Below are 57,671 nucleotides of genomic sequence, written 5' to 3'. Positions count from 1 at the left end.
GGTTTGATTGTATCTTATTTTACAGGTATCATGTTGCTGCCGGTACTTTATATGCTGGTTTACCGCATGGGGATTCGCGGCAAGTCATGGTTTTCGCGTATACGTATCAATAATCCGATTAAGGAACATACGCTCGACCGCTTCTATGATGCGGGAGTCGACTGGATATTTTCCCATAAAACGGTGAGCGTGCTGTTCTGCATCATCTCCTTGCCGTTATGCGTATTCATGTTCTACTTCATCGGCAAGGAACGCATGCCGCAGATTGACCAGAACGAACTGATGGTGCGAGTGGAATGGAATGAAAATATACACGTGGATGAAAACCGGCACAGGGTGAATGCCATCTTTGAAACATTGAAAGAAGAAACCGTCGAACAAACCGCTTCCGTCGGGCAGCAGGATTATCTTCTGAACAGAGAGCAAGCCCTTTCGTCGTCGGAAGCCGAGCTGTATTTCAAGACGGAGACCCCGTCGGAGATACCTCCTCTGCAAGAAAAGATTTACCGTTTGGTGAAAACAGAATATCCGCTGGCAGTCGTTTCTTTTTCACCGCCTGAGACGGTGTTCGAGAAACTGTTCGTGACGGGTGAGGCTGATGTTGTTGCGGAACTCTATACCCGTAATAAGGAGAAAGTACCGTTAGCCGCAGACTTGCGGAAGCTGGAAGAGGAACTTACTGCCGGCACAGGGTATGCTCCTACGGGCATTGCTTTCGAAAATCAGTTGAATATCCGTATTAATCAGGAAAAACTGTTGCTATACAATGTTTCGTATGATGAACTGTATCGTGTGCTGAAAACGGCTTTTAAGGAAAACAGCGTTGCCACCCTTCATTCCTACCAGCAATATCTGCCCATCAGTATTGTAGGTGAGGAGCAGACGGTAAACGATATTTTGCAGGAAACATTGGTGCAAACACGGATGGATAAGGGCAGAACGGAATACCTTCCTTTGCGTGAATTGGTGACGGTTACCCCGGCGGAAGATTTAAAATCTATTACAGCGGGACGTAACGGAGAATACATTCCGTTCCGCTTCTATGATGTGCAAAAGGCGGAGCCTTTGATGGAGCAGGTGAAAGAAACTGTGGATACGACCGCAGAGTGGGATATGGCTTTTTCCGGGAGTTTCTTCTCAAATCGGAAGATGCTTAATGAACTGGTGGTTATTCTATTCATTTCTATCCTGCTGATGTATTTTATTCTGGCGGCGCAGTTCGAAAGCTTTGTGCAACCGCTTATAGTGCTGTTGGAGATACCGGTGGATGTGGCGTTCGCCCTTGTGCTGCTTTGGGTGTTCGGGCATACGCTCAATCTGATGTCTGCTATCGGACTGATTGTGACATGCGGTATCATTATCAACGACTCTATCCTGAAGCTCGACGCAATTAATGAGTTGCGCAAGGCGGGTGTACCTTTGCTGGAAGCCATTCACGAGGCGGGGCGGCGCAGGTTGCGTCCCATTATTATGACTTCGCTGACAACGATTTTTGCCATGGTGCCGTTGCTCTTCTCTTCCGACATGGGGTCGGAATTGCAGAAACCACTCTCCATAGCTATGATTGGAGCTATGTTTATCGGTACGTTGGTCAGTCTGTTCATCATTCCGTTGATATATTGGTTTATTTATAAGGAGAAAAAAATAAGATAAATGATAATTAATTAGTGATTAAGGTTTAGTGATTAGTGATTAACAAGAGTATCTCAGTGATAGTGATTAATAGAGATACTCTTGCTAAACACTAATCACTGCGAAGTTCCGCTTCGCTAAATTATCATTTATAAGCAATAAATATAAAAGCTTGAAATAATGAAGAAACTTGGTTTAATAATTCTTTTAGGGCTTTCCCAGGCAATGCCTACAGTCGCCCAACAACAGATAACGTTGGACTTGCAACGGACTATCACCATCGCGAATGACAGTTCGTTAGAGGCTTTCCGCACAAAAAACATGTATTTGGCAGGTTATTGGGGGTATCGCACTTATAAGGCGAACCGCCTGCCGAGCCTGACGCTGAACATGACCCCCGCCCAATACAACCGCGATATAACCAAGCGTTACGACTACGAACAAGACCTGGATATCTATCGTAGCCAGCAATCCTTCTCCGCCTATGGCAATCTGGCTATCAGGCAAAACTTTGACCTGACGGGCGGTACGTTCTACCTGGATACGGATTTGGGCTATATGCGCAGTTACGGTTCCAATACCTATACCCAATACACCAGTATTCCGATACGTATCGGTTACTCCCAAGATTTGGTGGGATACAACCCTTTCCGTTGGGAGCGGAAAATAGAACCGCTGAAGTACGAAAAAGTGAAGAAGGAATATATTTACAATACCGAACAAGTATCCGAACAAGCCACCAACTACTTCTTTACACTTGCCATGGCGCAGGCGGAGTATGACTTGGCAAAAGAAAATGTGGTTTCCTCCGATACCCTTTACCGTATCGGTATGCAACGGCTGAAAATAGCTTCAATCAGCCGTGCGGATTTATTAACCCTGAAACTGGGCGCAGTAAATGCCCGCAACACTTTGCAGAATGCCGAAAGTTCTCTGAAGCGAGCCATGTTCTCTCTGGTATCTTTCCTGAATCTGGAGAAGAACACGGATATCAAGCTTGTTCTTCCCGGTCGTCCAGGAGAATTGAATATTTCGGTTGATGCTGCCCTTACTGCGGCGCGCGCCAATAACCCGAATTTTCTGGGATTGCGTCAGAATGTGATGGAAGCCGAACAAAATGTGGACAGAACCAGGAAAGAATCCCGTTTCAATGCCAGCATCAACGCCAGCATCGGTTTCAACCAGGTGGCAAGGAAGTTTGGAGACGCCTATAAAAATCCCGGACAACAGGAAATGATAGCTGTCAGCGTCTCTATCCCGCTGGTGGACTGGGGCGTGCGTAAGGGAAGATACAATATGGCTCGTAACAACCTGAATATAGTGAAAACCTCTTCCCGTCAAAGTGAAATCAGTATTGAAGAAGAAGTTATCATGACCGTGAACGACTTCAATGTCCAGCAATCACTGGTCATAAGCGCCGAAGAAGCCCTCGACCTCTCTATCCTGGCATACAACGAAACCCGCCAGCGATTCATTATCGGCAAAGCAGACATCAACAGTCTCACCCTGTCCCTGAACCGCCAGCAAGAAGCCCAGCGCAATTACATTTCCTCTCTGAGAGATTACTGGTTCAACTACTACAAAATCCGCAAACTAACCCTGCACGATTTTGCCAGTGGCTTCTCCCTTTCCGACAAATTCGACTACGAACACTAACCAATTCATAATTCATAATTCATAATTCATAATTCAAAATGAAATCCCTCTCCCCCTTCACCCTCATCATCGCCTTTGTCTGTCTGGCACTGGTGGGTATGGCTTTGATACCGATGCTTCCGGTCAAGTTGAACCCATCGCGTACATTGCCGGGCTTCACGGTATATTTCAGTATGCCGGGCACATCAGCGCGGGTGGTAGAGATGGAAGCTACCAGTAAGCTGGAGTCTATGCTGGCGCGTATCAAAGGGGTAAAGAGGCTGAATTCCACTTCCGGCAACGGGTATGGCAGAATTACGGTAGAACTCGACAAACATGCCGATGTGGATGCTGTCCGTTTCGAGGCTTCCACCATTATCAGGCAAACCTGGTCGCAACTTCCTTCGGGCGTCAGCTATCCGTATATCCAGATGCAGGTGCCTGACGAAAATACTTCCCGCCCCTTCCTTTCTTTTACGCTGAATGCACCTTCCACTCCGATATTGATACAACAGTATGCGGAAGAACACATCAAACCCCGGCTGGCACAGTTGTCGGGAATCTATAAAGTAGAGCTGAGCGGCGCTACCCCGATGGAGTGGCGGTTGGAGTATAACAACGAGCAGTTGCGTACGTTAGGTATAAGCGTCTCCGACATCCGGCAGGCAATCCGGCTGCATTATAATAAAGAGTTTCTGGGTACGCACGATATGGATGCGCCGAATGGGAAACAGTGGATACGCCTTGTATTGGCTCCGGAGGGAGTGAGCGGCACTTTTGACCCGTCTGTGATTACCTTGACTGTCCCCGGCGGCAGAATTATCCGTTTGGACGAATTGGTGACGGTGGCTCATGCGGAAGAGGAACCGCAAAGCTATTACCGCATCAACGGACTGAACTCCATTTATATGTCGGTTACGGCGGAAGAAACAGCCAACCAGTTGCAACTGAGCACTGAAGTGATGAAAGAGATGGAGGCAATACGCGTGGTGTTGCCGTCCGGCTATGAGGTGCATACCAGTTACGATGCTACGGAATATATTCGTGAGGAGCTGAACAAAATTTATTTCCGTACAGGGCTGACGGTTCTTATCTTGCTGGTATTTGTATGGATTATTACCCTGAACCTGAGATATCTTTTCCTGATAGTTACCAGCTTGAGCGTGAACATTGCCGTAGCGGTAATCTTCTATTATCTCTTTGGGCTGGAAATGCAGTTGTATTCGCTGGCGGGGATAACCGTGTCGTTGAATCTGGTGATAGACAGCACGATTGTAATGACCGACCATATTCTGCACCGTAGAAACCTGAAAGCCTTTATATCCGTACTGGCGGCTACGCTGACCACTATGGGGGCTTTGGTTATCATCTTCTTCTTAGACGAAAAAATCCGTTTGAACCTGCAGGATTTTGCCGCGGTAGTGATTATCAACCTTGCCGTATCGCTGTTTGTAGCCCTTTTCTTTGTTCCGGCAATGATAGATAAGATTAAGCTGGTGAAGAAATCTCCGGGGAAAGCTCTTCGGCGTAAAAGCAGGCGAATGATTGTTGCCCCCGAATGGCTGCAAAGTGTGAAGCGATGGGTACGCGCTCATATACGCATCCGCCGTATTACGGTACACCTGACTCATTTCTACCAATTACTCATCCGTTTCCTTCTCCGTTGGCGGCTGGCGGTATGTATTGTGTTGCTGCTCGGCTTTGGACTTCCGGTATTCCTCATTCCCGAAAAACTGGAGGGCGAGGGCAAATGGGTGGAGTGGTACAACAAGACGCTCGGTTCTCCAACCTATAAAGAGAAAGTGAAACCTGTGGTGGACAAAGCACTGGGAGGCAGTTTGCGCCTTTTTGTCCGGAATGTATACGAAGGCAGTTATTTCAGCCGCAACGAAGAAGTGGTGCTATCTGCCTATGCCAACTTACCGAATGGAAGCACGTTGGAGCAGATGAATACGCTGATAAAACGCGTGGAAACCTATCTCAGTGGTTTCAAGGAAATCAAGCAGTTCCATGCTTCCGTCTACAATGCACGCAGGGGAAGTATTCAGATATACTTCAAGAAAGAGCATCAACATAGTGGTTTCCCGTACACGTTGAAGTCCCATCTGATAGGTAAAGTCAATGAATTGGGCGGCGGTAGCTGGAGCGTGTACGGTTTGCAGGATCAGGGCTTCAGCAATGATGTACGCGAAAGCGCCGGTGGTTACCGTATCAGGATGTACGGCTACAATTATGATGAACTCTATGCCTGGGCGGAGAAACTGAAAGAAGTATTGCTTTCGCACCGGCGTATCAAGGAAGTGTTCATACAGTCGGAATTTTCCTGGTGGAAAGATGATTACCAGGAGTTTTATTTCAATCTGAACAAAGAACGCATGGCGCAAGAGAATATTAATGCGCAATATATGTTTGCCACTATCCAGCCCATATTTGGTAAGAACATGGAAGTCGGTACTGTCGTAACGGAAAACGGAACGGAACGTATCAGACTCTCTTCGCGCCAGTCGCGGGATTACGATGTGTGGGGCATGCAGTTTTTCCCTTACGGAACGAACGGTGAAAAGTATTATAAGCTCTCCGAATTGGCTGCAGTGGAGAAAGGGCAGATGCCGCAGCAGATAGCCAAGGAGAATCAGCAGTACCGCTTGTGTCTGCAATACGAATACATTGGTTCGTATGAACAGGGTAACAAGCTACAGAAACGGGATTTGGAAGAGTTTAATAAACTTTTGCCTATGGGCTACACGGCGGAGTCGGACAGCCAGTCGTGGATGTGGGGAAAGAAGGATAATAAACAGTATTTGTTGTTATTGGTAGTGATTGGCATTATCTTCTTCATAACGAGTATTTTGTTCAACTCACTGAAACAGCCTTTGGCTATTATCTTCATTATTCCCGTATCGTATATAGGGGTGTTCCTTACTTTCTATTGGTTCCGCCTCAACTTCGACCAGGGGGGCTTTGCATCGTTCGTACTCCTGTGCGGCATCACGGTGAATGCCAGCATCTATATTTTAAACGAGTACAACAGTATCCGCCGCCGATTCCCCCGGCTTTCCGCGCTTCGCGCCTACACAAAGGCATGGAATGCAAAGGTAGTTCCTATTTTCCTCACGGTTGTCTCTACCATTCTGGGCTTTATTCCTTTTATGGTGGGTACGGAAAAGGAGGCTTTCTGGTTCCCGTTGGCATCGGGCACCATTGGCGGATTGGTTATGTCCGTCATCGGTATCTTCTTTTTCCTGCCGGTATTCTGCCTGAAGAGGAAGAAACTTAAAACGTAAACCTGCCTGACTGCGGATGTGGTTGTCCGCTTCCGCAACACCTCCCAGAGTTTTTTTTGTGGTTTTATCTGCCATCTGCCACCTTTTTGCTCGTATCCATCTGACAATAAGAGAGTTAAAGCGTTGCAGATACCTGTTGCAGATGTGTGGCAGATACTTTATCTGCCACACATCTGCAACAGGTACATCATCCGGCTACATCATCCACACCACATAGGTTGTGCGGTTAGTTCCACAGTGATGAACATTTTGTTCCGCAGTATGAAACAAAGTGTTTCAACGGGTTGAAACTAAAAGTTTATCACATTGGAACGAAGTGTTTCTATACGTTGGAACAAAGTGTTTCAATGCATTGGAACGAAGTGTTTCTATACGTTGGAACGAAGTGTTTCTATAGGTTGGAACAAAACGTATTCTATATTGGAACGAATAGTCTTCCATATCGGGTCTGGCGTTTCCGAATTCTCCAAAAGTTTTCAGCCAACTTGGTGAATACAAAATCGCCAACTTGGTGAATAAAAAACGGCCAACTTGGTGAATAAAACCACAGAAAACATTACAGTCCACGGAAAATATATTATCTTTGTTTTTGAAATATCCGGTAAGGTTAAAGATAAAAGAAAAAGATGGAAACATTGGTAGGTTATAAACCAAGAATAGCGGACAGGATGCTACAAGAACAGCTTGAAGCATCGGGAGTAGTATTGATTCAAGGTCCGAAATGGTGCGGGAAAACAACTACGGCTGAACAACAAGCAAGAAGTGTGTTGTATATGGATGCACCAAAGGCGCGTACAGCCAATTTGCTATTGGCGGAATCAGACCCAGAAATCCTTTTTCAGGGAGAAACGCCAAGACTGATTGACGAATGGCAACTGGCTCCAAAATTATGGGATGCCGCGCGCTTTGAAGTAAGTCGCAGACGTTTACCCGGACAGCTTATTTTTACGGGTTCGGCTGTTCCGCCGGATCTGACAGAATTAACCCATTCCGGAACTGGCAGGTTCGCCTGGCTGACTATGAGACCGATGAGTTTGTGGGAGTCCGGAGAATCAAATGGTAGTGTCAGCCTAAATGCTTTGTTTCAAGGGAACATGACGGCAGCCGTTTCACGTGACGTCTCATTGAATGAACTGGCTTTTCTGATATGCCGGGGTGGTTGGCCGGGTTCTCTCAGTTTACCTCCCAAGGCTGCTTTGCGACAAGCTGCAAACTACGTGGACGCAGTTGCTAATAGTGATATATCCAGAGTGGATAATGTAAACCGGAATTCAGAATTCGCCCGGAGGTTATTGCGCTCTTACTCCCGGCATCAAGGCGGGCAAGTGCCTGTCAGTACGATATACGATGACTTGGAAAAGAACAGAACGGGAAGTATGAGTGAAAATACCATTGCTTCGTATATCATGGCTCTTCAGAAAATCTTCGTCATTGAAGATATGCCGGCGTGGAGTCCTAACCTCCGGTCAAAGACTGCGATACGCACTTCAGATACTCGTTATTTTGTAGACCCTTCCATTGCTACTGCTGCCCTTGGGCTTGGCCCCGAAGATTTAGTTGGTGATTTGAATACTTTCGGCTTACTTTTTGAAACAATGGCTGTACGTGACCTTCGTGTATATGCCGATGCACTTGACGGGCAAGTGTATCATTATCGTGATAAGAACGGACTGGAGTGCGACGCTGTGGTACATTTGCGAAATGGTAATTTTGGGCTGATAGAGATAAAACTGGGCGGTGATAGTTTGATAGAGGCTGGTGCCCATACCCTCAAGAGGCTGGCTGACAAAATAGACACGGCAAGAATGAAGTCTCCTTCATTCCTGATGGTTCTTACCGGGAGGGGACAATACGCTTACCGCCGGGAAGACGGTGTTTATGTAGTACCGATAAGCTGTCTGAAAGATTAATCGCTTCAATCAACTTTCGTATTGGTAGTAATCGGATATATAAATAGAGTTTATATCAGTAAAATTTCGTATATAAAGTAGGGATGATTTGTAATAATCAGTATATTTAGGCGCTATATATCAATGATAAACTATGTATACTATGTTTAAACTACTATTGTTACGGAAAATATTGTTTGGTTTGTTGTTTCTTTCGGGGATAACACTGCTTGCATCATCCTGCCGGAATCATAAAGAAAGCGTCCCTGTTCGCAGCGCTATTACTTTAACAGCTGCCGACACAGTGCAAGCTCCATCCCTGAAAGCCTTCACATATTATTATTATGGCCGCCGATACCTCAACGCGCACAATTATGACGACGCATTGCAATGCTTTTCGCAAGCCGCCGACATATTTGGAGAGAAGCTTTTGATGGCATCCTATGCCAATGCCTTGCGAAACATGGGGCGTGCTCATCTTCTATCTTCCCGTCCCGACAGTGCCTTGCATTACTACCTCCGGGCACAAGGGGCAGTGGCAGACTTCGACCCTAATCTTTTTATGGATATTTCTACCGAATTGTCCATTATCTGCCGTGATGTGGATAACTGGGAAGAGGCTAAACAGCAAATGCTTCAATATCGCAGAAATTCGGCAACAGACGAACTCCCGATGCGGCGCTCCTCCATGGTGGGAATGTATCTGATAAAAGACGATTTCCTTAGAGGGAGAGAACACGCGTTGAGCGCATTGCAGGATGGAGAGTTGAAAGTGAAAGACTACAGACAGTTTGCTTCCGAATATCAGGAACTTTATGCCGAATGGTGTAAGATGAATGATAATCAGCAGGCTTTTGACCGTGATATAAAGGATAAATATAATAATGAAGTCCTGAAAAATGAGAATCAGCGGATAAAAAATGAGTTGTTGAGCCTCACGGTGTGGCGGCTGTCTGCTGGTTACGGAGTTGTGCTTTTAGTGGCAATTGGTTTTGTGACTTTCTACTTGTATAAACGGAATGTTCAGCGACGCATTGGAAATTTGCTTGCCCGCCTGAATGAGAATGAAAGGCAATTGAATGAAGGAAAGCTGGATTCGGAAGAGAAGCGGCAACAATTGTTACAGGAAAACCGAGAGTTGTCTTGTCGGATAGAAAAGTTGTCCGTCCGGCAAAAGGATAAGGATGAATTGAACTCCTATTTGCAGAGGCAGAATGCATCTTATCTGAAAGAATTGAAAGGGTATCAGGAAATTCATTCACTATTGCCTGTTGAGCGTATGCTTGCATTGAACCGATTGTGCCGGATGCGCGACCAGCCGGTATATGGACTGGTGGATTCGGATGAAGAATGGTCGGAACTATTTGCGGTAATCGATACTTTCTATGGTGATATGTCGGAGAAGCTGAGCGATTATGAACTTGGTATGCAGGAGCGGAGAATCTGTTATCTTATCCGTGCCGGACTTACGAATAGCATGGTTGCTACAATTACTAATGTAACTGAAGGTGCAATTACAAAGTCCAAGCAACGTATGAAAGTTAAGTTCTCGCTGTCTACCGGTGATTCTTTTAATGCTTTTATACGGAAATTGTAGAGAAGAAAGATAATATGTTGTCCGGTTGAAGCTCTTGATTTTATCTTGTTTTAGGATGTAATTGTTTGATTTATAGCGTTGTAACTAACTTGTTTTTTGTCCAGTTCATTTTCTTGTTAAAGTGTGGCGTCCTGCTTAACTTTGCCACATTCCAAGTTGGATGTTAGCTGCATTCCGACTTTGATGCTGATACCGTATAGCATGAATCGTAACGGGGTAGCTGTCTGTTGGGATGGATAAGGCGGAAGTTTTTATTATTAATTTTAAAACTCTCATAATTATGAAGAAGATTTTAAACGTTTCGGAAATGAAACAGGTATGTGGAGGAGCGGCTCCTTCCAGTCATTGTTATCCGGGTGAAAAATTGTACACTTGTACGACAACTTATGATAACAATTTCCAGAGTACAGGGGTAGTATGTGCATCTGATGGAGTTAATGCTGCTGGTCTTATTTACAGACAACGAATAAAAGAAGGTGCCAGTGGAATAGCTTCTGTAGCTTGTGCATAAGTTTTGAATAAAATAAGGTGCTCTATAGTGTTTACTGGGTGTTTGGAATTTAGGAGACTATATATCTTGTAATATTAAGAGTTCCTTCTTTTTAACTTGAAAGTTTATATTATGAAACAACTACTTTGTTTTTTTTTCATATTACTCTTATCTTGTTCTACTGCAACAGATAAGAATAACACCTTGCCTATATTAAGTCCTACGGACTATTCTTCAAAGAATGTGGAGCTTTCCGACATCATTGATACGGTTAAGTATATTCAATTGGATAATTCTATGGTACTCGCAGGATTGGGAGATGTGTTTTGTACTGAACGTTACATCTTCGGGAGTTCGAAATATGGAATATTAATGTATGATTCGTTGGGACGTTTTTTAAGACAGATAGGAAGTATAGGGGAAGGTTCGGAAGAGTATCACAGTTATAATTATGACATGGCGGTAGATGAAGTCAATGAGGTAGTTTATGTATTTATGAGGCCGGATATATTATTGAGTTATTCTTTTGCGGGCGATTTTCTAAACCGTGTTCATGCGCAGTTTCCGGGGGATATAAAAGGATTCTTTCCATGCTCTATGCGTGTTCAGAATGACTTGATATTTTTTTATGCATCTCAATGTCATTATACTGTGAATAATAAACCTCTATATTGGGTAGCTATCAGGAAAGATGGAAGTCTGGCTAAATATAAGACCGGAAGTCTTGATAAACAGAAGAAAGGTGATGAGGGGGTACTTTATGTCACTTATTATACTCATTCGGATGATAGTACAATGCTTTATTGGAATCTCTATAATGATACAGTTTTTCATGTGAGGCCTTCTCGTGAAGAAGCTGCATATTTGTGGAAAAAAGGGAAATACCGATTTTTGGAAACTGATAGTTTTAATGATCTTCCGGATGATCGCATGAGGTGTTCAAGAATCATAGAAACGAAAGCATTTCTGCTTTTAACTTGGAACTATATGGTTCGTGGAGCTAGAACCTTTTATCTTCTTTATGACAAAAAGGCTGGAATTACTTATAGACTGAATGATGATATGATTTATGATAAGAGGGCGGATATGTCGTTACGTTTTAATGGATTTGATTATCTTCGAATAGGGGAGCACGACTATCTATTGGCTCAAACGAAAAGTTATAAAGTGGCGGATATTCCTAATGCTATCCCATGGGGAATTGATTCGGATGATTTGGAAGGTAATCCGGTGTTAGTTTTGATTCGGCTGAAAGATGATATAAGCCTGTAAACTATTAAACTCTTTAATAAGAATATAATTTGTTAGGTATGAAAAACTTGTTTCTTATATCTCTGCTGTTTTTCTTATATTCCTGCCATAGTAAGCCGGAAAGTTCTATTCCGGTTTGGAATTATAATGATTTCATTAACAAGGACGTGAAGATGTCGGATATAGCAGATGAAATGACGATTATTCAGCCTGATTCTATTGATTATAAAGGGGCTGGAATTGTACATGCTTCATCTTTTTTCTTGGCTGGAACGGAACAGGGAATATTGAAATACGATGAGGCAGGGCATTTCATGAATAGAATAGGATCTATAGGGCAAGGTCCTGGTGAGTACAACAAGTATTATACTATGGCTGTAAATGAAACAGACCGGATTATATATGTCTATCTTATGCCCACCTCTGAGCTGTTATCTTTTTCTTATGAAGGTACTTTTCTTACTAAACATTCTCTTCAACTTCCTAAAGACTGGGCATGGAAATTCTACTATATGAAAGATAAATTCTACTTTTATTATACTGTAGCAGCTAGTGGTGAATTACTACCTTATACGTATGCAATAACGGACACAATAGGAAATTTGTTATCTTCCAAGCAAGACGAAAGTATACATTTTGCTCCTGGGGACTATTGTCTGAGCTTCCCATCTGATCATGTGGGAGTTTTCGGTGATACCATGTTGGTTTGGAATCAATATAGTGATACTATTTATCGGGTTTCAGAAAAAGGTGAGGAAGCTTTTGCTGTATGGGGTAAATGGGATAAGCGATTGACCCCTGTCAAGGTTAAGGTGGAAAAGGAAGAATATCATCAATCTATGATAATATATACTATATTCGAGACAGTCCATTATTATTTGTGTATATGGCGTCCCTATGTAATGAATGGTCAATGGAATTATTGTTTTTATGATAAAGCATCCGGTAAGCTATTTAATTCGGAAGGAATTGTAGATGATTTATGGGGGCTTCCTATTGTTTTTCCTTCTAACTATTATGTGATGGATGGTCGTGAGTATTTAGAATGTGGTTATCCGACTTATAAATTACTTGATGCCTGGTTGGCTTCCGATGATCCGAAGATACGGAAGCAGGCTGAGAGTATAGATGAAGAAGGTAATAATGTACGGATAAGGATTCGGTTGAAAGATAAATATAATCTTGTAAACCATTAAATACATTCTACTTATTCAAGAAACTAATTATCTTAAAAAAAAAGAATAGGTATGAGATTACTGTTTGTCTGTTTAGTTATTTGTTTGTTATCTTGTTCTACTGCAATAGATAAGAATAACACCTTGCCTGTATTGAGTCCTACGGACTATTCTTCAAAGCATGTGGAACTTTCCGATATCATTGATACGGTTAAGTATATTCAATTGGATAACTCTATGGTGCTCGCAGGGTTTGGAAATGTGTTTTATACTGAACGTTACATATTCGGGAGTTCGAAATATGGAATATTAATGTATGATTCGTTGGGACGTTTTTTAAGACAGATAGGAAGTGTCGGAGAAGGTCCGGAAGAGCATCATCGTTATTATTATAAAATGGCGGTAGATGAAGTCAATGAGGTGGTTTATGTATTTATGAGACCGGATATATTATTGAGTTACTCTTTTGCGGGCGATTTTCTAAACCGTGTTCATGTTCAGTTTCCAGAGAATATGAAAGGATTCTATCCAAGTTCTATCCGCGTTCAGAATGACCTAATATTTTTTTATGAATCTCAATGTTATTATACTGTGAATAATAAACCTATATATTGGGTAGCTATCAAGAAGGATGGAAGTCTAGCTAAATATAAGACTGGAAGTCGTGATAAACTGGAAAGAGGTGATGAAGGAGTGCTTTATCCCATTTATTGTACTAATTTAGATGATAGTACAATGTTTTATTGGAATCTCTATAATGATACAGTTTTTCACGTGAGACCTTTTCATGAAGAAGCTACATATTTGTGGAAAAAAGGAAAATTTCGGTTGTTGGAAACTGATAGTTTACGTGACCCTCCGGAAGGTCGAATAAGGTGTTTAAGAATCATAGAAACGAAAGCATTTCTACTTTTATCTTGGGATTATATGGCTCGTAAAGTTGGTATCTTTTATCTTTTTTACGACAAAAAGACTGGAATTACTTACAGATTGGAGGATGATATGATTTATGATAAGAGAGCGGATATGTCGTTACGTTTTAATGGATTTGATTATCTTCGAATAGGGGAGCACGACTATCTATTGTCTCAAACGAAAAGCTATGAAGTGGCGAATATTCCTAATGCTATTCCGTGGGGAATTGATTCGGACGATTTGGAGGGTAATCCGGTATTAGTTCTGATCCGGCTGAAAGATGAATTATGAATTTGTAAACTATTAAACTCTATTAATAATATAATGCTTATAAAAGTCACTGTAAATTGTGGTACAAAAATACAGTTTCTTCTTTTTTTTATACTACTTTCCTGTTCTTCTGTGAATAAGAAAGAAGGGTTACCGGTTTTCTTTCCTTTTGACGCATCTTCCACCATAGATTTAGTAGATGTAATAGATACGGTGATGTATGTTCAATTTGATGATAGTATCCTGCTTTCCGGGATAGGAAATTTGAATTTAACGGATAGTTTTATCATAGGAACTAATAAGAAATATGGTATTTTGAGGTTCGACTTGAAAGGACGCTTCCTGAATACAATAGGAAGTGTAGGTCAAGGACCTGAAGAGTATCAAAGTGGTAATTATAATATGGCTGTAGATGCTGTGAATGGGATTGTTTATGCTTTTATGTATCCCGATATTTTGTTAAGCTATTCTTTGACAGGGGAATTCTTGCAACGTGTACATTTGCAAATGCCGGAAAAAGAAAGTGGTATGTATTGCCCGGATATTTTTCAGGTTCAAAATGGCTTGTTATATTTCTACTATATGAATTCCGGAGCTGTTGGTGAGAAACCGTTGTATTGGATGGTAATGAACAATGATGGTACTTTTGTAAAGTGTCGTCGGGGGCCAGAAAGCAGGACATCTTTTTACGAAGGAGTTTTGTTGGTTAATAATTATACTTCTGTAGATGATAGTACAATGATTTATTGGGATAATTTTAATGATACTATTTTTCATGTAACCCCTTCTTCTGAGAGAGCTGCTTATTTATTTGATAAAGGAGATTTTCGCTTACAGGAAACAGATAACCTCTCTTCAATTCCAGAAGAACGTATTCGATGCTCACGAATAATTGATACTAAAAAATTTCTGTTGTTGACTTGGGTACCTGAAATTACAGGTAAGGAGGTATATTGTAATTTGTATGATAAGCATACAGGCATTACATATAAGCTTAGGAATGATATGATATATGACAAGCATGGAGATTTATCAGTGCGCAATATGTGGATGTCTTATGCCAGACTGAAAGGACGTGAATATCTTGTAGCGCTAACAAAAGCATATAAGGTAGAGAATATTCCCGGTGCTCTTCATCAAAAATTGGATGCGGATGATTTGGAAGGTAATCCGGTGTTAGTTTTGATTCGGTTGAAAGATGATATAAGCCTGTAAATCATTAAATACATTAATAAGAATATAATTTGTTAGATATGAAAAACTTGTTTCTTATATCTCTGCTGTTTTTCTTATATTCCTGCCATACTAAGCCGGAAAGTTCTATTATGGTTTGGAATTATAATGATTTCATTAAAAAGGACGTGAAGTTGTCGGATATAGCAGACGAAATGACGATTATTCAATCTGATTCTATTGATTATAAAGGAGCCAGGATAATACATGCTTCATCTTTTTTCTTGGCTGGAACGGAACAGGGGATATTGAGATACGATAAGGAAGGGCATTTCATGAATAGAATAGGGGGTGTAGGGCAAGGACCTGGTGAATACAACAGGTATTATACTATGGCTATAAATGAAACTGACCGAATTATATATGTTTATCTTATGGCTACTTCTGAGCTGCTGTCTTTTTCTTATGAAGGTACTTTTCTTAATAAATATTCTCTTCAACTTCCTAAAGACTGGGCGTGGAAATTCTACTACATGAAAGATAAATTTTACTTTTATTATACTGTAGAAGCTGGTAATGAATTACCATTCTATGTGTATGCAATAACAGATACAATAGGAAATTTGTTATCTTCCAAGCAAGACGAAAGTGTACATTTTGCTCCTATGGGCAACTATCCGAGCTTTCCATCCCATCATGTGGGCGTTTTCGGTGATACCATGTTAGTATGGAATCAATACAGTGATACCATCTATCGAGTTTCAGAGAAAGGGGAGGAGGCTGTTGCTGTATGGGGTAAGTGGGATAATCGATTGACCCCTGTCAAAGTGGAAAAGGAAGAATTCGAACAATCTATGATAATATATACTATATTCGAAACAGTTCATTATTATTTGTGTATATGGCGTCCTTCTGATACAATGAAGAATCGATGGAATTATTGTTTTTATGATAAATCATCCGGGAAGCTATTTAATTCGGAAGGAATTATTGATGATTTGTGGGGGCTTCCTTCTGTTATTCCTGATAATTATTATGTAATGGATGGTCGTGAATATTTGGAATGTGGTTATCCAACTTATAAATTGCTGGATGCTTGGTTGGCTTCCGATGATCCGAAGATACGGAAGCAGGCTGAGAGTATAGATGAAGAAGGTAATATTGTACAGATAAGGATTCGGCTGAAGAAATAACTATGGGGTCAGTTCTGTTATTTTATCCGTGACAGGTTTACGAATAGCATGATTGCTAATTTCTAATGTGACTGCGGATGCTATTACAAAGTCCAAGCAACGTATGAAAGCTAAGTTCTTGTTGTCTGTCGGGATTCCTTTGATGCTTTTATACGGAAATTGTAGAGAAGAAAGATAATGTGTTGTCCGGTTGAAGCTCTTGATTTTATCTTGTTTTAGGATGTAATTGTTTGATTTATAGCGTTGTAACTAACTTGTTTTTTGTCCAGTTCATTTTCTTGTTAAAGTGTGGCGTCCTGCTTAACTTTGCCACATTCCAAGTTGGATGTTAGCTGCATTTCAACTTTGATGCTGATACCGTATAGCATGAATCGTAACGGGGTAGCTGCCTGTTGGGATGGATAAGGCGGAAGTTTTTATAATTAATTTTAAAACTCTCATAATTATGAAGAAGATTTTGAATGTATCAGAGATGAAACAAGTACGTGGAGGAGCGATTATTTCTGATTATTGTTATCCTGGTGAGAAATTGTACACTTGTACAACAACTTATGGTAATGGTTTCCAGAGTACAGGGGCTGTATGTGCTGGTAATGGACTTACTGCTGTTACACTTGTTTACGCTCAACGAAAAAAAGAAGATGTTGGCGCTATAGAAACTATAGCTTGTGCATAAGTTTTAAATAAAAGAAGGCACTCTGTAGTGTTTACCGGATTTAGGGTTTAGAAGACTACATATCTTGTAACATTTAGAGTTCCTTCTTTTTAACTTGAAAGTTTATATCATGAAACAGTTACTTTGGCTTTTTTTTATATTGCTCTTATCTTGTTCTACTATAACAGATAAGAATAACACCTTACCTGTATTGAGTCCTACGGACTATTCTTCAAAGCATGTGGAACTTTCCGATATTATTGATACGGTTAAGTATATTCAAATGGATAATTCTATAGTACTCGCAGGATTAGGAGATGTGTTTTGTACTGAACGTTACATATTCGGGACTCCCAAAAATGGAATATTAATGTATGATTCGGCGGGACGTTTTTTAAGACAGATAGGAAGTATAGGAGAAGGTCCGGAAGAGCATCACAGATATTATTATAAAATGACGGTAGATGAAGTCAATGAGGTGGTTTATGTATTTATGAGCCCGGATATATTATTGAGCTATTCTTTTGCAGGCGATTTTCTAAACCGTATTCATGTTCAGTTCCCGGAGAAAGAATTCTATCCATGTTATATGCGTGTTCAGAATGACTTGATATTTTTTTATGAATCTCAATGTCGTTATACTGTGAATAATAAATCTCTATATTGGGTAGCCATCAGGAAAGATGGAAGTCTGGCTAAATATAAGACTGGAAGTCGTGATAAGCAGAAGAAAGGTGATGAGGGTGTGCTTTATGTCACTTATTATACTCATTCGGATGATAGTACAATGCTCTATTGGAATCTCTATAATGATACAATTTTTCATGTGAGACCTTCTCAGGAAGAAGCAGCATATTTGTGGAAAAAAGGAAAATTCCGGTTGTTGGAAACCGATAGTTTTAATGATCTTCCAGATGACCGCATGAGATGTTCAACAATCATAGAAACGAAAGCATTTCTGTTTTTATCTTGGGTTTATATGGCTCGTAAAGCTAGTGGTTTTTATCTTCTTTACAACAAAAAGACCGGAATTACTTACAGACTGAAGGACGATATGGTTTATGATAAGAGGGCGAATATGTCGTTACGTTTTGGAGGATTTGATTATCTTCGGATAGGGGAACATGACTATTTATTGACTAAAACGAAAAGTAATGAAGTGGCGGATATTCCCAATGCTATTCCATGGGGAATTGATCCGGATGATTTAGAAGGTAATCCGGTATTAGTTTTGATTCGGCTGAAAGATGATATAAGCCTGTAAGCCGTTAAATACATTAATAAGAATATAATTTGTTATGTATGAAAAACCTATTTCTTATATCTCTGTTGTTTTTTTATTCTTGATATTTTGTTTAACTTTGTCACATTCCAAGTTTTTTTAAGTAATTTATTAAAATTGATGTTTTATGAAAAAGATTTTGAATGATTCGGAAATGAAGCAAGTACGTGGTGGGGCTATTCCTACTACTTTTTGCGCTCCGGGTGAGCGAGTGTACTCTTGTAAGATCACTTATAATGGTGATGTTATTACGGGGGAAGTTTGTGCGGCAAGTGTTGCATCAGCTAATGCGAACGCTTTAGCTTTGTATGTTCCTTATGGAGAAAAAGCTAAAGTTACGTGCTCTTAATTTTACTTAAGAACCTAAAGATGGGTTCTGCATTTAAAGTAGTATAAATGTGGAATCCATCTTTTTAACGAACTAAGTTATGAAAATATTTATTTTATTATTAGCTCTTTTTTGTTTTCTTAGTTGCAATTCCCCTCAACCAAGTACCGGACTTCTGGAAATAAGGCCAATAGATGATTTGCGTGCTGTGATACCGTTGTCTGAAATAGCGGATAGTGTAATATTGATACAACTCGACAATGATAATATATTGGCCGGATATGCTAACCCCTGTCTGACTGACAGTTTCTTTTTTGTTACTACGTCGGAAGGTCCTTTGAAGTATTCGAACGAAGGAAAATTCCTTCAAAAAATAGGTGGGATTGGACAAGGACCAATGGAATATAATAGTTATCATACGGTGGCTATTGATACTTATGATAAACGGGTTTGTGTGTATAGTATACCGGAACAAGTAGTTGTGAATTATTCGTACGATGGGGAGTTCTTAAACCGTATTCATCTTGTTGGTTTTCCAAATGAAGAGTATGGTCCCCCTTTTATAATACAAGTTCTTAATGGTAAATATTATTTCTTTTATCTATCAATGTGGGGATTGGCTGATCCTTATTATTGGATAGTTACTGATGGTAATGGGAATTGTATAGGGACTAAACAAGCTATGGGGCAACCTGTACCGGAAAGAACAAGCATGGAAAGAGCAAGAAGGTATGGAAGAGCTAGTATCCCACCTTTTAATAATTCCTTGATGTACTATGATTTGTTTAATGATACAATTTTCCGGTTAACCGATCAAGGAGTTACCTCTGCTTTCTTATGGGGAAAAGGAGAATTTCGTTTGGATCCGTCAACAGTAGATGTAGATGAAGATATGATGGTTTTCACAATGTTTGCTGAAACGAAGAATTTTCTGTTTTTTAAGTGGATTGATGCAACTTTTAAGTCTCCTCTCTCTTTTGGTTTCTACGATAAAAAAAAGCAAGTATTTGTAGGAACAAAGAAACTTCTGGACGATTTAAATACTCAAATCAATATACCCTTGAGATGGGGGTTTACATATTCCCCCAAAGGTAATAGAGAATATATGATAGGAAGGATTGACCCGTATGAGCTACCGGAAGAAATCTTGCAACGAGAGAATATAGACCCTGAAGGTAACTTAGTGATGGTAATGATTCGGTTGAAAGATGAATAGAGGTCTGTAAATTCTTAGGTATATGAAAACACTTTTATCAAGCTATCTGAAAGAACTGCGCATACCCTTTACAGGAAGTTATGCTGATAAACTTTTTGTAGAACATCCGCATCGCTATAACTTATATGGCTTGTCGGATATGTTGTCAGTGTATAAGATAGAGAATACGGGAGTACAGGTGGAAGATAAAGATTTGAGCGAATTTGTTCCTCCTTTTGTTGCTCATGTTAGTAATGACTTTGTAGTGGTAAAACGACTGTCCGCTCAGACGGTGGAGTATATCTGGCGGGGAAAACAAATATCTGTGCCTGTAGATGAATTTAAAAGACTGTGGTCGGGTATCGCACTTGTAGCTGAACCGGGGAAATCATCAGTAGAGCCGGAATATAAAAAACATCGGAAAACGGAGTTTCTACATTCAGTTCGGAAAACAGGTCTGATTATAATTCTGGCTGTTTTATTGTTGTTGGGATGCTTGGAGCATCATCTGTTCTCTTCAGTAATAGGTAGTTCATTATTACTGATTAATCTGGTAGGTATAGGGGTAGCTTATTTATTATTGATGAAGCAGGGCAAGATGCAAAGTGAATATACAGATAAGATTTGTTCGTTGTTCAAACAGGGTGATTGCAACAGTGTATTGGAATCTGAAGCAGCTAAACTATGGGGTATATTCAGTTGGAGTGAAATTGGAGTTGGTTATTTTGTTTCAAGTCTTATTATAATAGTGTTTTATCCCCAATGGGGGCCTTATCTGGCTCTTGTCAACTTATTATCTTTACCTTACACGGTTTGGAGTGTTTGGTATCAGTATAAAGTCGCTAAGCAGTGGTGTCCGTTGTGCCTGTCTGCATTGCTGCTGCTTTGGCTGACGGCTATTGTCAATGTTGTTGGGGGATGGCAATGGCCGGCTTTCGAGATACAGGAAGTTCTGTCTGTGGCAATACTTTATTTACTTCCTTTCCTGTCTTTGCATCTTCTGACGGAACGTTGGTTTCGTTCGGAACAATTGGAGAATGTGAAGTATGAACTGAATAATCTGAAAGCATCAGAGAATGTTTTTCTTTCCCAATTGGAACAGCAGCCTCGTTATGAGGTTAGTAATTCTCAGATACTTTGGGGATGTCCGCAAGCAAAACTGTGTATTACAGTCTTGACTAATCCGCATTGTAATCCATGCGCACAGATGCACGAGCGTATAGGTGCACTGTTGAAAGAAATGGGAGATAAGGTCTGTGTGCAATATATTTTTTCATCTTTCAGTAAGGAACTTGAAAGCAGCGCCCGCTTCCTTCTTGCCGTTTATCAACAAGAAAGCAGCGATAAAGCTGGAATGATTTACGATGAATGGTTTGCAGGAAAGAAGTATATGGGTGAAACGTATATCATGACATTCGGTTATGATTTGGGAAGTACGGAGGTTAACCGGGAGTTGGCTAATCATAATGAATGGCAACATACAAACAGGTTAACAGCGACTCCCACTATTTTAATAAATGGTTACCAGTTACCGGATAACTATAAGATTGAAGATATGAGGCATTTTGGAGATTTAAATATTGATTGATGAAACAGTCATTTCCATATTATCACCAGGCGGATGCAATGGATTGCGGTCCTACCTGTTTGCGGATGATTGCCAAATACTACGGTAAGAGTTATTCATTGCAGACATTGCGGGAGCGTTCGTTCATATCTCGCGAAGGAGTATCCCTTTTAGGCATCAGTGATGCGGGAGAGGCTATTGGTTTTCGTACAGCGGGCGTACATATATCATTTGATCAGTTGATTTCCGATGCGCCTTTACCTTGTATCCTGCATTGGAATCAAAATCATTTTGTAGTCTGTTATGGCATTAAAAAGAAGCGGGGAGAGTACTGGCTCCGGATTGCCGATCCCGGAAAACAGTTGGTGACTTATAACGAACAGGAATTCAAGAAATGCTGGCTGTCGACAAAGGCGGAAGGGGAAGATGTAGGGACTGCACTGATTTTAGAACCCGGCCCCGACTTTTATCATCGTGAAGATGAACCGGAAGTTAGAGAAAGGGGATTGCTTTTCTTTTTGAGGTATCTCACCCCTTATCGGAAACAACTGATACAATTGATATTGGGAATGTTGACTGTCAGTTTGTTGCAGCTTATCCTTCCTTTTCTTACACAGTCGTTGGTGGATGTCGGTATACGCGACAGTAATCTGAACTTTATAATACTGGTGTTGGTAGCTCAAATCATAATTTCAGTTTCACAACTGTCGGTAGAATTTATCCGTAGCTGGATATTGCTGCATGTCAACACGAGGATTACCATATCATTGATATCTGATTTTCTGGCAAAATTGATGAAGTTACCATTGCATTTCTTTGATTCAAAAATGGTAGGCGACATTATGCAGCGTATCGGTGACCACGAACGCATAAAAACCTTTCTGACTGGTTCTTCTATTACTACGCTCTTTTCGTTTGTCAACTTCTTCATTTTTGCTTTTGTACTTGCCTACTATAATCTCACGGTATTAGGCATTTTTCTACTGGGCAATACCTTGTACGTTTGTTGGATACTTGTTTTCATGAAGTACCGGCGCGAATTGGACATACGCCGTTTTGCACAGGCGGCAGGAGAACAGAGCAGTTTGATACAAATGGTGACTGCCATGCAGGAAATCAAACTGAATAACTGTGAAACGCAGAAACGCTGGCAGTGGGAGCGCATACAGGTGAAGCTATTCAAGATCAGTATAAAAGGTTTGGCGCTGGGACAGGTACAACAAGTAGGTTCCATCTTCTTTAACCAGACCACGAACATCGTGATTTCATTTATTGCGGCAAAGGCTGTGATAGATGGGCAGATGACTTTGGGTATGATGATGTCTCTTACTTATATTATTGGACAGTTGAGTTCTCCGGTTTCTTCCTTCATAGGCTTTGCACAGCAGTTTCAGGATGCCAAGATTAGCCTGGAGCGTCTGAACGAGATACATGGTAAAAGGGATGAGGAACAGGATATCTCGTCGAAACTGACGGTTCTACCGGAAAAGGGGGATATACGGATTGAGAACTTGTCGTTCAGTTATGATGGCGCAAACAGGGATTATGTGTTGGATGATATTTCCGTACATATCCCCCAGCATAAGGTGACAGCCATTGTGGGGGCAAGTGGCAGTGGTAAGACTACGCTGATAAAGTTGATGCTTGGCTTCTATACTCCCAATAAGGGAACGGTCAAGGTACAGGATACTCCGTTGGAAAATATCAATCCTCACTTGTGGCGTGCCCGAACCGGTTCGGTGATGCAGGATGGTTTTATATTCTCCGAAACAATTGCGCAGAATATCGCAGTAGGCGAGGAACAGATTGATGTTGAACGCTTGCGTCATGCAGTGACCATTGCCAACATTCGTGACTTTATTGATTCTTTGCCGTTAGGCTACAATACGAAAATCGGTATGGAAGGAAATGGTATCAGCCAGGGGCAACGGCAACGCATCTTGATTGCCCGTGCAGTTTATAAGAATCCGGATTATCTGTTTTTTGATGAAGCCACTAATGCGTTGGATGCCAATAATGAACGTGAGATTATGGAACATCTACATGAATTCTATAAAGGGAAAACGGTAGTGGTTGTGGCACATAGACTGAGTACGGTGAAGGATGCGGATAACATCATAGTGTTGGATAAGGGGAAGATAGCAGAAGAGGGGACTCACCGGGAACTTACTGAACAGAAAGGTCTGTATTATCAGTTAGTGAAAAATCAATTGGAACTGGGTAATTAGAAATTTGTAATTCAAAACTGTGGAAGAAGAGAAGAAATATAAAGAGATAGAACTGCGTAGCGGAGAGGTGCAGGAAGTTATGAATCATATTTCGCCCTGGGTAGTGAGATGGGGGATAACGGTACTGTTTGTTATTCTGTTCGTTATACTGGTTGGGTGTTGGATATTTCGGTATCCGGATGTGCTGCAGGCGGAAGTAACGCTGACCACTGAAGAACCTCCTGCCTTTATCCTGGCGCGCTCGGCGGGGAAGATTGATACCTTGTATGTGAATAACGGTGGTATGGTACAGGTGGGCGAACGTTTGGGGGTAATTCAAAATACCTCTGTAACGGAAGATGTGCTGTGGTTGACAGATTCTATGAAAAAATGGAAATCGGCCGGTTATAGTCCGGATGAAGGAACGGCATATTTTACAGGTAAACGTTTGCAGTTGGGAGAGCTACAGTCTGTATATGCTTCTTTCATTACAGCTCTTTCGGATTATGCCCGTTTTGTTGAGCAGGATTATTATGCGAAGAAATTGAATGCCGGGAGAAAACAGTTGGCAGGACAGCGTTCTTATCTCGACCTGGTGCAGCGTGAGCGCGCATTGACTGAAAAGGAAATGAAATTGGCGCAAAGTATGTATGACAGGGATTCCATTCTTTTTGAAGGAGATGCTATGATTGCGGCGGAATTTGAAGAGTCGGGTAGCCGTTATCTGCAAAGTCTTCGTACCAGAGAAACTTCCGGCATGAGTTTGTTGCAGGCAGAAATGCAGTTGGAGCAGCAGGAAGAAAACTTGTTAGATTTGGGTAAACAGGCTTATGACGAAGAGCAAAACCGTAGACTCGAATTGAAAAATGCAGTTGAACAGCTCGAGGCTCAATTGAGTTCGTGGGAACAGAACTATTTGTTTCGCAGTCCGGTTTCCGGTAAGGTAACTTTTATGACAGTCTGGAGCCGCAACCAGAATGTGGAATCGGGGGAGACGGTTTTTGTAGTACAACCGTCCGGTGACTCGAAAGTGGTTGGAAAGGCAAAACTTCCTTTGCAAGGTTCAGGAAAGGTGCAGGTAGGACAGAAGGTACATGTACGTATGGATAATTATCCCGATCAGGAATTCGGTTATGTAAAAGGAAGAGTGGAGAGCATTTCTCCGGTTCCGACAGAAGACGGAGTATATATTGTGGAAATCACTTTGCCGGAGGGCTTGCGCACAAATTATGGCAAAACACTCCCCACCGTACGTGAACTGAAGGGTACGGCGGATATTATATTGGCAGACCGGAATGTGTTGGAACGTTTACTGGCTCCGTTGAGGAAGATAATGGAATACGAAGACTAAAGAAACTCTTGTTACTTTCCGTCAACTACAGAACTTTTTCGTACTTTTGCCGTTTCAATTGTATAGGCGAGAGGAGTTTTTTCCGATTGTTGAGCAAAAATCTTCAAATAGTAACTAAGAATATGTTGACCAAAGTAATAGAGCAAGCTAAAATAGATCGTTTTGAAAGATGGATGGGGCATGCGGAAAGAATTGTTATCATTGCCCATGTAGCGCCGGACGGTGATGCAATCGGTTCCTCACTTGGATTGTGGCACTTCATGAATTCGCAGGATAAGATAGCGAATGTTATTGTACCGAACGCTTTTCCTGATTTTCTGAAATGGATGCCGGGTAGCAAAGATATACTACTCTATGATCATTATAAAGATTTTGCTGACAAGCTGATAGCCGAAGCGGAAATTATCTGTTGCCTGGATTTCAACTCCTTGAGCCGTATTGAGGCAATAGCAAATTCTTTAAAAGCTGCTAAAGGTAAAAAGATGTTAATAGACCATCATTTGTCTCCCGAAGAGTTTTGTGATATCACAATCTCACATCCGGGCGCTTCTTCTACTTCCGAGTTAGTATTCAGGTTGATGTGCCGTATGGGGTATTTCGGTGATATAACGAAAGAATGTGCGGAGTGTATCTATACAGGTATGATGACTGATACGGGTGGTTTTACTTACAATTCGAATAATCGTGAAATCTACTTTATAATCGGCGAACTGCTTTCTAAAGGTATAGACAAAGATGATATTTACCGGAAAGTTTATAATACATATTCCGAAAGTCGCCTGCGATTGATGGGCTATATCCTGTCTCAAATGCAAGTTTATCCCGACTATCACGCCGCCCTGATTTCATTAACCAAGAAAGAGCAGGGACATTTCGATTATATACGTGGGGATAGTGAAGGCTTTGTAAATATTCCTCTGACCATTAAAGGGGTAGCTTGTTCTTGTTTTCTGCGTGAAGATACGGAGAAATCGACAATCAAGGTATCTCTTCGTTCCGTAGGTACATTTCCCTGTAACCAAATAGCTGCCGAATTCTTTAATGGAGGTGGACATTTGAACGCCTCAGGCGGTGAATTCTGTGGTACGATGGACGAAGCAAAGAGAGTTTGGGAATGTGCTTTGGAAAAGTTTAAGCCTCTGCTCAATGCGAAAGGATAAAAAAAGCAAGGTACAAAGGTTAAAAGATACGAAGTTTCTTCGTAGTGCTTTCTACTTTCAATGAAATCGAATACTTTTGTACGAAATTACTAAATAGCAGATAATGAAGAAACTTATATTGTTCTTTTTAGCCTTGCTGGCATGTAGCGTGGCTTTCCAGGCTTGCGATGACACCAAGACTTATGCGGAAATGCTGGAAGAAGAAAAAAGCGCTATCAATGCGTTTATCAAAGACAATGATATCAAGGTTATATCTCAGTCGGAGTTTTATAGAAACGACTCAACTACGGATATATCACAAAATGAGTATGTACAGCTTGCCAGCGGTGTATATATGCAGATAGTGGATAAAGGGTCTGAAAATCTTGCCGATACCATGAAGAATAATGATTTGCTCTTAGTTCGTTTTGTGGAATATGGTCTTGTTGAAAAAGATACCACGTTGACTAATCTGTTTGACCCCCAAATAGTAGATGAATTCAGATATACGGTAACGAGTTCTTCCATTGCCGGTATTTTCATGGATGGATATATGTATAGGAAGTATCAATCGTCCGCCGTTCCTGCCGGTTGGTTGGTGCCGTTGAGCTATGTGCGTGACATGGCACACGTCAAACTGATTGTTCCTTCCAAGATGGGGCACAATAACGCAATGCAAAGCGTATACCCTTACTACTATGATATCCGAAAGTATCAGATATATAAATAACTGTGAATAATCATAGTCATAGTATAATGGTATAACATAATCTGATTTTCTAAATTAATTATAACCTGATGACTCTAATCAAATCTATCTCTGGAATCCGCGGTACTATCGGCGGAGGAGCGGGTGATGGCTTGAATCCGCTTGATATTGTGAAATTCACAGCAGCGTATGCCACTCTTATCCGCAAAACATGTACGGTAAAAAGCAATAAAATTGTAGTAGGACGTGACGCCCGTATTTCGGGTGAAATGGTAAAGAATGTAGTTGTCGGTACTCTTATGGGTATGGGCTGGGATGTGGTAGATATAGACCTGGCTTCTACGCCGACTACCGAACTGGCCGTTACGATGGAGAGCGCCGATGGCGGTATTATCCTGACTGCTTCGCATAATCCCAAACAATGGAACGCCTTGAAATTGCTGAATGAACGTGGCGAGTTTCTGAATGCTGCCGAAGGTAACGAAGTACTTCGTATTGCCGAAGCTGAAGAATTCGACTTTGCTGACGTAGATCATCTGGGTTCTTATCGCAAAGATTTGACCTATAATCAAAAACATATTGATAGTGTACTGGCGCTTGACTTGGTAGATGTAGAAGCTATCAAGAAAGCGAATTTCTGCGTAGCTATTGACTGTGTGAATTCTGTGGGCGGTATTATTCTGCCGCAATTGCTGAAACAACTTGGCGTGCAACATGTAGAGCAGCTCTACTGCGAACCGACGGGTGACTTCCGGCATAACCCTGAACCGTTGGAAAAGAATCTGGGAGACATTATGAACCTGATGAAAGGCGGTAAGGCTGATGTAGCATTCGTTGTTGACCCGGACGTTGACCGTCTGGCTATGATTTGCGAAGACGGGAAGATGTACGGTGAGGAATATACGCTGGTGACGGTTGCCGACTATGTACTGAAACATACTCCGGGCAATACGGTATCCAACCTGAGTTCTACACGTGCGCTGCGTGACGTTACCCGTAAATACGGTCAGGAGTACTTTGCTTCTGCTGTAGGCGAGGTGAATGTGACTACCAAGATGAAAGAAGTAGGCGCCGTGATTGGTGGTGAAGGCAATGGCGGAATTATTTATCCGGCAAGCCATTACGGACGTGATGCATTGGTAGGTATCGCATTGTTCCTGAGCCATCTGGCACATGAAGGTAAGAAGGTGAGCGAGCTTCGTGCAACTTATCCGCCCTACTTTATGGCAAAGAATCGTATAGACCTGACTCCGGAAACGGATGTTGACGCCATTCTCGCCAAGGTGAAGGAGCTTTATAAGAATGAAGAAATCAATGATATCGACGGTGTGAAGATTGATTTCGCCGATAAGTGGGTACACTTGCGTAAAAGTAATACCGAACCGATTATTCGTGTGTACAGTGAGGCTTCTACGCCGGAAGCTGCTGAAGAAATCGGGCAGAAGATAATGACGGTGATTGAAGAATTGGCGAAGTAAAGTCGATATTCAAATAAATATAAGAGAGGGCTGTGTCAAGAGTTTCTTGACACAGCCTCTTCTGTTTTTATATTATCCGGCATCCAGTGATATAACCTTACCGATTTCCCCTTCAAAGTTAGGCGTAAATACACCTTTGCCTATGTTCCCCTTGATTTCCTCTATAGTCCAGAAGCGTCCGCCGTCCAGTTCGTCGCTGGGATGTATTTCGCCGTCGTACACGGTCTTGTGTACAAAGACAAGCTCTTTCTCGCGTGTGGATTCAAAGACGTAATGAGTAACGGTTTCAGGAACGAAGTCGGTGATATCCAGTTCTTCGCATACTTCGCGTTTCAGTGCCATTTCTACGCTTTCGCCCAGACTAACGTGCCCGCCTACGGAAGTATCCCATTTACCGGGTTGGATGTCTTTCCATTCAGGACGTTTCTGCAGATAGAGTTCGCCCTGGGAGTTAAAAACGTGCAGGTGTATCACAGGGTGCAGTAGTTTGCTGCCACTGTGACATTCGCCGCGGGTAGCGGCTCCGGTGATATTTCCTTGTTCGTCGACAAGGGGAAACATTTCCAGGTTATTATCGCTGTTCATAATTCTACGGTATTAATAATGAAGAATCTCCGTAACTCAGAAAACGGAAATCATGGCTTAATGCAAAGTCATATATCCTTTGCCAGTTGCCCTTTACGAAGGCTGAAACAAGTAGCAGCAATGTACTTTGCGGCTGGTGGAAGTTTGTGACCATGGCGGATACAATCTTATAATCATACCCCGGAGCAATGATGATTTGTGTACTGGTATGCAGGGTTTCCATGCCGTGGCGGCTCAGATAATCGCGAATAGCTTGCAGCGCCGTTGTGGAAGTGATATTTGCTGTCTCTTCCGCCGTTTCATAAGGCTGCCATTGCTGAACATGAAGCTCTTCTTCCGTTGCATCCGGATTCTTCAGCAGCGTAACGCCTATGTGGTAGAGGCTTTCCAGTGTTCGCACGGAGGTAGTTCCTACGGCAATCGCTTTCCCGTTGTGGGCAATCAGCTTCTTAATCGTGCTGCGCGAGACGGAAATGTATTCCGTATGCATTTCATGCCCTTCTATCTCTTCGCTCTTTACGGGTTTGAAGGTTCCTGCGCCTACGTGCAGGGTCAGTTCTTCGAGTTCGATACCTTTCTCTTGCAGTGCATCCAGCACGCGGGGAGTGAAATGAAGTCCGGCAGTAGGCGCGGCTACCGAACCTTTTATTTTGGAATAAACCGTCTGATACGTTTCCTTATCACTCTCCCGGGTTTCACGGTTCAGATAAGGCGGAATGGGAAGCTCACCGAATACTTCGAGGATATCGGCAAAGGTTATCTCCGGGTTGTTCCAGCGGAAATCTACCCAATGGCTGGTGCCGTGACATTCGCCACGGGTAGCGGTCAGAGTAACCGGCTGCCCTTTTACAGCCATTTCCCGTTTCAGCGTGCCTTCTTTCCATTTCTTCAGATTGCCGATCATGCAGAGCCAGGCGGCGTGTTCGGTTTGCTGGAAGTTGAGCACATAATCGTTCGGCTCTATCGGTTCCAGGCAGAATACTTCAATCAGGGCGCCGGTTTCCTTGCGGAAGTGCAGGCGCGCCTGTATCACTTTCGTGTTATTGAATATCATCAGGCTTTCAGCAGGGAGATGGGAAGGGAGTGAAGTGAAACGGTCTTCGGAGATTTCGCCGTGACGGTAGACGAGGAGCTTGGACTGGTCGCGTACGGACAAGGGGAATTTAGCGATACGCTCGTCCGGCAATGGATAATTGTATTCGCTGATACGGATATGTTTCGGATCTTCTTTCATAACAAACTTCTTTACAGGCGGCAAAGGTACGGATATTAATCGTCTTTTTTCTACCTTTTTTTATGGAGTTGCCGTATCTTTGTGGTCTTAGTTATCGCTTCGCTCAGGAGTTATCAGTCCCCAAGAGGGCTTAGGAGTTAAGGGGGGTATCGCTTCGCTTAGGAGATAAAGCCGATAGTCTTGCTACGTTTTTATCTGAAGAGCTTTCAGGTGGTAAGGTGAAAAGCTTTCAGGGAAATAATCCGAAGAACTAACATATAAACGGAGTATCGGCTTTAACTCCTAAGCCCCCTTGGGGGCTGATAACTCCTCTAACTCCTAAATGAAGCGATAACTCCCGATTTATATAATTCGTAAAACAATAAATAGAAACAAAGATGAAAATAGGTGATAAAGTGCGTTTCCTCAATGAAGTAGGAGGCGGAATCGTGAAAAGGTTTCAGGGAAAGGACATTGTGCTGGTAGAGGATGCCGATGGATTTGATATTCCGATGTCCGTGCGTGATTGTGTGGTGATTGATACGGACGATTACAATCTGGCGAAACCTGTGCCTAAAACAGCCCCGAAGAGGACAGAAGAGAAACCGGTAAAGGCTTCCATATCACGTCCGGAACAGGGAACCGTGTCTGGTTCGGAACGAAAAGGTACGGAACTGAAAGGTACGGAATTGAAAGGTATGGAACCGGAAGGCTTGTCCAGACCGCAAGTGTCTGTTTACCATCAGCCGGAAACGCGTGGCGGAGATATTCTGAATGTGTTTCTGGCTTTCGTCCCGGAAGATATCAAGGCTGTCAGCACTACTCCTTTTGAGGCTTATCTGGTGAACGACAGTAACTATTATCTGTATTATACCTACCTCTGCGCCGAGGGAAAGGCGTGGAATGTCCGTTCGCACGGCATCATCGAGCCGAATATGAAACTCTTGTTGGAGGAGTTTGAGAAGGCGGAACTGAATGACCGTGAACACGTAGCTGTGCAGTTCATTGCCTTGAAAGACGGCCGCTCTTTTGCCTTAAAGCCGGCTGTCAGCGTGGAACTTCGCATTGATACGGTGAAGTTTTATAAACTGCATACTTTTCAGGAGTCTGAGTTCTTTGAAACCCCTGCTTTGATTTATGATGTGGTGAAGAGTGATGTTCCTGCCAAGCAAGTATATGTATCCGCCGAAGAATTACAGTCAGCTTTGTTGCAGAAGAAGTCCGTGGAGAGTCCTAAGGCTCAACCGATAGTGAAGCGCGGCGGGCAGAACGGCATTATAGAGATAGACCTTCATATCGGAGAACTACTGGATGATACTCGCGGCATGAGTAACAGTGAGATGCTGAATTATCAGCTGGATAAGTTCCGCGAAGTGCTGGAACAGTACAAGAATAAACGCGAGCAGCGCATCGTCTTCATTCATGGTAAAGGCGACGGCGTGCTTCGCAAGGCGTTGCTGGATGAACTGAAGCGTAAATACCCGGCTTTCCGCCATCAGGATGCTTCTTTCCAGGAATATGGTTTCGGGGCTACGATGGTGACGGTGAAATAGCTCGGACACAGAGAAACAGAGTTCCTTTTTTAAATTAAACACAGAGGTACAGAAATTAAACACAGAGGTATAGAGGCACAGAGTTTTTTCTCTGCGACGTAGTCGCCCTCTCTGTGTGCTCTTTCTTGTTCATATTCTCTTCTTAAAACACAGTACTTCTGTGTTCAATTAAAGAAAGGAACTCTGTGTGCTCTGTGTTTAATAATTCATCATTCATCATCAACTCCTTACCTCTTGTGAGGTATTCCCTCAGTACTTGTGTAGCCCAGACTCTAAACTGAACTCCATGATAGGATTGGACACGATAACCTACACTGATAATCATATCCAGATTGTAGCAAACTACGTTTCTTTCTACCTTACGGCTACCTTCCTGTTGAACTGTTGCAAAATATGCAACAGTTGAGTTCGGGCTTAATTCTCCCGAATCAAAGACATTCTTTACATGCCGTGAAATAGTAGATTTATTACGTTGAAACAGTTCAGCCATCTGGTCGGTAGTTAGCCAAACCGTATCATTAGCCAATGTAACTTCTATTTTGGATTCTCCATCTTCTGTCTGATAGAGTAATATATTTCCTTTATTTATCGCTTCCATCTTTATTTTACATAGGTCGTAACTCTACGGTTAGTCCCATAGCTGCCGCAATTCGATATAAGGTAGAAACTGTTGGAACTGTAAGCCCTCTCTCTATCCTTGATATATAACCTTTATCTGCCCCTATGCGCTTGGCGAGTTCCGCTTGCGTAAGTCTTGCATTTTTACGGGCATCCAATAAGATTTGAGCATTATACTCTTCCCATGCCTTTTCACGGCTCTTTTCGCGTTCGGGGGTTCCTTCCTTTCCCAATACTTCATCAAGCAATGCGCTGACATCATAAATGTCCTTACTGATTTCTTTTAGCTGCATAATATTCCTCCTTTAACTTTATCGCTTTCTTTATCTCACTACCAGGAGTTTTCTGCGTCTTCTTTTTGAAGGCATTGAATAAGACAACAATCGTATCCCCGTCATAAATGAAGAATACGCGGAATTCTGTATTCCCATAATTAGATCGAAACTCATACACCCCATCTCTAATAAATTTAATATAGTGATGCGGTATCTTATCCTCTGTCACAAGCAAGTCCAACGCACGTAAAAATTTTCCCCTCTCTTGTTTTGATAGCTTTTGTAGAAAGTCATTAAAATAATTCTTATATGTAATTATCGCTCTCATAGTGCAAAGATATAAAAAGTTATATAGAAATACAACCCCAATCAAATATTTCTTCACCTTCAGCATCTTAGCATCCGCAGCGAAAGCAAGTGTGATTACCATCCACACAACGCCTCTTCTAAAAACTCCGTGCCATCCGCGCAATCCGCGCCTAAATTAAGAAATAAAAAAACTCTGTATCTCCGTGCCTCCGTGTTCAAATCTGAATGTTGCTTTGCTAATAATCATAAGCAGCGTTTTTAAAGAATAAGTACTCATGTTTATTTACCTTATAGTATCTGTCATTAGCTTCGCTCAAAACCTCTTCTATTATTTCATTGAGGAATAGTCAGAGTGCAGTCGAAGGTTCCCTCTCCCGTTGTATTTCAGGAGAAGAGATGCTTCGACTACGCTCAGCATGACAGATACTATCAAAGTATAAACTAATTATTGCATGGATAATTGTACATAAGCATGTATAATACAGGCAGACTATTGCCTGCATGAATAATGCAGGTCCTCAATAAACATCAAGTCACTGATGATGCCGTCCGATACGAATATCCCTTCGCGTGTCAGGCGCAGGTGATTGTCTTTTAACTCCAGCTTGCCGCTTTGCAGGTAGGGGCGTGCCATATCCGTGCAGTATTGCCGTAGCTCAGGGCCAAACGTTTGTTCTACATACTGCATGGGCACTCCCCACATGGTGCGCAGGGCGGTCATGATACACTCGTTATAGCGGGTGGCGGTGTCCAGATATTCGGTTTCAAACTCCCGGTGGCCTTCTTCAATGGAGCTTATGTACTTTTCCAGAGATGCGGTGTTCCATTCCCTTGTAAGGGTATTGAACGAGTGTGCCGAAGGGCCGCATCCCAGATAAGGAATTCCTCGCCAGTAGGAAGTGTTGTGGCGGGAGTACATTCCCGGTTGGCAGAAGTTGGATATCTCGTAGTGCTCATATCCGGCAGCGGTCAGTGTGTCTGTCAGGTCGGAGAAGAAGAGGGCGCTGCTTTCTTCGTCCACTTCGCGGATGCGGTGGGAGAGTAGCATGTCGTGGATGGGAGTTCCTTCCTCGTAGGTAAGATGATAGGCAGAGATATGTTCCGCGTGGAGGCTGACGGCTTGTTGCAGGTCTTGCTTCCAGCGTTCGTTTGTTTCGCCCGGCAGGCCGTAGATAAGGTCGATGCTGATATTCCGGAAGCCGGCACGACGGCAACGCTCCACTGCTTTGATGGCTTGCGTGGCGTTATGCCGTCTGTTGAGCAATTGCAGGGTGGCATCGTCGAAGGTTTGTATCCCCATGCTGATGCGGTTGAAAGGTAGTGCGGACAGCATTCCGGTATATTCATCCGTCAGGTCGTCCGGGTTGGCTTCAAGAGTTATTTCTTTTGCATGTTCCAATCCGTAGACTTGTTCGATGGTGCCGAACACTTGCCTGAAATCCTCTTCTGATAATTGTGAAGGTGTTCCGCCGCCGAAGTAAATCGTTTCGACGGCTTCTCCTTTCAGATATTCCTTGCGCTCCGTCAGTTCCCGGCAAAGGGCACGGATATATTGCGATTTCAATTCAGACCGTGTGGTGGAATAGAAATCGCAATAGATGCAGCGTGTCTTGCAGAATGGAATATGTATGTAGATGCCTGCCATGGTGGTGCTGTATTAAGTAAGCCCGGCAAAGATAACTATTCCTTCCGAACTGGCATTAGGGGAACGATACCGTCTTCACCGTCCCATCCGAAAAACGAATAGTTACCGTGTCTCCTTTCTGCTCGAAGGACTTCACAGGCGTCAGCTCTTTTTTAGTAAACGGCTTGCCGCTCTTCTTCCATAATTGCAGTGTGATAAAGAGCTTATCGCCCGAATGAGTAGTCGCCGCATTGATTACGGAACATTTGTTGCTCACCGGATGCAACCCTTCTGTCTGCACATACTCCACTGCCGACCAGCCCTGAAGATTGATAAGCGCCGTCTGATACTCTCCGTTATCCATACTATAAGCGGTATATCCTCCGGCCTTTTGCTCCTTCGTAACGATAGGCTTGCCCAGTTCAGGCAGAGAATAATGTCCATAGCGCAGTTGAGTGGTGACGGGGAATGAAACCCTGTCCACACGAAGTATGCCATTAGGAAGCGGGATATCTGCCAGACGGAACTTGATTTCAGCATTCGTTTCGAGCTTTGCATCCCGGTAGTAAACGCCGTCTTCAAACTTCCTGAACGTATAGAGGCGAAGCACCTCCCATTGCTGTGTGGCATTCAGGATGGCATAGTTCATCGACACCTTTCCATCGGGACTGTCCGCCATCCAGGGGAACGCCGTGTTGTAGGACAACTTGTTGTAATTCTCCGTAGAGCGGAATTTCTGCCAGTCCCTGGCAACCGTCTCATGGCACCAGGCACGTATTTCGGAGCTGCCGCTATTGGGATAATTGGTAAACAGCGTGTTCGACCCTTCCATGAACTTATTGTACGCTTTCCCCGGCTTAAGCTCCTTCTCCCAAGGCCCGTTGTTCTCTACAGATGTATGGCGTCCGAAAAGCCTGATGGATTCACGGTACATCTGGTTGCCGATTCGCTTTAATGAGAAAGGTATTCCTTTCGTGGAATGGGTAGATAAGTGGTTCGGGCAATCGGATTGGAAGCTGGTATGGAGTGATGAATTTGATGCAGACGGTCGTCCGGATGCCACCGTTTGGAATTATGAGAATGGCTTTGTGCGTAATGAAGAGGCGCAGTGGTATCAGGAAGGCAATGCCCGTTGCGAGGACGGCAAACTGATTATCGAAGCGCGAAAAGAGAAAGGACGTAAGAATCCCCGGTATGAAGCCGGGAGTGATAACTGGCGGAGGAAAAGGGAGTTCATAGACTACACTTCTGCGTGTGTAACTACCGCCGGCAAGAAAGAGTTCCTGTATGGCAGATTTGAAGTTCGTGCCCGGATTCCTGTAAGTGGAGGCTCGTGGCCGGCTATCTGGACGTTGGGGCGTGGCATGGAATGGCCTTCGTGCGGTGAAATTGATATCATGGAGTACTATCGCATCAAGGGTGAACCGCATATCCTGGCAAATGCCGCCTGGGGCACCGACAGGCGTTCGAATGCGAAGTGGAATACTAAAACAATTCCCTTTATCCACTTCACGGATAAAGACCCGCAATGGGCGGATAAGTTCCATATCTGGCGTATGGATTGGGATGAAACGGCGATTAAAATCTACTTGGATGATGAGTTGCTGAATGAAGTTCCTTTGAGTGAAACCATCAATGGCAGCATCGGTAGGGGAACGAATCCTTTCCACAAGCCACAATATATTTTGTTGAATTTGGCGCTTGGCGGTGCAAATGGTGGAGAAATAGATGATAAAGCCATTCCGATGCGTTATGAGATAGATTACGTAAGGGTATATCAAAAACAATGAAGGTTATAGTAAATGTAATTCTGAAAACAGATATATTTGTAACGATGAAAACAACTTATCCTGTTATAATATGAAATCAAGAAAATACGTATGGTTACTGTTGGCCGTGGCATTGCTGGTTCCTATCCATGCCTCGGCTAAGAAGAAACCGGAGAAGGTAAAGACCGACCGGGAGTTGTGGGCGGGAGTCCTGTATCAGATGGCGGCGCCCGTACTTAGCAGCATGAGCGAAGGCAAGTTGCAGGAGGATATGCAGGTAGAGCTAAGCCCCTCCTGGGACGGCCGCGACAAACGGGTGACCTATATGGAATGCTTCGGACGGCTGATGGCAGGTGTGGCGCCGTGGCTATCGTTGCCGGATGATGATACGGCAGAGGGCAAGCAGCGCAGGCAATTGCGTGAATGGGCTTTGAAGAGCTACGCCCAGTCCGTAGACCCGGAGAGCAAAGACTATCTGCTATGGAGAAAAGAAGGTCAGCCGCTGGTAGACGCCGCATTTATAGCAGAGAGCTTCCTGCGTGGATATGATGCGCTGTGGATGCCGCTGGACAGCCTGACCAAAGAACGCTACGTCGCCGAGTTCCGGCAATTACGCCGGGTAAATCCTCCTTATACCAACTGGTTGCTGTTCTCCTCCACCATCGAGTGCTTCCTGAAGAAGGCAGGTGCGCAGGCAGATGATTACCGCATCACCTCTGCCCTGCGCAAAGTGAACGAATGGTATGTGGGTGACGGCTGGTACAGTGACGGACAGCATTTCGCCTTCGACTATTACAATAGCTTTGTGCTCCACCCGATGTACGTGGAATGCCTGGAGGTGCTGGTAGATGCCGGCAAGAATAATAATATCAGGAACCCGTGGAACGGTCACTTCCAGAAATCATTGCAGCGTATGCAGCGCTTCGGCATGATATTGGAACGCTTCATCTCGCCTGAGGGTACATTCCCCGTGTTCGGACGCTCCATCACTTACCGCACGGCGGTGTTGCAGCCGCTTGCCCTGTTGTCCCTGCGTGGCTGGTTGCCCAAGGAATTGCCTGCCGGACAGGTACGCGCTGCAATGACGGCAGTCGTTCAGCGCATGTTTGGCGATAACCGGAATTTCAATGAGAAGGGCTTCCTTATCTTAGGTTTCAACGGCTCGCAACCGGATATCTCGGATTGGTACACGAATAACGGCAGTTTATACCTGGCTTCACTGGCTTTCCTGCCTCTGGGGCTACCTGCCGACGACCCTTTCTGGACGGATGCCGCACTGCCCTGGACTTCAAAGAAGGCATGGGACGGTGAAGACTTCCCGAAAGACCATGCTTATGAATAAGTGTTAGAAGTTCATTAAAGGAGTTATAGGAGTTAAAGAAGTTATCAGCCAACAAGTTGGCTTAGGAGTTAAAGCCGATACTCCGTGAAACATATAACAAGACTATTGGCTTTAACTCCTTAACTCNNCTCCTAACGAAGTGATAACTCCCCTAACTCCTTTAACTTCAGTATAAATTAAACAAGCAATATCATGAACCGATGCATTCTACTTTTCTTTCTGGTTTCCCTGATGGCTTTCACCTTCCTCCGGGCGCAGCAATCCCGCCTTGTAGAAGTTGGGAAAGGATATAGCCGTACCTCAGTCAATACCACCGTATTCAGAAACAACTCTCTGGTGACACAGGGCGATGAACAATACATCTGTTATTATGATGCGGACGGCTACCTGACGCTGGGTAAGCGCAAACTGAACACCGACCGGTGGACACTCTCGCGCACGCAATACCGGGGAAACGTAAAGGATGCCCACAACATCATCAGCATGATGCTCGACGGGGATGGCTATCTGCATTTATCGTTCGACCATCACGGGAACCGGCTGAATTATTGCCGCAGCACCGCCCCCCATTCGCTGGAACTGGGAGATAAGGAACCGATGACCGGTGTAGACGAAGAAAACGTGACGTATCCCGAGTTCTATTCCCTGAATGGGGGAGACTTGCTGTTTGTCTACCGTTCCGGCTCCTCCGGACGCGGCAATCTGGTGATGAACCGTTATTCCGTCAAAGAGAAGCGGTGGAACCGCGTGCAGGATGTACTGATAGACGGCGAAGACCAGCGCAATGCCTACTGGCAACTCTATGTGGACGAGCGCGGCACTATCCACCTGTCGTGGGTGTGGCGCGAAACGTGGAACGTGGAAACCAACCACGACCTTTGCTACGCCCGCTCCTTCGACAACGGCGTGACGTGGTACCGGACGGACGGCAAGAAATACGACCTGCCCATCCGCGCCGCGAATGCGGAATACGCCTGCCGCATTCCCCAGAACTCGGAACTGATAAACCAAACCAGCATGAGCGCCGATGCAGGCGGCAATCCGTATATCGCCACGTACTGGCGCAATGCGGACAGTGAAGTACCGCAATACCGCATCGTGTGGTATGACGGCGTGACGTGGCACAACCACCGGGTTTCGGGACGCCGTACGCCTTTCTCACTCAAAGGCGGCGGCACGAAGATGATTCCCATCGCCCGTCCGCGTATCGTGGTAGATGGCAGCGAAATCTTCTACATCTTCCGCGACGAAGAGCGTGGAAGCCGTGTGTCCATGGCGCACACATCGGCCGTGGGCACCGGTAAATGGACTGTCACCGACCTGACAGACTTTGCAGTGGATGCCTGGGAGCCGTCGCACGACACGGAATTGTGGAAGCAAAAGCACCGTCTGCACCTCTTCGTGCAGCACACCAGGCAGGGCGACGGCGAGAAGACGGTTGACTTTGAACCTCAGCCGGTGTATGTGCTCGAAGTCAATAATTCGGAGTGACAGGGGTGTTTTCGGCTATTTCAGTCTATTGCCTCAAAAGCCCCATCGAGAGCACCTTCTGAGGGGGGTGGAATCAGTATACGACTGAGATAGGTTCAGTATACGACTGAATAGGGCTCAGTATACGACTGAATGGCATTCAGTATACGACTGAATTAAGCTCACTCCAACCTCCGGTTATAGAGACCTTCGGAAAGAGCCTTTTTGTCACCTTTTATGACTGTAAACGAAGAATCTGATTATATTAAATAAAAAAACGAAGAGTATATGAAAAAGTTTTTAGTAAAAGCGATGCTTTTAATCCTCTACATGGGCGGACTGTCAGCCTGTTCCGCTTCCCGGGATAAGGCTAAAGAGGTGGTGGACATCATCTATAAAGTGAATAACTATTGGCAGGAGCAGCATCCGAAGCACGGACGCTCCTTCTGGGACAATGCCGCCTACCATACGGGTAACATGGAAGCGTACTTCCTCACCGGCGAAGCGAAATTCATGGACTACTCCAAGGCATGGGCGGAGCACAATGAATGGAAAGGCGCCAAGTCGGACAATAAGGCCGAATGGCGATACGGTTATGGAGAAAGCGACATCTACGTGCTCTTTGGCGACTATCAGATTTGCTTCCAGACCTATGCCGACCTCTATAACATCGCGCCCGATTCGCAGAAGATAGCCCGTGCGCGCGAAGTAATGGAGTATCAGATGAGCACCGACCGTCGCAATTACTGGTGGTGGGCGGACGGCCTTTATATGGTGATGCCCGTCATGACGAAACTGTATAAGATAACCGAAAACCCGCTTTATCTGGAGAAACTGCACGAGTACTGGGCATTTGCCGACAGCCTGATGTACGACCCCGAGGACGCCCTTTACTACCGCGACGGGAAATACATCTACCCCAAGCATAAAAGCGCGAACGGCAAAAAGGACTTCTGGGCGCGCGGCGACGGCTGGGTGCTTGCCGCCCTGGCTAAAGTACTCAAAGACTTGCCCGAAACGGATAAATACCGCCGGGAATATATCGACCGTTTTCAGGCTATGGCAAAAGCCGTGGCAGCCTGCCAGCAACCGGAAGGCTACTGGACACGCAGCCTGCTCGACCCGCAACATGCACCCGGACCGGAAACCAGCGGTACGGCATTCTTCACCTACGGTCTGCTGTGGGGTATGAATAACGGCTTTCTGGATAAGGACACCTATCAACCGGTCGTAGAGAAATCCTGGAACTACCTGACGACTGTCGCCTTGCAGCCCGACGGACGCGTTGGCTACGTGCAGCCCATCGGCGAAAAGGCCATTCCGGGACAAGTGGTAGATGCCAACTCTACATCCAACTTCGGAGTAGGGGCATTCTTGCTGGCCGCTTGCGAGATGGTACGTTTTTTGAATTAGCATTGAGCGGATAGAACTTATAAGTGTATATGTTGTGTAACATATACACTTTATTTGTTGTATGCCCTATAAAGTGTTATTTTTACACTCTCTAAATGTTTTAATATAATATTATTATGGAAAACCAGGCAGTATTTATATTGCGAATAAGAGCTGTGGCAATCGCTTTGTTACTATCCGTATTCCCGGCTTTCTCACAACAGGCGTCTCTTCCTGAGAAAGATTATGTAGCCTATTTATTCACTTATTTTACAGGGAACCACATCAGTCAGGAAGCCGTGTGCTATGCCGTGAGTATGGATGGACATACTTATTGGGCGCTGAATGACGGCAATCCTGTGCTTGATTCCAAAGTAATCAGTTCTACCGGGGGTGTGCGCGACCCGCATATTCTGCGTAGCCAGGATGGAAAAACGTTCTACATGGTTCTCACGGATATGGTGTCCGGTAACGGTTGGGACTCGAACCGCGCAATGGTATTGCTGAAATCCAACGACCTTGTGCATTGGCAACACTCCGTCGTAAATATGCAGAAACGCTACTCCGGACAGGAAAAGCTGAAAAGGGTATGGGCGCCGCAAACGGTTTATGACCCGGAAGCCGGGAAGTATATGGTTTACTGGTCTATGAAGTACGATGACGGCGCCGACGTGATTTATTATGCATACGCCAACAAGGACTTTACGGATTTGGAAGGCGAACCGAAGCCGTTCTTTATTCCGGAGAATAAGAAGTCGTGTATTGATGGCGACATTGTATATAAGGATGGCGTATACCATTTGTTTTATAAGACCGAAGGGCACGGAAACGGCATCAAGGTAGCCACTACCCGTTCCCTGACCTCCGGAAAGTGGGACGAAGAACCCGACTACAAGCAGCAGACAACGGATGCCGTGGAAGGTGCAGGCACGTTTAAACTGATTAATCAGGACAAGTATATATTGATGTATGATGTATATACAAAAGGCAGGTATCAGTTTACGGAAACCACCGACCTGAAGAACTTCAAGGTGATAGACAGCGAAGTGAAGATGAATTTCCATCCCCGTCACGGTACAGTTATCCCGATTACCCGGGATGAATTGATAGCTATCACTGATAGGTGGGGCAAGCCGGATGAACTTGGTGCATTGCCCAATAACCCCATATTGCCGGGTTTTCATGCCGACCCCGAAATACTATATTCACATCAAACCCGGAAATATTATATCTATTCTACCACCGACGGGCAACCCGGTTGGGGTGGATGGTACTTTACCGTTTTCTCCTCGGATGATTTGAAGAAGTGGAAATACGAGGGTGTGATGCTTGACTTGAAGTCAGACCAGGTGCCCTGGGCCAATGGAAATGCATGGGCGCCGTGTATCGAAGAGAAGCTGATAAAGGGTGAGTACAAATACTTTTTCTATTATAGCGGAAACCCTATAAAGAAAGGTGGTAAACAGATTGGGGTGGCTGTTGCGGATTCTCCCATCGGCCCGTTTACCGATTTGGGTGAGCCTGTTATTACGGAATCTCCCGTAGGCCGTGGCCAGCAGATTGATGTGGATGTTTTCACTGACCCGGTTTCCGGTAAGGCATATCTGTATTGGGGAAATGGTTATATGGCAGGTGCGGAATTGAATAAGGATATGGTTTCTATTAAAAAGAAGACTCTCACGGTAATGACCCCTGAAGGAGGAACCTTGCAGGACTATGCATACCGTGAAGCGCCTTATGTATTTTACCGCAATGGACTCTATTACTTTATGTGGTCGGTAGATGATACCGGGTCGCCCAATTATCATGTGGTCTATGGTACTTCCAAATCTCCGCTCGGCCCTATTGAAGTGGCTAAAGACCCTATCGTCCTGATTCAGCATCCGGACAAAGAGATTTATGGCCCTGCACACAATTCGATATTGCAAATTCCGGGTACCGATGAGTGGTATATCGTTTATCATCGTATTAATAAGAATTATCTGAAAGATAGTCCGGGTACTCACCGGGAAGTGTGCATTGACCGCATGGAGTTTAATGAAGACGGAACGATTAAGCGGGTAACTCCTACTTTTTGAAGATAATTTAGATTTTAGGCGCGGATTACGCGGATTACACAGATTCTTTTTTCTTTTAAGTAATCATAGCGCAAGCAATTAATCCGTGTAATCCGCGTAATCCGCGCCTAAAATCATTACTTACTCGAAATACACTTTATAAATATGAGAAACAAACTCAAAGGATTAGCCTTTTTATGTATGGCAGCCGCATTGCCGCTGGCTGCACAAGATGTAACCGTCGGTGGCCCTGACGGCAAGTTGCAACTAACCGTTTCGTGCCCGGAAGGGGGAGAAGCATCCTACTCCCTTACCTACAACGGCAAACAGATGCTCGAGTCATCCCCCCTGGGAATGCAAACCAACGCAGGCGACTTCGCGAAAGCCCTGAAGCTGACCGGTCATAAAGAGAGAAAGATTGATACCGTCTATACCCAGACACGTATCAAAGCCTCCCGTATTCACTACCTCGCCAACGAACTGACATGCGCCTTCACCAATGCGAAAGGACAAAAGATAGACGTGACCTTCCGCATAAGCAACAACGACGTTGCCTTCCGCTATACATTGCCAAGACAGGGCGAGACGGGCAGTATCATTGTCGATAACGAAAAGACCGGCTTCCGCTTCCCCGCCAAAACCACCACCTTCCTCACTCCCCAGAGTAATGCCATGGTAGGCTGGAAACGTACCAAGCCCAGTTATGAAGAAGAATACAAAGCAGACGTCCCGATGAATGTGCGTTCGCAGTTCGGACATGGATATACCTTCCCCTGCCTCTACCGTGTGGGTGAAGACGGATGGGTGCTCGTCAGCGAAACAGGTGTCGACAGCCGTTATTGCGGCTCCCGCCTGAGTGATGCTACCAATGGTAATCTCTATACGATAGCCTTCCCTATGCCCGAAGAGAATAATGGCAACGGAACAGTTGCCCCGGCTTTCTCTCTGCCCGGCTCCACCCCGTGGCGCACCATTACGGTAGGTGAAACACTGAAACCTATCGTAGAAACTACCGTGGTGTGGGACGTTGTAGAACCCTTGTATGAAACGAAGCACGACTACCGGATGGGACGCGGCACATGGAGCTGGATTCTCTGGCAGGATGGAAGCATCAACTACGACGACCAGGTGCGTTATGTCGACCTTGCCGCCGCCATGGGGTACGAATATGTATTGATAGACAACTGGTGGGATACCCGCATCGGCCATAAGCGTATGGAATCTCTCATTGACTATGCCCAGGGCAAAGGGGTGGATGTATTCCTGTGGTACAGTTCCAGCGGTTACTGGAATGACATAGAGCAAGGCCCCACCAACCTGATGGATAACCCCATTGCCCGCAAGCGTGAAATGAAGTGGTTGCAGGAACAGGGCGTCAAAGGTATCAAGGTAGACTTCTTCGGCGGAGATAAGCAGGAGACCATGCGCCAGTACGAAGCTATCCTGAGCGATGCCGACGACCATGGACTGATGGTTATTTTCCACGGTTGTACACTGCCGAGAGGGTGGGAGCGCATGTATCCCAATTATGTAGGCAGCGAGGCAATTCTGGCTTCCGAGAACTTGGTTTTCAGTCAGCACGCCTGCGATAAGGAAGCCTTCAATGCCTGTTTGCACCCGTTTATCCGTAACACGGTGGGCAGCATGGAGTTTGGTGGCACATTCCTGAACAAACGGTTGAACCGTGGCAACGACGGCGGAACCACACGCCGCACTACCGACGGATTTCAGTTGGCTACTGCCGTACTGTTCCAGAATCCTATTCAGAATTATGCATTAGCTCCCAATAATCTGACGGATGCCCCGCAAGTTTGCCTCGACTTTATGAAGCAAGTGCCGACAACGTGGGATGAGACTCGTTTTATCGACGGTTATCCGGGGAAATATGCGGTGGTTGCCCGCCGTCATGGCAGTCAGTGGTATGTAGCGGCTGTCAATGGTACGAAGGAACCGCTGAAGCTGACACTCGAACTTCCTATGTTTGCCGGGCAGACCATTTCTCTTTATGATGACGATAAGCAGTTGCAACCCCAACTGAAACAGGTGAAACTGAAGGCTGACGGTAAGCTGCAACTGACCCTTCAACCGGAAGGCGGCGCAGTGCTGACCCGTGAATGGAAGACAGATGAAAAGGAGATGGGCGCTTACCTGTTTACTTACTTCAAAGATGAAACGCACGACCTGTACTTTGCCTTGAGCGATGACGGATATACTTTTACGGATGTAAATAACGGTCAGCCCATCATAGCGGGTGATACGATTGCCGAGCAGAAAGGCATTCGCGACCCGTACATCTACCGTGCGCCGGATGGCACTTTCTACATAGCAATGACCGATTTGCACATCTACGCCCAAAGGAGCGGACTGCGCGATACGCGCTGGGAGAGAGACGGTGAGAAGTACGGATGGGGCAACAACCGGGGATTGGTACTGATGAAATCGAAGGACTTGATTAACTGGACGCACCATGTAGTCCGCATAGACAAGTCTTTCCCGGGGTACGATGAAGTAGGTTGTTTCTGGGCACCCGAATTGATTTACGATGAACGTGCAGGCAGAATTATGTTGTACTTCACCATACGCATGGGCAATGCACAGACTATGCTCTATTATGCGTATGCGAATGAGGAGTTTGACGGTCTGGAGACAGCGCCGCGTCTGTTGTTCAATTATCCTGATGCGGCTAAATCGGTTCTTGATGCGGATATCACGAAGGTAGGCGACACATACCACATGTTCTATGTGGCGCAAGAAGAGACGGGGGGCATCAAACAGGCAGTTTCCAAGGATATCAACCGCGGTTACACGTATCTGCCGGATTGGGTTGACCCGGAGCCGGGAGCTTGCGAAGCGCCCAATGTATGGAAGCGCATCGGTGAGGACAAGTGGGTGGTGATGTATGACATCTTTAGTATCAAACCTCATAACTTCGGCTTTAGCGAAACGACTGACTTTGTGAATTTCACGCATTTGGGACACTTCAACGAAGGGGTGATGAAAGCTGCTAACTTTACGGCTCCCAAGCATGGTGCGGTGATTCATATTACGAAGAAGGAGGCGGACAGGTTGAAGAAGTACTGGAAGAAGTAGGTGAGGTGATGGGGGCGAATGATAATTTAGCGGTCGTAAGCTTCAATCAGGCTGCTGCGTAATACAAGTAATTTTTTAGACGCAGATAACGCGGATGACGCGGATCTCTTTCTTCTTCCGGTTATCTTCCGGATGAGTTAACATAGCGCAGCATTTAAAAATCCGCGTCATCCGCGTCTAAAAAATTACTTGTATTGCGCAGCCCATTCATAATTCATAATTCATAATTCAATGAAACTAATAACCTTTTTAACTTTCTCCCTGCTACTATCCCTTGCACTCCCTGTGCAAGCAAAGGTAGATAACGAACCCGACCGGGTCTACCTCTTCTCATACTCCAACCACGACGGCAAAAGCGGATTGAAGTTCGCCTGGAGTCCCGATGGAGAAAAGTGGTTCAGCGTAGCAGACGGTTTTGCCTACGTCAACTCCGACTTCGGTCCCTGGGGACGTGCGAAGACAATGTTCAACCCCCACCTGATGCAAACCCGCGCCGACGGCAAATGGCATTGCATCTGGGCAGCTACCAACACCGGCGAAGCACTTGCCTATGTCACCTCCTCCGACTTGCAGACGTGGGAAGCCCAGAAATACTTCTCTCCGGCAGAGCGTAGCAAGTACGAACCGAAAGACGTATTCCCCACTACCGCAAAGAAACTCGTGATAAACGGCCGGGAACAGGAAGGCCGGGTGCAGGAAGTGCCTTATTCCACAGTCCTGCAAATCACCCGCTACGCCGAAGCCAAGAAATACCGCCGCACACTGTACGCCGAACGCACGGAACAAGACCCTGTCCGCTTTGCCAACCTGAAACCCGTAGAAGCCACCATCTGCGTAAAGGCGGGTGAAGCCAAGAGTATCAGTAGTAACCTTATCGGCATCTTCTTTGAAGACATCAACTATGCTGCCGACGGCGGCCTGTACGCCGAACTGATACAGAACCGTGACTTCGAGTACACCCCTACCGACCGTGGCGACGACCGTAACTGGAACAGTACACACTCCTGGACTTTACAGGGAAGCGATGCCACACTGAATATCGCAACCGACGTCCCCATCCACCCCAACAACTCCCATTACGCCGTATTTGAAGTAAACACCCCCGGTGCTTCCCTGATGAATACCGGCTTCGACGGCATCGCCCTGAAGAAAGGCGAGAAGTACGACTTCTCCCTCTTCTCAAGAGTGCTTGCTACCGAAGGCGGGAAGCTAAATGCCAAAGGCGGAAAAGTAAAAGTCGCCTTGCAGACCAAAGATGGCAGGGAAGTGGCAGCCACCACCCTTTCCATCGCCTCCAAAGACTGGAAGAACCAACGCACCGTACTGACAGCAACCGCCGACGCCGCGGATGCCGCACTGACCATCACCCCCCTTGCCCCCGGCAAGTATGCGTTGGATATGATTTCCCTTTTTCCGCAGAACACTTTCAAGGGCCGTAAGAACGGTCTGCGCGCCGACCTTGCACAGACGCTTGCCGACCTTCGTCCCCGCTTCGTGCGTTTCCCCGGCGGATGTGTGGCTCATGGCGATGGTATAGACAATATCTACGACTGGAAAGGTTCCATCGGTCCGTTGGAAGCCCGCAAGCCTCTGCGCAACCTGTGGGGATATCACCAGACGCGCGGACTGGGATACCACGAATACTTCCTCTTCTGCGAAGATATGGGCGCCGAACCTGTACCGATAGTAGCGGCAGGCGTTCCCTGCCAGAACTCCGGCTCCTGCGCCCACCACTCTCACGATGAACTGACCTGCATGGGACAACAGGGCGGCATCCCGATGGAAGAAATGCCGCAATACATCCAGGACGTTCTCGACCTCGTGGAGTACGCCAACGGAGACGCCCGCAAGACCCCGTGGGGCAAGAAGCGCGCTGAAGCCGGGCATCCGAAGCCGTTCAACCTGAAGTATATCGGCATCGGCAACGAGGACATGGTTACGGAGGTATTTACGGAGCGTTTCAAGATGATATTCGATGCCGTCAGGGAGAAATATCCCGAAGTAACGGTGATTGGCACTGCCGGTCCGTTCTATGAAGGCACTGACTATGAAGTGGGTTGGGACTTTGCCACTGAGCTGGGCGTGCCGATGGTGGATGAGCATTATTATGTGGAACCGGGCTGGCTGATTCACAACCAGGATTATTACGACCGTTACGACCGCAGCAAGGCGAAAGTCTACCTGGGCGAGTATGCCGCCCACCTGCCGGGACGCCCCAATAACGTGGAAACGGCGCTTGCCGAGGCTCTGTATCTGACGGCGGTAGAGCGTAACGGCGATATCGTGGAAATGACTTCGTATGCTCCGCTGCTTGCCAAAGAGGGGCGTACGCAGTGGAATCCGGACTTGATTTACTTCAATAACACGGAGGTGAAGCCTACCGTAGGTTACTATACGCAGCTTATGTACGGTGAGAACTCCGGCAACGAGTATCTTGCTTCTGAGGTGAAACTGAATAACGGTTGGGATGCAGTGACGAAGCGTGTAGGAGTTTCCGTTGTGAAGGATGGCGGTACGGGGGATTATATCGTGAAGCTGGTGAATATGCTTCCTGTAGAAGTCTCTGCCCAAGTGACGCTGGACGGTGCTACGTTGGTGAATCCTTCGGCAACGAAGACGGTACTGACCGGCGACCCGAAAGACCGTGGTGCGAAACCTGTTTCTTCCGGCTTTGAGGTAGAAGGAAACAGCTTCGCCTATGCCATGCCTGCCTATTCGTTTACGGTGATACGTGTTTGTGAGGGGGAGGGTGAATGATAACTTAGCGATTGGATAAAGCGATTGAATGTATCTGATAGTAAACCTCATCCGGGAACCCTCGTATAGTGGGGTAGGAATCATTGGGTATGATTGGTACAATCATTGGGTATGATTCCTACAATCATTGGGTATGATTGTACCTTAAGGTCTATAGTCATCTATGTTCTGTTCGTACATCAGGTGGAATGAGGTACATCAAGAGACAGGATGAGGTACATTAAAACTGAAAACTGAGAATTTATGTTCGAACACAGAGGCACAGAGCCACAGAGTTTTATTTTTCTTTTTAAGAAGAAACCCGGACAAGAGTACACAGAGAGGGCGACTACGTCGCAGAGAAACCCTCTGTGTCTCCGTGTCTCTGTGCTCAACTCTCAGAGAGAAACCTTCTGTGCCTCTGTACTCAACTCTCAGAGAAACCTCCTCTGTGCCTCCGTGTCTCTGTGTTCAACTCTTAGAGAGAAACCTTCTGCGCCTTCGTGTTCAACTCTCAGAGAAACCTCTTCTGCGCCTCCGTGCCTCTGTGTTTTGGTCTTTATCCCCCCTCTTTTTGAACTATTATTCTCCGTATCGATTCATTGAATCATCTTAACTTTGTAGCGGTATGCAAGACGTTTTTTCGTACCGCTACTAAATATAATATTAATATATCATGAAGAAACATTTCATCACCGGACTTTTTGCCGCCTTGGCGCTGACTGCCAATGCACAGTCCTTTAAAGAGTGGCTTGACCCGGGCGTCAATGCCGTGAACCGTGCACCGATGCACGCCAACTACTTTGCCTACGAATCGGCAGATGCCGCCATGACAGGCGAAAAAGCCAAATCTGCTAACTACATGACCCTGAACGGCACCTGGAAGTTCTTCTGGGTACCCAATGCCGACCAGCGTCCTGCCGACTTCTGGAAACTGGGCTTCGACGACAAGAGCTGGAACAACATGCAAGTCCCCGCCGTGTGGGAGTTGAACGGCTACGGCGACCCCATCTACGTGAACGTCGGCTACGCCTGGCGTAACCAGTTCCGGAACAATCCTCCCGAAGTCCCCACACAGAACAACCACGTAGGCTCTTACCGTCGCGAAGTCGTCGTTCCCGCCGATTGGAAAGGCAAGGATATCATTGCGCACTTCGGCTCCGTCACCTCCAATATCTACCTGTGGGTGAACGGCCGCTATGTGGGCTACAGCGAAGACAGCAAACTGGAAGCCGAGTTCGACCTCACCTCTTACCTGAAACCGGGACAGGAGAACCTTATCGCCTTCCAGATATTCCGCTGGTGCGACGGTACGTATCTGGAAGACCAGGACTTCTTCCGCTTCAGTGGCGTAGGACGCGATTGCTATCTCTATGCCCGCAGTAAGAAGCGTATTCAGGATATCCGCATCACTCCCGACCTGGACGAAGCCTATAAAGACGGTTCCCTGAACGTGAAAATCGACCTCAAAGGCAGTGGTAATGTAGACCTGGAACTGCTGGATGCCGCCGGCAAGCAAGTAGCTACAGCAACCGCCAAAGGTGGCGGCAACGTCCTGATGAACGTGGAGAATCCGTACAAATGGACTGCCGAAACTCCGTATCTCTATACCCTGCGCGCCACTTTGCAAGGCAGCAGCGAGGTGATTCCCGTAAAGGTAGGTTTCCGTAAGATAGAACTGAAAGGCGACCAGATACTTGTGAACGGCAAGGCAGTGCTCTTCAAGGGAGCCAATCGCCATGAAATGGACCCTGATGGCGGTTATGTCGTATCTCCGGAGCGTATGATACAGGATATCCAGATAATGAAGAAGTTCAATATCAATGCCGTGCGTACTTGCCACTATCCCGATAACAACCTGTGGTATGACCTTTGCGACGAATACGGTATTTATATGGTGGCAGAAGCAAACGTCGAATCCCACGGTATGGGCTACGGCGAGAGGACACTGGCTAAACGCGCCGACTATGCCAATGCACACCTGGAACGTAACCAGCGCAATGTGCAACGCAGCTTCAATCACCCCAGCATCATCTTCTGGTCACTGGGCAATGAAGCCGGCTTCGGGCCTAACTTCGAGGCATGTTACCGCTGGATAAAGAACGAAGACCCCAGTCGCGCCGTACAGTACGAGCAGGCGCATGGGAACGATTTTACCGATGTCACCTGTCCGATGTATGCCGGTTATGAGCACATGGAGAAGTACGGTCAGCGCACAGATGCCAAGAAGCCGTTTATCCAGTGCGAATACGCCCATGCAATGGGTAACTCGCAGGGTGGATTTAAGGAATACTGGGACTTGATTCGCAAGTATCCGAATCTGCAAGGCGGATTCATTTGGGACTTCGTAGACCAGTCCGTCCGGTGGGAAGGTAAGGAAGGCGTGTCTATCTATGCCTATGGTGGTGACTTCAACCGTTATGACGGTTCGGATAAGAACTTCTGCGATAACGGGCTTATCAGTCCCGACCGTGTGCCCAATCCGCACATGTATGAGGTAGGCTACTTCTACCAGAATATCTGGACTACTCCCGCCGACCTGAAGAATGGCGAGGTGAATGTGTATAATGAAAACTTCTTCCGCGACCTCTCCGCCTATTATATGGATTGGGAAGTGCTGGCCGATGGTAAGGTTATCCGTACCGGCCGCGTGGACGTCCTCAACGTAGCTCCGCAGCAGACTGCCAAAGTGAAACTGAACCTCGGCAAGACCTGCGAGTGCAAGGAGTGGTTGCTCAACGTGACGTATCGCCTGAAGAATAGCGAAGGACTGCTTCCCGGCGGATATGCGGTTGCCAAGAATCAGCTTGTGCTGAATCCTTATAAGGCGCCTGCTATGGAACTGAAGAACGTGGAAAGCGTAAATGTGCCTGTTGTTGTGCCGCAAGTGCAGGAGAATGACTGGCGTTTCCTGATTGTGAACGGTGATAATTTCCGTCTGGAATTCGACAAACACAGCGGTTACCTGAGCCGTTACAATGTGGCGGGTGTGGAACTGATGAAGGAAGATGCCGTATTGGCTCCCAACTTCTGGCGTGCGCCTACCGATAACGACTTCGGTGCAGGTCTGCAACAGAAGTTTGCTGTCTGGAAGAATCCGGGATTGAAGCTGACCTCCTTCAAATGGGAACCTGCGGGCGACCAGATACAGGTAAATGCCGAATATGAGATGACGAACGTTTCTGCACGTCTGAGTCTGACTTATGTCATCAATAACAAGGGCGCTGTGAAGGTTACTCAAAAGATGACAGCCGACCCGCAGGCGAAGATATCACCCATGTTCCGCTTCGGTATGCAGATGCAAATGCCCAAGACGTTCGAGACGATAGAGTATTATGGCCGTGGTCCGATAGAGAATTATAGTGACCGTAACCATTCTACCGACCTTGGCTTGTATCGTCAGAGTGTGGATGAGCAGTTCTATCCTTATATCCGTCCGCAGGAAACAGGAACGAAGACGGATATCCGTTGGTGGAAACAACTGAATGCCGCAGGCCGTGGTTTGGAGATTGTGGCGGAAGCTCCTTTCTCTGCATCTGCTTTGCATTACACTATCGAGTCTTTGGATGATGGTAGGGATAAGCGTCAGAGCCATTCTCCGGAGGTGAAACAGGCTGATTTGACGAATCTCTGTATTGACAAAGCACAGATGGGTCTGGCTTGTGTGAATAGCTGGGGCGCATGGCCGTTGCCGCAGTATCAGTTGCCTTATGGTGATTATGAGTTTACGTTTGTTCTTACGCCGGTGAGGCATGGTATAGATATTCGGTAAACAAAAGTATCTTTATTCTCCTCCTCCCGGGAGGAGGAGAGTAAAGATTGATTCGCTAAACTTCAATCCCTTACTTCAATACTAATATGAAAAAAATAAAGCTATTACTCCTCCTATTCCCCCTTTTCCCTATCTTCCTGTCCGCCCAGCAGCGGATGCCCAACCGCTTCCGGACAGACATCCCTCTTGACTCCATCCGTCTGAGCGACCCTTGTATCCTTGCCGACGGGAAAACCTCCACCTATTATATGACAGGCAGCGGCGGTCTCCTCTGGAAGAGCAAAGACCTTGCCCGCTGGGACGGCCCTTATCGTGTTACAGAAACTGATTCTACATCATGGATGGGTTCCAGACCTCAAATATGGGCTGCCGAACTGCACGAATACAAGGGAAAATATTATTATTTCGCCACCTTTACGAACAATGCCATCAAGATTGATACGGTACAAAACAATATAATTCCCCGCCGCGCCAGTCACGTTTTAGTCAGTGATAATCCGGGAGGCCCTTATAAACCGATGAACTCTCCCACTTACCTGCCCGAAAACATGCCCACCCTCGACGGCACTTTCTGGATAGACCGTGACGGCAAACCCTACATGATCTACTGCCACGAATGGCTACAGAACCTGAACGGTACGATGGAAAAGATAGAACTGAAACCGGATTTAAGTGGTTCTGTCGGCAAAGGAAAGATTCTCTTTCGTGCCAGCGATTCACCGTGGAGCCGCGAAAAGACGGGCGATAACATTCATCCTAACCGTGTGACCGACGGCCCGTGGTTGTTCCGCACGGGTACCGGACGTCTGGGGATGATATGGACAAGCTGGGTATTCCAAGACTACACACAAGGTGTTGCCTACTCCGAAAGCGGCACCCTGGATGGCCCGTGGATACAGGAGAAAGACCCCATTACCCCTCCTAACTTCGGTCACGGCATGCTATTCCGCACATTAGACGGCAAATGGCTGATGTCCGTTCATAGTCATAAAGATGTGAATGGAAGGTATGTCCGCATTCCCCATCTGTTTGAAGTAGATTTATCGGGGGATAAGTTGGTTATAGGGAAGTTGTATGTACCCCGGTAAATAATACTGTTCCAAGGATACGAGCCGGTACGAATGGAAGAAATCACGCCTTCTGCTGTCTGATGTATTCCGACGGTACCATACCGTATTCCTCCTTGAAGCACGAACGGAAGTAGCCAAGGTCGTTGAAACCGCTTGTGTAGGCTGCTTCCGAGATGTTGACACCTTCTTCCATCAATAAGCGCAGGCTGTTTTTCAGTCTTATCTTCCGGATGAATTCATTGCCCGATATGCCTGTCAGTCCCTTTATCTTCCGGTAGAGGGTGGAGTGGCTCATGTTCATCTTTTCTCTCATGAAAGCCATGTCGAGCTTATCCATGTCGATGTTCTCTTCTACAATGGCGGTAAACTTGTTCAGGAATACCTCGTCCAGCCTGCTTAGTTGCATGGAGCCTTGTACTTGTTCCGGTTGCAGTTCCTTGGTGCGGTTGGTTATCATCAGGGCTAACTTCCTGCGCGATTCCAGCAGATTAAGGATGCGGCTGTGGAGTAACTTGGCGCTGAATGGTTTCGTCAGATAAGAGTCGGCTCCGCTCTCGTAGCCCTCTTCCTTGTCCTGGATGGAGTCTTTGGCAGTGAGCAGTATCACGGGTATATGACTGGTGCTGACGTCCTCCTTTATCCGTTTACACAGTTCAATGCCGTCCATTACCGGCATCATGATGTCGCTTACTACGATATCGGGTATATGTTCCTGCGCTTGTTCCACTCCTTCTTTTCCGTTGGTGGCGGTTATGATGTGGTAGTTGGCGCTGAAGGAGGTGGTGATGTATTCGCGGATGTCATCATTATCTTCTACAACCAGTATCACCGGGCGGATGTCATTGTTCTCTTCCTTTGGATACTCTGCTTCCGGCTCTTCCGGAATGCGTTCCGTCTTCTCTTCTTTGTGCAGGGCGTTGGGGTAGGTGTTTCCGGTGAGAAGCCGGAAGATGAAGGTAGTCCCTTTCCCTATTTCACTTTCCACTTGCAAGGTGCCTTCGTGCAGGTCGGCAAGCGACTTGACCAATGCCAGCCCGATACCCGTGCCCGATGCCTGGTGCTTCCCTTTCGCCTGATAATAGCGGTCGAAGATATGAGGCAGTGCATCGGCATCTATGCCATATCCGGTGTCGCTGACTCTTATCTCCATGTATTGACCCTCTTCCTCATTCTGCGGATGCATCGTCAGGTTGATTTCTCCTTCCGGGGTGTATTTCGTGGCGTTGGACAGCAGATTGTTCAGTATGGTGGAGATGATATCGGCATCAAAGTAGAGCCTGACCTTTGAGGGCTGAACGTGAATGTGGAATTTTACTTTCTCATTCCGGTTCAGTTCCTTGTAGCGCAGGCCTATCTCTGTAACCAGACTGCTCAGGTCGCCTTTGGCTACTGTCAGCTTCCGGTTTTGTGTTTCCGTCTTGCGGAATTCCAGTATCTGGTTGATGAGGTTCAGCAGCCGGAGGGCGCTGCTGTGAATCACCTTTATCTTGTTGCCGTAGGAGAGGGGCAGGTTGGAGTCGTTGACTAAATCTTCCAGCGGGCCGAGTATCAGCGTGAGCGGTGTGCGCAGTTCGTGCGTGATGTTGGTGTAGAAGCGCAGGCGTTCGTTGTTAAGCTCCAGTTCGTTCAGGCTCTTCTTCTTCTCCAGTTCAAGGGAGTTCTCGAGCATTAGTTTGCGCTTGTAGAAGCGGAGCCAGAGGTAGGCGCCGAGCAGCAGCAGGAGGAGGTAGAAGACTATGGCGTACCAGGTTAGCCACAGGGGAGGGTGGATGTGTATCCGTAGCGTAGCTATATGGCTGTCGTCCCACTCCTGATTTCTCAGGCGTGCTTTTACCTTGAATGTGTACTCTCCCGGAGAAATGTTACGGAAGGTAATCAGGTTTTCCCCTAACGTATTGATCCATGTCTTTTCCAGTCCTTCAATCATGTATGCATATTCCACTTGTCTGCTTTGCGAATAGTCCGGTACGGTGAACGAGATGCGGAAAGAATTCCGGTTATAGGGCAGGCTGATACTTCCCGCGAAGGTTGGTATGATGGTTCCTTCATTCCGGCTTTCTATCTGGTTGTTTAGACTTCTGCACTCAATAATCTGTACGGGCGCCACTTCCCGTTCCGTAATCAGACTCTCCGGATTGAAATAGCAGACACCGTTTAGCGAACCGAAATAAAGCGTACCATCCTCTGCCCGGCATGCCGAACCTTCGATAAAATTCCCCATAGGTATGCCGTCACGATAGTCGTAACAGTCGAACTCCTTTTCTTGTTTATTCCAAAAGGAGATGCCATCGTTAGTGCTGAGCCAGATATTTCCGGATGCATCTTGCTGAATGGAACGGACGAAGGTGTCTTCAAGACCATGTTCATAACCGTATGATTCAAACTCTTCCGGGCGGGCTGTGTCTTTGATATATCCTATCCCGTTGCGTGTGGCAGCCCAGATGCCGCCCTGAGAGTCCATGTGGAGGCTGTTAATGGCGTTAGAGCAGAAGTCAGTGCCTTTATTCAGCCTTGCTACCGGTTTATTATCCTTGTCGAGAACGGCTATTCCACCGCCGTAAGTACCTATCCACAATTTGCCTTGCCTGTCGCGGAGAATACCATAGACAGACCTATCGGGTAATAACCGGTTGATTTCGTCTTCTTTGCGGAGGGTGCCATTGTTGTAACTATATACCCCATATTCGGTACCTATCCATATTATTTCGTCGTTGTCTTTGAAGAAGGTGATGATGTCTACATCCGCCATATCCAATGGAATGCGTTCGATACGTTCGTTCCGGGTATTGAACTTTAAAAGACCGTCGTCGTATATTCCGAGCAATAATGTACCTTGCCGGTCGCTGATGATGGAAAAGACCTGTCCGTAGGGTCTTGACAGTTGTTTGGTGATATTTATGCTTTTCAGAGGCTTATTGTTTTTGAACAAGGTTATTTCGTTCTCGCCGCCCAGCCAGATTTGTCCGTTCTCGTCCTTGCAAAGTCCCCATACGGGCTTGTGCTTGGTGATATTTCCTTTTTCGGTCATGTAGGGCAATATGTGGAATACAGGTTGGCTATGGCTGATAAAGTCTATGCCGCTGCTGTAATTGCCTATCCAGATGTTTCCGAAAGAGTCCTGTAGCAGCGTGCGAATATTTCCTGATGTAACTCCGTGTTTGCTGTTGTCGGCAATTATATTGTGAAACCTTACCTTTTCGGGGCTTTGAAAGGTTATGCCGTGTAAATCAAGTATGCTGATACCTCCGATATCACTGGCAATCCAGAGTGTACCGTCATTCATTTCTTTAATATCATAAATGTGGTCGGCAATCAAGGAATACGGGTTGTCGGGTTCATGCCTGAATACGGTAAACTCTTCTGTTTTCGGATTCAACAGACCTAATCCCCTGTTAGTTCCTACCCAGATATTCTGTAGATGGTCTTTGTAAATGGAGTAGATACTGTTTCCGGGCAGGCTTTGCGGGTTGCCGGCGGTATAGCTGATTTTGCGTACGGTTTTGTTTTTCAGGTTTATAATGCTCATTCCGTTTTGGGCATGTCCGATGTAAAGGTGTTCTTCTCCGTCGTCAAAACTGCACCAGTTGGATATATTCAGATTCCTGATACCCATGTCTGAGAGTGATGTGAATGTCCGGTTGCGTTTATCGTAATAAACGATGTTTCCGTAGTGTGGAGTTATCCAGAGTCCTCCATCGGCGGCATGAGACAGGTGCACGATATTGCTGGCATTAATCCCGTCTTCTAATGTGTATGTGCGGAATTGTTGGGTGGAACAATCCAGTGCACTGATACCATCGAATTTGCCACCTATCCACAGTGTGTTTTCTTCTTCATCGTATAGCAGTACATTTAGCGCATCACTGATTAGTTGTGAATTGTTGCTTTTATAGGTGGTGAAGTTGCGTCCGTCGAATCGGTTCAACCCAAGTTCGGTTGCTACCCAAATGCAGCCTTGCTTGTCTTGTGCGATGGCGCGGACATAGTTGTTCGATAAGCCGTCTTCTACACCCAGGTGTTGCAGGGTGTACGGTTGTGCCATGCTACCGGTGCATAACAGTAGCCAGTATAATAAGGGCAGGAGAAGTTTGCAGCTTCGCATAATTGGTTCTACTTTCAGGTTGTCTTTGCAACAAATATACGATAAATTTGTGTTTTATGTACTTGCAGTGCGGGTTTTGCCCGATTTGCCATTATGGTTTGACGAATTAACCTTGCTTTTGTGCTGCAATATACTTGGTATTCACTGTTTCGTTTGATTTATTGTTGTAAGTACTTCGTTGCAGTTTTATTCCATTCATCTCATGGGATGGTCTCTTTCGTCTCGTGAGACAGATTTTTTTGTCTCGTGAGACGATTTCATTCATCCCATGAGATGAAA

General features: G+C 45.4%; 38 protein-coding genes and 1 pseudogene (1 of these 39 cut by a window edge). 31 read left to right on the top strand and 8 right to left on the bottom strand.

The window, feature by feature from the left end:
- The 21 genes from B2Z67_RS13470 to glmM form a co-directional block, all read left to right on the top strand.
- Positions 1–1,653 carry the 3' portion of an efflux RND transporter permease subunit gene (locus B2Z67_RS13470; protein ID WP_291530355.1) on the top strand. It extends 1,419 nt beyond the left edge of the window, so only the last 1,653 of its 3,072 coding nucleotides appear in the window; its start codon lies beyond the left edge, outside the window; it ends in the stop codon at positions 1,651–1,653.
- Positions 1,654–1,812: 159 nt separating this feature from the next.
- Positions 1,813–3,288, top strand: coding sequence for a TolC family protein (locus B2Z67_RS13465; protein WP_291530354.1), 1,476 nt, complete (start codon positions 1,813–1,815; stop codon positions 3,286–3,288).
- 38 nt (positions 3,289–3,326) lie between these two features.
- On the top strand, positions 3,327–6,551 hold the full coding sequence (locus B2Z67_RS13460) for an efflux RND transporter permease subunit (RefSeq protein WP_291530353.1): 3,225 nt from the start codon (positions 3,327–3,329) through the stop codon (positions 6,549–6,551).
- A gap of 626 nt (positions 6,552–7,177) precedes the next feature.
- Entirely contained in the window at positions 7,178–8,461 is a 1,284-nt protein-coding gene (locus tag B2Z67_RS13455; RefSeq protein ID WP_291530352.1) for an ATP-binding protein, read from the top strand.
- 142 nt (positions 8,462–8,603) lie between these two features.
- Entirely contained in the window at positions 8,604–10,037 is a 1,434-nt protein-coding gene (locus B2Z67_RS13450; protein WP_291530351.1) for a tetratricopeptide repeat protein, read from the top strand.
- 280 nt (positions 10,038–10,317) lie between these two features.
- The gene (locus tag B2Z67_RS13445; RefSeq protein WP_291530350.1) at positions 10,318–10,548 is read left to right on the top strand and encodes a hypothetical protein; all 231 of its coding nucleotides are present in this window, start codon (positions 10,318–10,320) and stop codon (positions 10,546–10,548) included.
- Between the two features lie 111 nt (positions 10,549–10,659).
- On the top strand, positions 10,660–11,799 hold the full coding sequence (locus B2Z67_RS13440; protein WP_291530349.1) for a 6-bladed beta-propeller: 1,140 nt from the start codon (positions 10,660–10,662) through the stop codon (positions 11,797–11,799).
- Between the two features lie 38 nt (positions 11,800–11,837).
- A complete protein-coding gene (locus B2Z67_RS13435; protein ID WP_291530348.1) occupies positions 11,838–12,974 on the top strand; it encodes a 6-bladed beta-propeller in 1,137 nt (378 codons plus the stop codon).
- A 51-nt stretch (positions 12,975–13,025) separates the two neighbouring features.
- Entirely contained in the window at positions 13,026–14,159 is a 1,134-nt protein-coding gene (locus B2Z67_RS13430) for a 6-bladed beta-propeller (RefSeq protein WP_291530347.1), read from the top strand.
- 111 nt (positions 14,160–14,270) lie between these two features.
- On the top strand, positions 14,271–15,353 hold the full coding sequence (locus tag B2Z67_RS13425; RefSeq protein ID WP_291530346.1) for a 6-bladed beta-propeller: 1,083 nt from the start codon (positions 14,271–14,273) through the stop codon (positions 15,351–15,353).
- Between the two features lie 38 nt (positions 15,354–15,391).
- Entirely contained in the window at positions 15,392–16,504 is a 1,113-nt protein-coding gene (locus tag B2Z67_RS13420; RefSeq protein ID WP_291530345.1) for a 6-bladed beta-propeller, read from the top strand.
- Positions 16,505–16,949: 445 nt separating this feature from the next.
- Entirely contained in the window at positions 16,950–17,180 is a 231-nt protein-coding gene (locus tag B2Z67_RS13415; RefSeq protein WP_291530344.1) for a hypothetical protein, read from the top strand.
- A gap of 109 nt (positions 17,181–17,289) precedes the next feature.
- Entirely contained in the window at positions 17,290–18,423 is a 1,134-nt protein-coding gene (locus B2Z67_RS13410; protein ID WP_291530343.1) for a 6-bladed beta-propeller, read from the top strand.
- Between the two features lie 145 nt (positions 18,424–18,568).
- Complete coding sequence (locus tag B2Z67_RS13405; RefSeq protein ID WP_291530342.1) at positions 18,569–18,790, top strand: hypothetical protein; 222 nt, start codon at positions 18,569–18,571, stop codon at positions 18,788–18,790.
- 79 nt (positions 18,791–18,869) lie between these two features.
- A complete protein-coding gene (locus tag B2Z67_RS13400; protein WP_291530341.1) occupies positions 18,870–19,985 on the top strand; it encodes a 6-bladed beta-propeller in 1,116 nt (371 codons plus the stop codon).
- 22 nt (positions 19,986–20,007) lie between these two features.
- Positions 20,008–21,552 (top strand): vitamin K epoxide reductase family protein, encoded by a 1,545-nt coding sequence (locus B2Z67_RS13395; RefSeq protein WP_291530340.1) that lies wholly within the window; start codon positions 20,008–20,010, stop codon positions 21,550–21,552.
- Entirely contained in the window at positions 21,549–23,759 is a 2,211-nt protein-coding gene (locus tag B2Z67_RS13390; protein ID WP_291530339.1) for a peptidase domain-containing ABC transporter, read from the top strand. The genes B2Z67_RS13395 and B2Z67_RS13390 overlap by 4 nt, the downstream gene beginning before the upstream one ends.
- 19 nt (positions 23,760–23,778) lie before the next feature.
- Positions 23,779–25,089, top strand: coding sequence for an HlyD family secretion protein (locus B2Z67_RS13385; protein ID WP_291530338.1), 1,311 nt, complete (start codon positions 23,779–23,781; stop codon positions 25,087–25,089).
- 122 nt (positions 25,090–25,211) lie between these two features.
- Positions 25,212–26,249: a DHH family phosphoesterase gene (locus tag B2Z67_RS13380; protein ID WP_291530337.1), complete on the top strand. Its 1,038-nt coding sequence runs from the start codon at positions 25,212–25,214 to the stop codon at positions 26,247–26,249.
- Positions 26,250–26,352: 103 nt separating this feature from the next.
- Positions 26,353–26,958 (top strand): DUF4827 domain-containing protein, encoded by a 606-nt coding sequence (locus B2Z67_RS13375; RefSeq protein WP_291530336.1) that lies wholly within the window; start codon positions 26,353–26,355, stop codon positions 26,956–26,958.
- Positions 26,959–27,026: 68 nt separating this feature from the next.
- A complete protein-coding gene (gene glmM, locus B2Z67_RS13370) occupies positions 27,027–28,415 on the top strand; it encodes a phosphoglucosamine mutase (protein WP_291530335.1) in 1,389 nt (462 codons plus the stop codon).
- Positions 28,416–28,487: 72 nt separating this feature from the next.
- Here the strand turns inward: glmM and B2Z67_RS13365 are convergent, their stop codons facing one another.
- The gene (locus B2Z67_RS13365) at positions 28,488–29,000 is read right to left on the bottom strand and encodes an NUDIX hydrolase (protein WP_291530334.1); all 513 of its coding nucleotides are present in this window, start codon (positions 28,998–29,000) and stop codon (positions 28,488–28,490) included.
- Positions 29,001–29,004: 4 nt separating this feature from the next.
- Positions 29,005–30,234 carry an S-adenosylmethionine:tRNA ribosyltransferase-isomerase gene (locus B2Z67_RS13360; protein WP_291530333.1) on the bottom strand — a complete coding sequence of 410 codons (1,230 nt, stop codon included), beginning with the start codon at positions 30,232–30,234 and terminating at the stop codon, positions 29,005–29,007.
- Positions 30,235–30,611: 377 nt separating this feature from the next.
- On the opposite strand from B2Z67_RS13360, the gene B2Z67_RS13355 reads away from it, so the two are divergent.
- Positions 30,612–31,766 carry a DUF2027 domain-containing protein gene (locus B2Z67_RS13355; RefSeq protein WP_291530332.1) on the top strand — a complete coding sequence of 385 codons (1,155 nt, stop codon included), beginning with the start codon at positions 30,612–30,614 and terminating at the stop codon, positions 31,764–31,766.
- Positions 31,767–31,965: 199 nt separating this feature from the next.
- On the opposite strand, the pseudogene B2Z67_RS13350 reads toward B2Z67_RS13355, so the two are convergent.
- The 5 genes and pseudogenes from B2Z67_RS13350 to B2Z67_RS13330 all read right to left on the bottom strand — a co-directional run.
- Positions 31,966–32,364, bottom strand: a pseudogene (locus B2Z67_RS13350) (virulence RhuM family protein); the annotation flags it as partial.
- A gap of 7 nt (positions 32,365–32,371) precedes the next feature.
- Positions 32,372–32,677, bottom strand: coding sequence for a helix-turn-helix domain-containing protein (locus tag B2Z67_RS13345; RefSeq protein ID WP_291530331.1), 306 nt, complete (start codon positions 32,675–32,677; stop codon positions 32,372–32,374).
- Positions 32,655–32,987 carry a type II toxin-antitoxin system RelE/ParE family toxin gene (locus tag B2Z67_RS13340; RefSeq protein WP_291530330.1) on the bottom strand — a complete coding sequence of 111 codons (333 nt, stop codon included), beginning with the start codon at positions 32,985–32,987 and terminating at the stop codon, positions 32,655–32,657. Before B2Z67_RS13340 ends, B2Z67_RS13345 begins: the two co-directional genes overlap by 23 nt.
- Before the next feature lie 471 nt (positions 32,988–33,458).
- Entirely contained in the window at positions 33,459–34,613 is a 1,155-nt protein-coding gene (gene hemW, locus B2Z67_RS13335; protein WP_291530329.1) for a radical SAM family heme chaperone HemW, read from the bottom strand.
- A 55-nt stretch (positions 34,614–34,668) separates the two neighbouring features.
- Entirely contained in the window at positions 34,669–35,424 is a 756-nt protein-coding gene (locus B2Z67_RS13330; protein ID WP_291530328.1) for a hypothetical protein, read from the bottom strand.
- On the opposite strand from B2Z67_RS13330, the gene B2Z67_RS13320 reads away from it, so the two are divergent.
- The 9 genes from B2Z67_RS13320 to B2Z67_RS13280 all read left to right on the top strand — a co-directional run bounded on the left by B2Z67_RS13320 (position 35,408) and on the right by B2Z67_RS13280 (position 53,308).
- Positions 35,408–36,382, top strand: coding sequence for a glycoside hydrolase family 16 protein (locus B2Z67_RS13320; protein ID WP_414630815.1), 975 nt, complete (start codon positions 35,408–35,410; stop codon positions 36,380–36,382). The genes B2Z67_RS13330 and B2Z67_RS13320 overlap by 17 nt on opposite strands.
- A gap of 70 nt (positions 36,383–36,452) precedes the next feature.
- On the top strand, positions 36,453–37,703 hold the full coding sequence (locus B2Z67_RS13315) for a DUF2264 domain-containing protein (RefSeq protein WP_291530327.1): 1,251 nt from the start codon (positions 36,453–36,455) through the stop codon (positions 37,701–37,703).
- 192 nt (positions 37,704–37,895) lie between these two features.
- Entirely contained in the window at positions 37,896–39,194 is a 1,299-nt protein-coding gene (locus tag B2Z67_RS13310) for a BNR repeat-containing protein (protein ID WP_414630814.1), read from the top strand.
- Positions 39,195–39,461: 267 nt separating this feature from the next.
- A complete protein-coding gene (locus tag B2Z67_RS13305; protein ID WP_291530326.1) occupies positions 39,462–40,586 on the top strand; it encodes a glycoside hydrolase family 88 protein in 1,125 nt (374 codons plus the stop codon).
- Between the two features lie 116 nt (positions 40,587–40,702).
- Positions 40,703–42,643, top strand: coding sequence for a family 43 glycosylhydrolase (locus B2Z67_RS13300; RefSeq protein WP_291530325.1), 1,941 nt, complete (start codon positions 40,703–40,705; stop codon positions 42,641–42,643).
- A gap of 144 nt (positions 42,644–42,787) precedes the next feature.
- Positions 42,788–45,712 (top strand): glycoside hydrolase family 97 protein, encoded by a 2,925-nt coding sequence (locus B2Z67_RS13295; RefSeq protein ID WP_349677276.1) that lies wholly within the window; start codon positions 42,788–42,790, stop codon positions 45,710–45,712.
- Positions 45,713–45,943: 231 nt separating this feature from the next.
- Complete coding sequence (locus tag B2Z67_RS13290) at positions 45,944–48,469, top strand: alpha-L-arabinofuranosidase C-terminal domain-containing protein (RefSeq protein ID WP_291530324.1); 2,526 nt, start codon at positions 45,944–45,946, stop codon at positions 48,467–48,469.
- Positions 48,470–49,124: 655 nt separating this feature from the next.
- The gene (locus tag B2Z67_RS13285; protein WP_291530323.1) at positions 49,125–52,220 is read left to right on the top strand and encodes a glycoside hydrolase family 2 TIM barrel-domain containing protein; all 3,096 of its coding nucleotides are present in this window, start codon (positions 49,125–49,127) and stop codon (positions 52,218–52,220) included.
- Positions 52,221–52,306: 86 nt separating this feature from the next.
- Positions 52,307–53,308 (top strand): glycoside hydrolase family 43 protein, encoded by a 1,002-nt coding sequence (locus B2Z67_RS13280; protein WP_291530322.1) that lies wholly within the window; start codon positions 52,307–52,309, stop codon positions 53,306–53,308.
- Positions 53,309–53,351: 43 nt separating this feature from the next.
- Here the strand turns inward: B2Z67_RS13280 and B2Z67_RS13275 are convergent, their stop codons facing one another.
- Complete coding sequence (locus tag B2Z67_RS13275) at positions 53,352–57,392, bottom strand: hybrid sensor histidine kinase/response regulator transcription factor (protein ID WP_291530321.1); 4,041 nt, start codon at positions 57,390–57,392, stop codon at positions 53,352–53,354.
- Between the last annotated feature and the right edge of the window lie 279 nt (positions 57,393–57,671).

The organism is Bacteroides sp. UBA939 (genome assembly GCF_002293435.1).
Taxonomy (GTDB): domain Bacteria; phylum Bacteroidota; class Bacteroidia; order Bacteroidales; family Bacteroidaceae; genus Bacteroides.
Note: the sequence above shows the minus strand (reverse complement) of the source record. Positions and strands in the feature narration are given on the sequence as shown.

Excerpts from the sequence above, each read along its gene's own strand:
- B2Z67_RS13465 (WP_291530354.1), top strand. The coding sequence starts at position 1,813 with ATGAAGAAACTTGGTTTAATAATTCTTTTAGGGCTTTCCCAGGCAATG.
- B2Z67_RS13460 (WP_291530353.1), top strand. The coding sequence starts at position 3,327 with ATGAAATCCCTCTCCCCCTTCACCCTCATCATCGCCTTTGTCTGTCTG.
- B2Z67_RS13455 (WP_291530352.1), top strand. The coding sequence starts at position 7,178 with ATGGAAACATTGGTAGGTTATAAACCAAGAATAGCGGACAGGATGCTA.
- B2Z67_RS13450 (WP_291530351.1), top strand. The coding sequence starts at position 8,604 with ATGTTTAAACTACTATTGTTACGGAAAATATTGTTTGGTTTGTTGTTT.
- B2Z67_RS13445 (WP_291530350.1), top strand. The coding sequence starts at position 10,318 with ATGAAGAAGATTTTAAACGTTTCGGAAATGAAACAGGTATGTGGAGGA.
- B2Z67_RS13440 (WP_291530349.1), top strand. The coding sequence starts at position 10,660 with ATGAAACAACTACTTTGTTTTTTTTTCATATTACTCTTATCTTGTTCT.
- B2Z67_RS13435 (WP_291530348.1), top strand. The coding sequence starts at position 11,838 with ATGAAAAACTTGTTTCTTATATCTCTGCTGTTTTTCTTATATTCCTGC.
- B2Z67_RS13430 (WP_291530347.1), top strand. The coding sequence starts at position 13,026 with ATGAGATTACTGTTTGTCTGTTTAGTTATTTGTTTGTTATCTTGTTCT.
- B2Z67_RS13420 (WP_291530345.1), top strand. The coding sequence starts at position 15,392 with ATGAAAAACTTGTTTCTTATATCTCTGCTGTTTTTCTTATATTCCTGC.
- B2Z67_RS13415 (WP_291530344.1), top strand. The coding sequence starts at position 16,950 with ATGAAGAAGATTTTGAATGTATCAGAGATGAAACAAGTACGTGGAGGA.
- B2Z67_RS13410 (WP_291530343.1), top strand. The coding sequence starts at position 17,290 with ATGAAACAGTTACTTTGGCTTTTTTTTATATTGCTCTTATCTTGTTCT.
- B2Z67_RS13405 (WP_291530342.1), top strand. The coding sequence starts at position 18,569 with ATGAAAAAGATTTTGAATGATTCGGAAATGAAGCAAGTACGTGGTGGG.
- B2Z67_RS13400 (WP_291530341.1), top strand. The coding sequence starts at position 18,870 with ATGAAAATATTTATTTTATTATTAGCTCTTTTTTGTTTTCTTAGTTGC.
- B2Z67_RS13395 (WP_291530340.1), top strand. The coding sequence starts at position 20,008 with ATGAAAACACTTTTATCAAGCTATCTGAAAGAACTGCGCATACCCTTT.
- B2Z67_RS13380 (WP_291530337.1), top strand. The coding sequence starts at position 25,212 with ATGTTGACCAAAGTAATAGAGCAAGCTAAAATAGATCGTTTTGAAAGA.
- B2Z67_RS13375 (WP_291530336.1), top strand. The coding sequence starts at position 26,353 with ATGAAGAAACTTATATTGTTCTTTTTAGCCTTGCTGGCATGTAGCGTG.
- glmM (WP_291530335.1), top strand. The coding sequence starts at position 27,027 with ATGACTCTAATCAAATCTATCTCTGGAATCCGCGGTACTATCGGCGGA.
- B2Z67_RS13365 (WP_291530334.1), bottom strand. The coding sequence starts at position 29,000 with ATGAACAGCGATAATAACCTGGAAATGTTTCCCCTTGTCGACGAACAA.
- B2Z67_RS13360 (WP_291530333.1), bottom strand. The coding sequence starts at position 30,234 with ATGAAAGAAGATCCGAAACATATCCGTATCAGCGAATACAATTATCCA.
- B2Z67_RS13355 (WP_291530332.1), top strand. The coding sequence starts at position 30,612 with ATGAAAATAGGTGATAAAGTGCGTTTCCTCAATGAAGTAGGAGGCGGA.
- B2Z67_RS13345 (WP_291530331.1), bottom strand. The coding sequence starts at position 32,677 with ATGCAGCTAAAAGAAATCAGTAAGGACATTTATGATGTCAGCGCATTG.
- B2Z67_RS13340 (WP_291530330.1), bottom strand. The coding sequence starts at position 32,987 with ATGAGAGCGATAATTACATATAAGAATTATTTTAATGACTTTCTACAA.
- hemW (WP_291530329.1), bottom strand. The coding sequence starts at position 34,613 with ATGGCAGGCATCTACATACATATTCCATTCTGCAAGACACGCTGCATC.
- B2Z67_RS13330 (WP_291530328.1), bottom strand. The coding sequence starts at position 35,424 with ATGGAAGGGTCGAACACGCTGTTTACCAATTATCCCAATAGCGGCAGC.
- B2Z67_RS13315 (WP_291530327.1), top strand. The coding sequence starts at position 36,453 with ATGAAATCAAGAAAATACGTATGGTTACTGTTGGCCGTGGCATTGCTG.
- B2Z67_RS13310 (WP_414630814.1), top strand. The coding sequence starts at position 37,896 with ATGAACCGATGCATTCTACTTTTCTTTCTGGTTTCCCTGATGGCTTTC.
- B2Z67_RS13305 (WP_291530326.1), top strand. The coding sequence starts at position 39,462 with ATGAAAAAGTTTTTAGTAAAAGCGATGCTTTTAATCCTCTACATGGGC.
- B2Z67_RS13300 (WP_291530325.1), top strand. The coding sequence starts at position 40,703 with ATGGAAAACCAGGCAGTATTTATATTGCGAATAAGAGCTGTGGCAATC.
- B2Z67_RS13295 (WP_349677276.1), top strand. The coding sequence starts at position 42,788 with ATGAGAAACAAACTCAAAGGATTAGCCTTTTTATGTATGGCAGCCGCA.
- B2Z67_RS13290 (WP_291530324.1), top strand. The coding sequence starts at position 45,944 with ATGAAACTAATAACCTTTTTAACTTTCTCCCTGCTACTATCCCTTGCA.
- B2Z67_RS13285 (WP_291530323.1), top strand. The coding sequence starts at position 49,125 with ATGAAGAAACATTTCATCACCGGACTTTTTGCCGCCTTGGCGCTGACT.
- B2Z67_RS13280 (WP_291530322.1), top strand. The coding sequence starts at position 52,307 with ATGAAAAAAATAAAGCTATTACTCCTCCTATTCCCCCTTTTCCCTATC.
- B2Z67_RS13275 (WP_291530321.1), bottom strand. The coding sequence starts at position 57,392 with ATGCGAAGCTGCAAACTTCTCCTGCCCTTATTATACTGGCTACTGTTA.